This is a genomic window from Weissella hellenica (assembly GCF_005405545.1).
Lineage (GTDB): Bacteria > Bacillota > Bacilli > Lactobacillales > Lactobacillaceae > Weissella > Weissella hellenica.
Genome location: NZ_BJEG01000005.1, coordinates 1 through 57,671, shown reverse-complemented (window position 1 = coordinate 57,671; position 57,671 = coordinate 1). Strand labels below are relative to the sequence as shown.

Sequence of the window (57,671 nt, the reverse complement as noted above, 5' to 3'; positions counted from 1 at the left end):
TGCACGTTTAGAGTTTCTTTTGAGTAATTAATTGAAAAAAATAGAATGGTAACACGATTAGTCGTTTCTAGGTTAAATCCTAGAAGCGGCTTTTTTTATTTTAAGAAAGATGGTGTTTTAATGAATAGATTTTTGATAAGTACGATTGGCGTAATGGGTGCTACTGTAATTGGGACAACGATTAGTACACAAATTATATCTGCAGATAGTAAACCTAAAACTGTAACGGTTGGTTTAGTCGGTGACTCTGATCGTCAATTATGGGAATACGTTAAAAAAGATGCAGCAAAAAAGTATAATATTAATATTAAGTTAAAATTATTTACTGATTATGTTAAGCCAAATCAAGCATTAGTCGATAACTCAATTGACTTAAATGCGATGCAAACAACTGATTATTTTAATGAGCAAAATAAACATTTAGGGAATAAATTAGTATCGATTGGTAAAACGTATGTGACACCTATACGTATGTATTCTGAGAAACATAAAAGTTTGAAGGACTTACCTAAGGGGGCAACTATTATTGTGCCGAATGATGGTTCAAATGAAAAAAGAGCATTGGATGTTTTACAAGATGCTAAATTAATTAAATATGATCATTCCAAAAAGGTTCCTGGTGTTGCCGACATAACACAAAACAAGAAAAATTTTAAAATTAAAGAAGTTAATTCTGAACAAACGGCGTCAGCTCTAAAGGGGGTTGATGCGGGGGTTGTTAACACTAATTATGCCCTAGACGCTAAATTAGATATCGATAAAGCGCTCTATACGGAACCTGTTAACAAGGCGAATAAAGGATACATTAATATTATTGTCGCCCGTAAGGATAAGCAAAATAAAAAACTTTACAAACAAGTTGTTAAAACATATCAGACTGAACAAACAAAGAAACATATGCATGACTTATATGGTTCAGCAGAAAAAGCAGCTTGGGATATTAAATTAAAGTAGGAGATAGATTATTATGACAGAAAAAACAGCAATATTTGCAGGCGGCTGCTTTTGGTGCATGGTAGAACCATTTGAAACATTACCGGGTATTATAAAAGTACGTTCAGGTTATACAGGTGGTTTTAAGGATAATCCGACATATGCTGAAGTTAAGGCACACAAAACGGGTCATACGGAAGCCGTTAAAGTATGGTTTGATGACAGCGTGGTCGACTATAAGGCTTTAGTTAATTTATATTGGCAAACTGCTGATCCAACAGACGCTATGGGGCAATTTCAAGATCGCGGTGATAATTACAGACCAGTTATTTTTGTTGACTCTGATGAACAATTAGCAATTGCTGAAGCATCAAAACAACAATTAATTGCATCAGGTATCTTTGGTGACGATCCCATTGTGACTAAAATTGAAAAAGCAGTAACCTTTTGGGATGCTGAAGAGGAGCACCAGCAATTTTATCGTAAGCATGCGGATGTTTACGCCGATGAAAAACAAGATAGAGATGCTTACAAAAAGAAATATTGGGATAAAACTAATAGTTAACGCTTATTCATAAATAAGGGATATATTTTTAGTGAATTTAGTTACTGGTAGTGGCTGAGTTAACAGGGGAATATAGCAAAAATATTTAATTGAATGATCACTTAATTATGCGATTTATTATTCAAAATAAATCGACGATATGCAGGATATTTTAAAGGATTATAAAAAGCCACTTAGCTTGATTACATATTACGTGTAATCAAATTAAGCGGCTTTTTTATTTTTAACTTGTAAACTTATACGTTAAATCATAATAAACATTGGCAAAATCAACGGACGTCGCTTTGTTTGTTCAAACAAGAAACGTTGTAGTTGAGAAACAACGGCATTACGAATGGTGTGATCATTTGCTGATGTTTCATGCATTGATGATAAGATGGCATGGAATATCACTTTACGACCTTCATTGATTAATTCTTCAGATTCACGCATGTAAATGAAACCACGTGAAAGAATGTCTGGTCCAGCAGTAATTTCTTTGTTCTTGAGATCAATTGTTGCAACAACAACGACTAAACCGTCTTCTGACAACATTTGACGATCACGTAAAACAGCGGTACCAACATCGCCAATACCATTACCATCAACATAAGTATCTTGTGCAGGTATTTGACCAACGACATGTGCTTCATCAGAGGAAACTGCTAAAACGTCACCATTATCTAGGACGAACGTATTTTCCTCTGGTACACCAATATCATGACCTAAGCCTTCATGTACTTTAAGCATACGGTATTCACCGTGAATAGGCATAAAGAACTTTGGTTGCATTAATGATAGCATTAGCTTTTGTTCTTCTTGACCACCGTGACCAGAAGCGTGGATGTTATTGATTTTACCGTGAATAACATTAGCACCTGCTTCTTCAAGTTCGTTGATAACTCGGTTAACAGATTGTGTATTACCTGGAATAGGTGAACTTGAAAAAATGACAGTGTCATTAGGTTGAATAGAGATTTGTCGATGAGTTCCGTTTGCGATACGTGCTAAGGCAGCCATAGGCTCACCTTGAGAACCTGTTGACATAATCAAAACTTTTTCTGGTGGTAGGCGATTCACTTCGTGTGCATCTACTAACATATCATCAGGAATATTTAAGTAACCTAAAGCACGCCCGTTGTTGACAGCACCTTCCATTGAACGACCAAATACAGCGATTTTACGACCATGTGCGATAGCTGCCTCAGTAGCCATTTGAATACGAGACATATTCGAAGCAAAAGTTGCAAATATAATTCGACCGTCAATTTCATTAAAGAGTTTGTCAATGGTTTTACCAACCCAACGTTCAGACTTTGAAAATTCTGGGCGTTCAGCATTAGTTGAATCAGACATTAATAACAATACACCGTCTGAACCAATCCGTGCCATTTTTTGAAGGTTAGGTGGCTGCTTAGTCGTAGGCGTCAGATCAAATTTAAAATCACCTGTTTCTACGATAGTACCTGAAGGAGTATGAACTGCAACACCGTAAGTGTCAGGAATAGAGTGAGTTGTACGGAAAAACTCAACACTCATCTTATCGAATTGTAGAATGGTATCTTCATTGATTTCATGAAGTTCCGTACTATTTAGAAGTCCATGCTCATCCAATTTGTTTTTGATTAGAGCAATTGCAAGTGGACCAGCATAGACCGGCACGTTGACAGCATTTAGAAAGAAATGAATTGCACCAATGTGGTCTTCGTGTCCGTGTGTAATAACAAGGGCCTTGATTTTATCTTTGTTTGCTTTTAGGTAAGAGTAATCAGGAATGACATAGTCAATTCCTAAAAGTTCATCTTCTGGAAATTTGACACCAGCATCAACGACAATGATTTCATCACCATATTCAATACCATACGTGTTTTTCCCGATTTCTCCCAAACCACCCAAAGCATAAACTGCTGTTTCATCAGGCCGAATAGTAAAATCAGTCGTCATAAATTAAAACTCCGTTAGCTTAAAATTTGGGCTTTGTTGCTCGTAAGCAAGGGCCTTTTCTGATAGTTGTTCAATGTGTTCAACATTAAATTCAGTATTTTTTTCAACAGCCAAACGTGCTGAAGGTAAATCAATTGCATCTAAATAGATAGATTGTGTGTTTTCACGCTCTGGGCTTTGAAATGAATTAGGTTGATAGTAAACTTTAAAAATCATAGTAATAAAGTAGCTCCTTATGTTTTATTCCGAATCTTCTTATAGAGTAAGTTTAGCAGAAAATCATATTATCTGCTACTTAACTGTTAAGTTGATGGTCTATTACTTGAATGTAGGGTCGTAAATTTGTTGTTAGTTTGATAAGACAAATGAGTGATTAGTATAATGGTTGGCTCTAAAAATTAGTTTATTGGCATTATTTTCTTAAAATAATTACCGAATATTGGTCTGTATAATCGTTTTTTCGCCTAAATTCAGGTACACTAGATATAGTGAATTTTTACAATTTTAAATAGTGGAGGATGTTATGTGGTTTCTGTGGTTAGTATTGATTATTATATGTATTACAATTGCTGTAACGATTTATCGCCGCTATGGCCGCCGCTTGACAGAGCGCCAGATCATTACTTCACAACAAGTCGTTAACCATGCACTCACTTATGCACTGAAAGATCTTAATGACGCCCTATATTTGGTGCCAGATAAACAAATATCTTCAACTTTAGTTGCAAATATTTGGGGACATGAAGTGATGGCATTTGAATTTTTATTACCAGTTTCTGATTTGCAAGAAGTGATTGTGGTGCGACAAGCAGTTAATAATGCACTAAGAGAGTATGCTGAAAAAAACAATTTAAAAAGTGCAGCAGCTGACGAAATGGCCTTGTTAGTCACTGATGTTTGGTATGATGCCCGTGTACCAGAATTACATATTGACATTGCTCATATAACAAATCAAGAAACAGCAGCCTATATTAGAGACTTAAGGAAATTAAATCAACCGGTATAGAGTTTGGTATACTAAATATAAATATAAAACAGGAGATTTTAAAGATGTATTTGATGAATGAAATTGTGCGTGATGGTAACAAAGTATTGCGTGAACGAGCAACTAAAGTTGAGTTTCCTTTATCTGATGAAGTAAAAGAAGTATCAAAAAATATGATGGAATATTTAGTTGTCAGCCAAAATGAAGAAGAGAATGAAAAATACGGCTTACGCCCTGGTGTTGGTTTGGCTGCACCACAAGTTGGTGTATCACAACAATTTGCATCTATCTTAATTCCTTCAGATGATGTGGAAGAATTACAAGAAAAACCTGAAAATGATGATGAATATTATTTTAAGGGGACCATTTATAACCCAGTTATTACACGTCAATCGGTAAAACAAGGGGCTTTATCTATGGGAGAAGGTTGCTTATCTGTAGATGATGATTTACCTGGTTATGTTAATCGTGCTTATAAAATCACGGTCAAATTTCAAAATGAGCAAGGTGAACAACAAGAATTACGTTTATCAGGGTATCCGGCAATTGTTTTTCAACATGAAATTGACCATCTACATGGTGGTTTGTATTATGATCACATTAATAAAAAAGATCCATGGAACCAAACGGATAATACACGTTATTTGGGGTAATTCATTATGATACAATCAGATAAAAATTTTGCCTATCCAATATTACCAGGGTGGAATAAGGCAGATATTATTGTGACTAGTAAATTTTATTCGGCAATTGCAAATGCATACGAAATTGGTATCGACCGACAGGATTTATTAGATGCGTATGTGGCGTTCAAAACTGTTGTACCAAGTAAAAGTGAAGAAAAACAAATAGGCCGAGAATTTGAGAAGGATTCTGGCTACAGTCTTTACAAGACAATTAAATTTGCTCATCAAACAACTAGTCAGCGTATCAAAATGGAGAACTAGCATATGGATCAAATACAATTACAGAAGTTAGATACGACAGTATTGAAATGGTTGGATCAGGTCCATCATTTAGTTGAACAACGTGTACGGCAACGCATGCAGGTAGACACCAAATCTAGCCATCGAGACTTGGTAACGAATGTAGATCGTGAAGTTGAACAGTATTATGTTCAACATATTCGTAATTTTGATCCAGAAGCACAAATTTTAGGTGAAGAAGGTCTTGGGGATGCAGTCAAGTCAATGAAAGGTCGAATTTGGTTTGTTGATCCGATTGATGGCACCATGAATTTTGTTAAGCAACAATCTGAATTTGCAACTATGGTCGCTGTTTACGAGGATGGTGAACCCGTGATGGCTTGGATCATGGATGTGCAACAACATGATATTATCCATGGTGGCCCTGAGTATGGTGTTTTCCATAATGGTGAAAAATTAGAATTATCTGCTGATATTGGTTTGGATGAAGGTTTAGTGATTTTATCAGGAGCCCGATTGTTGTACGAAGAACCAGGATTTCCCCAATTAGCCAAAGCTGCAATGGGTTATCGGGTTTATGGATCAGCTGGTATCTCATATTTACATGTTTTAACAGGAAAAGCAGTTGCTTACTTAAGTCGAATGCGACCATGGGATTTTGCAGCAGGTATTACTTTAGCAAAATCTTTGGGATTACGTGTTGGAACAATTGACGAACAACCTATGAATATGTTAGTATCAGGTTCAGTACTTGTAGCGACAGATAAAGCATACGCAGACATTATGGCACTTTTGCAAAAAAAAGGTTAGTGTTGTTGTTATAATTTATGTTTGTTACACTGTTTAAGAAAAAAGTGACGTATTCGTCAAGGAGAAGAAAATTTTGGCAAAACGCGAAAATATCCGAAATATTGCAATTATTGCCCACGTCGATCACGGAAAGACAACGTTGGTTAATGAATTGTTGAAGCAATCTGATACGCTAGATTTACGTACAGAATTAGGTGACCGAGCAATGGATACTAACGATCTTGAAAAAGAGCGTGGTATTACTATTCTATCAAAGAACACAGCCGTTAAGGTTGGTGACAAACAAATCAATATCATGGACACTCCTGGTCACGCGGACTTCGGTGGTGAAGTTGAGCGTATCATGGGTATGGTTGATGGTGTTTTGCTTGTTGTTGATGCCTTTGAGGGTACAATGCCCCAAACACGTTTCGTGTTGAAGAAGGCTTTTGAGCAAAACCTAACACCAATCGTAGTTGTTAACAAAGTTGACCGTCCTGGTGCTCGTCCATCAGAAGTGGTTGATGAAGTTTTGGACTTGTTTATTGAATTGGGTGCTGATGAAGAACAATTGGACTTCCCTGTTGTATACGCTTCAGCTATGAATGGAACATCATCATATGATCCTGATGTTGCTACACAAGATCACACGATGACACCAATTTTTGAAACTGTCTTTAAGACTATTCCTGCACCAGAAGATACATCAGCAGAACCATTGCAATTCCAAGTGTCACTTTTGGACTACAATGATTTCGTTGGTCGTATTGGAATTGGTCGTGTCTTCAATGGTACGATTAAAGTTGGTGACTCAGTTGCGGTTATGAAGGCAGATGGTTCAACACCTAACTTCCGTGTTACAAAATTGTTTGGTTACATTGGTTTGGATCGAATCGAAATTGATGAAGCACAAGCTGGTGATTTGATTGCTATTTCAGGAATGGATGACATTTCAGTTGGTGAAACAGTTGTAGATCCAGCACATCCTGAAGCATTGCCATTACTACACATTGACGAACCTACATTGCAAATGACTTTCCGTACAAATGATTCACCATTTGCTGGACGCGAAGGTAAATTTGTTACAGCTCGTCAAATTGAAGACCGTTTGACTCGTGAGTTGCATACTGACGTTTCATTACGTGTTGCAGAAACTGGTGAAGCTGGTGCATGGTTAGTTTCTGGTCGTGGTGAGTTGCACTTGTCAATTTTGATTGAAAACTTACGTCGTGAAGGTTTTGAATTACAAGTTTCACGTCCACAAGTTATTATCAAGGATATTGATGGCGTACAATCAGAACCATTTGAAGCTGTGCAAGTTGATACACCTGATGAGTACTCAGGTTCTGTTATCGAGTCATTGAACCTACGTAAGGGTGAAATGCTTAACATGGAACCAACTGGGACTGGAACAACTCGTATGGACTTCTTAGTACCATCACGTGGTTTGATTGGTTATTCAACTGAATTTATGTCATTGACTCGTGGATATGGTATTTATAACCACACATTCGAGTCATATGGACCAGTTGTTAAGAACTGGAACCCTGGTCGTCGTAATGGAACGCTTGTTTCAATCAACCAAGGTCAATCAACAACGTATGCTATCATGGGTGTTGAAGATCGTGGAACGATGTTCATCCATCCTGGTGACGATATTTATGAAGGTATGGTTGTTGGTATGAATAGTCGTGACAATGACATTTCTGTCAATGTTACAAAGGCTAAAAACCAAACTAACGTGCGTTCATCAAATAAGGACCAAACTGCTTCTATCAAGACGCCACGTGATATGACGCTTGAAGAATCATTAGAATTCTTGGATGATGATGAATACGCTGAGGTAACACCAGAAAACGTTCGTATCCGTAAGCAAATTTTGGTTACAAGTGAACGTGAAAAGGCTGCTAAGCGTCGTAAGATGTCACAACAAGGCTAATTCAAATTAAAAATTAAGAAGTTGTTGCCCATGTTAATCGTGGACAGCAACTTTTTTCTTTATTATAATGCCAAAATATTAATATCCGTTAATGCATTAGGTTGGGTATGGGAGTAGATGTGATAAAATAGAAAAAGCTATTTATAAAAGAGGAGCTTATTGATATGGAAGCAAAAAAAGAACAGGCGCCTAAAAATGGGGCAAATAAAATTAGCCTGATTAATCGAATAAAAAATAGGTTTCGCTATTTAGATTTATGGTTGCTTATCCCTATTGTTGCAGTCATGATTTTTGGTGATGCTATGGTATACACAGCAAGTACTAATATGGCTACTGGATCTGCTAGTAGCTTTTTAAAAAAGCAAGCTCTGTTTGGCGTTTTAAGTTTAACTGCAATATTGATTATTTTTATTTTTAAAATTAAATGGGAATCAAAATTTATTAATCGCGCAGTTCTTGCTGTAAATATTGTTATTCTGATAACAATGGGTATTACATTACTAGTAGGACCAGTTACTTCTGGTGCGAAAGGATGGATTTATATTGGATCTTTTGGAATTCAGCCTGTTGAATACTTTAAAATTAGTATGATTTTGTATATTGCTCATCGTTTTGCTAGAAAAATACCTAAAAATAAGGCCTGGTTTCCGAATATAAAATTACGAGACGTTATGATTCCGGTTATCGGAATAATCCTAACAACATTAATGCCTGATATGGGGGGCGCAATTATTTTAATTCTGATATTGGCGATTGTCATGACAATGGCAGGTGTTAGAAAAAAAGCATTGTTAACCTTTTTGTCAGTAGTGGTTTGTTTATATATAGCAATTCCATTTCTATTACCAGTTTTGGGGAAATTACCATTTTTCCAGTATCAATTGGCTCGATTTGATGCATATGTTAATCCCTGGTTAGCTGGTGATGCAGGCCATCAATTAATTAATTCTTATTATGCCATTAGTAATGGCGGTTTATTTGGGCGTGGTTTAGGAAATAGTATTCAAAAGACAGGTTATTTGCCAGAACCCAATACAGACTTCATTATGGCCATTGTGGGTGAAGAATTAGGTGCAATTACCATCTGGCTTGTTTTGATTGTATTTGCCATGATTATTTGGCGTTTAATTGTGATGGGAATTCGTGCGCGTCATATGAACCAAAGACTTGTGTTGTATGGTATTGCAACATACATTGTCGTTCAAATTTTAATTAATTTAGGCGGTGTCGTGGGTGCCTTGCCAATTACTGGTGTGACTTTCCCTATGATTTCATACGGAGGTTCGTCGCTACTATCATGGGGTATAACTTTTGGTGTGGCACTAAATATAGTCGGTCAAATTAAATCAGAGACAATGAATTATACAATTAGAAAGGAATAACTAATGACATTTGTGATGCAGGCAAGACGAAGTGTGATTGTTTATTTAAAAAATGTACGGCAAGCGCGTCAATTACGGCGTTTTGGGGTAGTTAATTATATTTCAGAAAAAATGAAATATGCAGTAATTTATATGGACGAAGAAGATATTGAAACGAAAACAAAACTAATTGAAAGGTTAGGATTTGTTGATTCAGTTAGTATTTCTCACTGGCCAGAAGTTGATACAACAGTAGGTAGTGAGGAAGATTCATTTGAACTAACCGTTGATCCGAATGAATTAACAGACGAGCCAATAGACGAAGAGGAATTATAATGCGAATTGTAAGTGGTGATTTTGGTGGTCGTCCGTTGAAGGCCGTGCCGGGTAATGCTACCCGACCAACAACGGATAAAGTAAAAGAAGCCTTGTTTAATATAATAGGCCCTTATTTTGATGGTGGTCGTTCCCTAGATTTATATGCAGGATCTGGTGGACTAAGTATCGAAGGCGCCTCACGGGGAATTTCAGAAGCAGTACTTGTTGATCGTCAGTATGCAGCCATCAAAACAATTAAAGAAAATATTGCAGTTACCAAACATGCAGAACAATTTAAAGTCATTAAAAGTACAGCTGAGACTGCAATTCAACGCTTAAAAGGTGGCTTACCATTTGATATTTTATACTTCGATCCGCCGTATGCTAAACAAACCATTTTAAAGGATTTGGAAGGGTTACAAGCAGCAAATTTAATCAATGAAGATGCTTTAGTAATTGCAGAAACGGACCAGTTTGCTGATTTACCAGAAGTTTTACCAGGATTTGAATTAATTAGGCAAAAAGACTATGGTATTACGGTTATTACTGTTTATCGTTATACAAAGGAGTAAAGCGATGGTTAAAGCATTATTTCCAGGAAGTTTTGATCCATTAACAAAGGGTCATTTGGATATTGTAGAGCGGGCTTCAAAATTGTTTGATGAAGTCATTATTGGTGTTGGCACAAATTTGAGTAAAAATTATTTATTTGATGCTGATGAAAAAATTAACCTAATTAAAGACGCCACGCATGATCTACCCAATGCTAGTGTTGTGAAAATGCATGGTTTAACAGTATCTTTTATGCATAATGTTGATGCTGATGTTTTAGTACGTGGGTTACGTAATGAAAAAGACTACTTGTATGAGCGTGATATCATGCAAATGAATATGGATTTGGCATCAGTTGAAACGATCTTTTTATTAGCAAAGCCAGAACATCAGTTTATCTCGAGTTCACTGTTAAAAGAGATTGCTAGTACTGGAACTGATATTTCCGCATATGTTCCACAGAACGTGAAAAGGACGTTCGATAAAAAGTTAGGTAAATAATTATGACAAAAACAAAGAAACGTTTAAAGATAATTGGTGTCGTTAGTCTAGTCGTCATTCTAGTTGCCTTATTTGTGCCGTTGCCTTTGTATTCGGAGACACCTGGTGAGGCGGATGATTTGAAATCGTACATTAAAGTCGATGGTAAGAAGCCAAAAGTTGATGGCCAATATATGATTACGGCAGTTTATTTATCGCAAGTTAATGGTATAGGCGCAATAATTGCAGCATTAAATCCAACGACGTCGTTGATGACAAGCCGTGAAGCTAATGGTGGTTCTAGTGCTACAGAGAGTAAAGAAATTAATCGTATTTATATGGATTCGGCTGTTAATGAGGCTAAAGTAAATGCCTACAAAGCAGCTCAAGTACCTTATAAACGGACGTTTAACGGTATTTATGTTATGTCAGTACAAGATACTTCAAATTTCAAGAAATATTTGAAGGTCGGCGATACGGTTACTGCTGTTGATCAAAAAAAATTCGACTCTGCACAAGGATTTCAAAAGTATATTCGTGCCCGTAAAGTCGGCACTAAATTAACGATTACATATAAACATAAAAAGCAAGTTAAACAAGCTACAGGTAAATCAGCTGCGCTTGAAGGTACTAAAAAATTACCCGGTATGGGAATTGGTTTGACAGATTCCGTTGCAGTCTCATCACCACGTAAAATCAGTGCAGACATGGGCGAAATTGGGGGCCCTTCAGGTGGCTTGATGTTTGCATTAGAAATGTATGATAGCTTGGCAAATGAAAATTTAGCAAACGGTCGTAAAATAGCAGGTACCGGAACAATTGATAAAGCGGGGCATGTTGGTGAAATTGGGGGTATTGATAAGAAAGTTATTGTTGCACATGAAGCCGGTGCTAAAATTTTCTTTGCCCCATATATTAAACCGACAAAACAAAATTTAAAATATGAGCTTGACGGACAGACTAATTATCAACAAGCTGTTAAGACAGCAAAGAAGTATGCCCCAAATATGAAAATTGTGCCAGTTAAAACATTTAATGATGCATTGACATACCTACGTGATAATTAAAAAATAGTTTCATATGCGCAACATAAAAAAATAAATAAAAGAAGCGATACAAAAAATAAGAAAATATGTTTTTGTATCGCTTTTTTTATTTTAAAATATTTAATTTATAGAATTAAATAATGATAACGTATCACGCAATATATAATAATTAATGTCTCACTGATTTTTTCCTTGTTTAAATATAAGTGTTATAATAATCGTAAAGAAAACGTGTAAGCGCTTTCTTTTGAGAAAAGGGGGAACAATCGTGAGATACATTAACTATTTAGGCACTGATGCCTACCAGAATATTGCGATGGATAGTTGGTTACTCTATAACCTAAAGCCAAATGAACCAGTTTTTACGTTATGGCAGAATAAAAAGGCTGTCATTGTCGGACAAAATCAAAATACGTTCGGTGAAGTGAACCAGGAATATGTGGATAAAGAGGACATACAGGTTGTCCGCCGTATGTCTGGTGGTGGTGCTGTATATCATGATTTAGGAAACATTTGTTTCACTTTTTTCGTACCAGTTGAAAGTAGTAGTCAGGTAAACTTCAAGCAATTTGTAGAGCCTATGTATAATGCACTACAATCAATTGGTATTGATGCTAAAATTACAGGTCGAAATGACCTGGAAGTGGATGGTAAAAAGGTGTCAGGAAATGCCCAACGGTATGCTGGTGGGTACTTAATGCACCATGGTACGTTGATGTGGGACACTGACGTTGATGCAATGGTTCGTTCATTGAATGTTGCTGATGAAAAGTTTATTTCTAAAGCAGCCAAGTCGGTGCGCGCACGTGTTGGTAATATTAAAAATTATGCACCAGAAAACCAAACTTTAGAAGGATTTATGGATGCACTTCGTTATTACTTATCTAATCAAGGTAAGGATGGGGAAATGATTCTAACTGATGATCAGATCGCTGATATTAAACGTTGGCGTAACGAAAGGTTTGCAACGTGGGAGTGGAATTACGGTAATAGTCCTGATTTTGATTTTGTAAATCATGCAAAATATGCTGGGGGTAGCGTCGACGTTAAAGCAAACGTTAAGGAAGGTAAAATTCAAGATATTGATTTTACGGGGGATTTCTTGGGCGTACGTGATTGGCGTGAAATGAAGGACGAATTTATTGGACAAACTTTCTCACAAGATACAATCTTGAAAGTTTTAGATGCTAATAAAGATGGTCAATATTTTGGTGGTATTACTAACAATGAGTTAGCGGTATTGTTTACTGGAGACGGTGATAAGTAGAAAGGGGCTACACGCATGGCAAGTATCGCAGATGCAAATAAGAAGGTTTTAGATTTTGATGGACAGTTACAAGCACAAGATGATTTTTTCCCAACATTAAAGTTATTAGATAATGATGGTAAATTATTGGATAAGGCAGCTTATAAGCGTTCAGAATTAACAGATGAAGATTTAGTTGAAATTATGAAGCGGATGTTGTTTAGTCGTCAGCTAGATATTCGCTCAACAAAATTAGCAAAGCAAGGACGTTTTGGTTTCTTTGCACCAACTGCAGGTCAAGAAGCTTCACAAATGGCATCAGCTTACGCCTTTGGTAAGGAAGATTGGTTGTTCCCAGGATACCGTGATATTCCTGAAATTGTTGACAAAGGTTGGCCAGTTTGGAAGGCCATTCTTTGGTCACGTGGCCATGCTAAGGGTAATGAGTTTACGACTGAAGAGGGTGAACCAGTTAATTCATGGATGCCACAAATTATTATTGGTGCGCAATATGTTGAAGCAGCAGGGGTTGCTCTAGGACTAAAGAAGCGTAAGCAAGATGCTGTCGCTTATGCTTATACGGGAGACGGTGGAACATCACAAGGAGATTTCTACGAGGGTGTTAACTTTGCTTCAGCCTATAAGGCAAATGCTGTTTTCTTTGTTCAAAATAATGGTTATGCCATTTCGACGCCACGTGAATTACAAACAGCTGCACCACATTTGGCTGCTAAGGGTTGGGGTTCCGGAATCCCAAGTCTAGTTGTTGATGGTAATGATCCTTTGGCAATGTACTTAGCTTCTAAAGAAGCACGTGCATGGGCTATTGCAGGTAATGGACCGGTCTTAATTGAGACGTTAACTAATCGTTTGGAACCACATTCAACAGCTGGTGATGATCCATTACGTTACCGTACTAAGGAAGACATTGCTGAATGGTGGAAGAAGGAACCACTGATTCGGATGCGTAAGTTCATGACAGACAAGAATGTTTGGGACGAGAAGCAAGAAGAAGATTACATTGCTGAAGTAGATAGTTATATTGATGAGCAAATTAAGATTGCCGATAATATTGAAAAGCAAAAGATTTCTGACTTCTTAAAGAACACATTGGAAGTTCCAGGACAAGCTATGCAAGAACAAATTGAGCACTTCGAGAGCGAGGGTAAGTAATTATGGCTAATAAAACATATATTGCAGCAATTCAGGATGCCTTAGATTTAGCTTTAGAAAAAGATGAAGACACCCTAATTTTTGGTGAAGATGTTGGTGAAAATGGTGGTGTGTTCCGTGCAACCGATGGATTGCAAGCAAAGTATAGTGAAGATCGTGTCTTCAATACACCATTAGCAGAATCAGGAATTGGTGGATTAGCAATTGGATTAGCAACAACAGGATACCGTCCAATTATGGAAATTCAATTCTTTGGGTTCTTATTTGAGGTGATGGATTCAATTGCTGGCCAGATGTCACGTGCTCGTTATCGTTTTAATGGGACACGTAATATGCCGATAGTCGTTCGTTCACCTTATGGTGGTGGAACCAAGACACCAGAAATGCATGCCGACAATTTGGAAGGGCTTGTTGCACAAGTTCCTGGCCTACGTGTTGTTATGCCTGCCAACCCTGCTGATGCAAAGGGATTGCTATTAAGCTCAATTGAATCAAACGATCCCGTTGTTTTCTTGGAAAACTTGCATCTTTACCGTTCTATGAAGGGTGAAGTTGCTGATGGCTATTACACAACACCATTAGATAAAGCAGCTATTGTTCGAGAAGGATCGGACGTAACCATTATTTCTTATGGTGGTGCGGTACCTTTGTCATTAAAGGCTGCTGATGAATTGGCTAAAGACGGTATTGAGACTGAAGTAATCGACTTACGTACGGTTTCACCAATTGATATTGAAACAATTGGTGAATCAGTTAAAAAGACTGGTCGTGTTGTGGTTGTGCAAGAAGCACAACGTATGGCTGGTGTTGCGTCAACAGTTATGTCTGAAATTTCAGAACGTTTTATTCTAAGTTTGAAGGCACCGATTGGTCGTGTCGCAGCACCGGATACAGTTTATCCGTTTGCGCAAGCTGAAAATGATTGGATGGTTAAGGCCGATGATGTTGTTGCTAAGGCCAAGGAGGTTGTAAACTATGACTGAGATTTTTAAGATGCCGGATATTGGTGAAGGAATGGCCGAAGGTGATATTACTAATTGGTTAGTCAAAGTTGGTGATACAGTAGCTGTTGATGATTCCGTTGCTGAGGTACAAAATGATAAGTTAGTACAAGAGATTTTGTCACCCTATGCTGGGAAAGTAACTAAGTTGTTTGTTGAACCAGATACAACTGTTGAGGTTGGCGATCCTTTGATTGAGTTTGATGGGGATGGTTCTGGTAGTACAGCTGGTGGCGAGTCAGCACCTGCTGCTAAGGAAGAAGAAAAGCCAGCTGAACCAGCGCCGGCGCCAGAGGCTCCGGTAGAACCAGCATCTGCAGGTAATGTTGTGGCAACTAACGGACAAATTTTGGCAATGCCATCGGTACGTCATTACGCATTTGAAAATCAAATTGATTTGAACCAAGTACCTGCTACTGGTCGCCATGGTCATATTACAATGAACGATGTTGTTGGCTTTACTGGTTCACAATTGGGTGTTGAAGAACCAGCACCAGTTGCACCAAAGCCTGAAGCACCAGTCGCACCAGCTGCTCCAGCGCCAAAGGTAGAACCAGCTGAGATGAAGTCTGGTCGTCAACCAATGAGTGGTGTCCGTAAGGCAATCGCTAAGGCGATGTCAGTCCAAAACGTCACGATTCCAACAGTTACAAACTTTGATAGTATTGAAGTTTCAAAGTTGGTTGCACACCGTTCACAATTCAAGGAATCTGCTAAGGAACAGGGTGTTAAGTTAACATACTTAGCATATGCAGTTAAGGCATTGGCAGCAATGGGTAAGAAGTTCCCAGAGCTTAATGCATCAATTGATATGGATAGCAATGAAGTTATTTATCATGATACTGTAAATGTTGGTGTTGCCGTTAACGCACCATCAGGTTTGTATGTACCAGTTATTGCACATGCCGAGAGCAAGTCAATTATGGCGATTGCAACTGAAATTGCAGACTTAGCAACTGCCGTTCGTGAAGGTACAATCAAGCCAGCACAAATGCAAGGTGCAACAATTACTATCTCTAACTTAGGTTCAGCTCGTGGAACATGGTTCACGCCAATTATTAATGGTAAGGAATCAGCTATCCTAGGTCTTGGATCAATTCTTAAGGAACCAATCGTTGATGAAAATGGCGAATTGGCTGTTGGACAGAATATGAAGTTATCACTAAGCTATGATCACCGTTTGATTGACGGTATGTTGGGTCAACAATCAATGAACTACTTTAAGAAATTGTTGGCTGATCCTAGCTTCATGTTGATGGAGGTATAAAAATGGTTGTTGGTGCAGAAGCAACAGATGTTGGTACAGTAATTATTGGTTCAGGCCCTGGTGGTTATGTTGCCGCAATTCGAGCAGCTGAATTAGGCCAAGATGTTACCATTATTGAGCGTGATAATATTGGTGGTGTATGTTTGAACATTGGATGTATCCCATCAAAGGCATTGATTAATGTCGGTCATCATTATCGTGAATCACAAGAAGAAAATCCGTTTGGTCTATCGCTAACTGGTAAATTAGATTGGGCAAAGGCACAAGATTGGAAGCAACACAAGGTTGTTGAGCAACTTACGGGCGGTGTTGCGATGCTTTTGAAGAAGCACCATGTGCAAGTAATTAAAGGTGAAGCAACATTTACTGATAATGAGACTTTAAACGTTGTGCAAGAAGATGGTCACCAATTGTTGCGTTTTGAAAACGCAATTGTGGCCGCTGGTTCGCGACCTGTTGAGATTCCAAGCTTGAAGTTTGGTGGTCGTATTGTTGATTCGACTGGTGTCTTGAGCTTGCCAGAAGTACCTGAGCGTCTAATTGTTGTCGGTGGTGGTGTTATTGGTTCTGAATTAGGTGGTGCATATGCCAACTTAGGATCAAAGGTCACAATTGTTGAAGGTCTTGATCACACATTGAATGGTTTTGATAAAGAAATGACAAAACCAGTGTTGAATGACTTCAAGCAACACGGTGGTGAAATCATCACGTCAGCAATGGCTAAAGGTGCGACTCAAACAGATAAAGAAGTCACATTGACTTATGAGGTTGATGGTAAGGAACAGACGGTTACTGGTGATTATCTTTTGGTATCAGTTGGACGTAAAGCTAATTCTGATACACTTGGATTAAATAACACTGATATTAAAGTTGGTGATCATGGTTTGATTGAAGTAAATGATCAAATGAAGACGAGTGTATCGCACATTTACGCAATTGGTGACATTGTTGCCGGTCCAGCCTTGGCTCACAAAGCAAGTTTTGAAGGTAAGGTGGCAGCAGCAGCTATTAGTGGCGCTGCGAATGCACGTGATTTGCACTACTCGTTACCAGCTGTTGCGTATACACAGTATGAACTTGCTACTACAGGGGAAACGCCAGATTCTGTTAAAGAAAAGGGCTTGAATGCTAAGATTAGCAAGTTCCCATTTGCAGCTAATGGACGTGCCTTGGCGATGGATGCAGGTGTTGGTTTTATTCGCTTGATTACGGATAAAGAGAGTAGTGCTATGTTAGGTGCTCAAATTGTAGGTCCATCAGCTTCAGATTTGATTTCTGAGCTTTCATTGGCAATTGAGAATGGCTTAACTTCAGAAGATATTTCTTTGACTATCCATCCACATCCAACTTTGGGTGAAGCAATTATGGATGCGGCCGAAGTAGCGGATGGTTTGGGTATTCATGTATAATAGATAGAAATAACTAAATTGAGGTGGGTAAGCAATGTCTTTCTTTAAAACAAATGACGGTGTGCGATTACATTACCAATTTGATGGTAATTACGATCAACCGGTAGTTGTACTGTTAGGTGGGTATACAAGTATGATTACGACCTGGACGGCACAAGTTGATGATTTTAAACAAGCTGGTTTTCGTATTTTACGTTTTGAATATCGTAATCATGGTCAAAGTGAGCAAACGGACAAAGGTTTACGCATTTCACGGTTAGCGATGGATTTACACAATCTGTTGGTATATCTACATGTTGAAGATTTTAGCTTAGTTGGTCACTCAATGGGAGCAATGGTTGCTAGTCAGTATATTTCTTTATTTGGTGATCAGCATGTTAAAGCTTTGGTAACTGAAGATCAGACGCCTAAAATGTTAAATGAAGATGGTTGGCAGTATGGCGTTGCAGATTCTTCGTTTAAAGAGATTAGTCAGATTGCTGATGATTTTCCCAAAACGAAGTTAGTTCGCCAAACCATCGATAAAGAATTGAAACAACAAGTTTCAGCGGGTTACGTGCCGTTTAATTTTAAAAAAAATCGGCCATTAATGGTTGATGGGATTGTTCAGGACTGGCGAGATGTTGTTGCAAATGAACGTATACCACATTTGTTTTTAGCTGGTTCAGAGTCACCTTTATATCCAGTAGGTCATGCGCAAGCTGGTCGTGATTTACAACAAGTTAAAAATTCAGCTGTTCACATTTTTGAGGGTTCGGGTCACATCCCACACTTAGAATTTTACAATGAATTTAATCGTATTGTTATTGAGTTTATTGCAAAAAATCAGTAATAAATACTGTTATAACATTTGTTTTATAACTTAATACCATAAAATAGGTCAAAGTACACGCTTTGGCCTTTTTGTTTTATGAAATTAAAATTAAAAAACGATTAGACTAAATGAGCGATATATGGTAATATAATGAAACAATTAACGGATAGGATGTAGAAGGTGACAATTATGAGAAATATTGGAAAAATTACGGTATTAGCGGCATCAGTTACAATGATTGGTAGTGTTGCGTTACCTGCAATTTCTGCCTCAGCAGCAACTAGTAAGACAATTAATTGGTCGGAGGTGGCAGCATTACCAACCATGGATCCAGCAAAATCAACGGATACTGTATCAGCTGATGCGATTGGTGCAACAGGGCTACCATTGGTTCAATTTGGTAAAGGCAATAAATTAGAAAATGAAGCAGCTAAAAGTTATGAAAAATCGTCAGATGGGTTAACTTATACTTTCCATTTACGTTCAGGTTTGAAGTGGGAAAATGGGGATGCATTAACAGCTAAAGATTTTGTGTATGGGTGGCAACGTTCAATTGATCCTAAAACTGCGTCAGAATACGCTTACTTGATGGATAGTGTAAAAAATGCACCAGCGATTCAAGATGGTGATAAACAACCAACAGATTTGGGAATTGAAGCAGTTGATGATCATACATTAAATGTAACGTTAGAGTCACCTTCTTCATATTTCTTACAAGAAATTACAATGCCAGTTTTCTTCCCACAGAATGAAAAATTTGTGAAAGAACAGGGCAATAAATATGGAACCTCTGCCAAAACTTATTTATCAGCAGGTCCTTATAAGTTAAAAGGATGGTCCGGATCAAACAATAAGTACTCATACGTGAAGAACGATAAGTACTTTGATGCAAAAAAAGTTAAAACAAAGAAGATTGCTGTTCAAACTATTAAGGATCAAAACACTGGTTATAATTTGTATCAAGGTAAGAAATTAGATTTCACGCCACTTTCTCCTGATCAAGTGAAAGCCTCAAAAAATAAATCAGGATACAAAGAAATTAAAACTGGTGCAACACAAGCTTTGCAAATGAATCAAGAAAAAGTACCGGAATTTAAAAATACAAAGATTCGTCAAGCGATTTCTTATGCAATTAATCGGAAAACATTATCTGATAAAATTGTTACGGGTTCAGCTATTCCGGCAACAACTTATACACCCAAGGGCTTAGTAAAGAATCCAAATAATAACAAGGATTTTGCAGCCGATGCTGAAGTAAAGGGTGCAATCAAGTTTGATAAGAAAAAGGCTGCAAACTTATTCAAAGAAGGATTGAAAGAAGAGGGTAAGTCTGATTTATCTGTACAGTTATTAACTGATGATGATGATACATCAAAGCGCGTGGCGCAATTCTTACAAGAACAATTAGAACAAAACTTAAAGGGCATGGATGTTTCAATTAAAACAGTGCCAAAGAAGCAACGTTTGAAGTTGAGTACAGATGGTGATTTCCAAATGTTGAACTTTGGTTGGTTAGCTGATTATCCAGATGCTTCGTCATTCTTAGATTTGTATAAGTCGGATGCATCATATAATTATGGTAAGTGGCAAAATGCAGACTATGATGCGACGTTAGAAAATGCTGAAGGTAAAAATGCTAATAACAAGAAGGCCCAATATGACGACTTTAAGAAGGCTGAACAAATATTAGAAAAGGAAGCCGGTGTGGCACCGCTATACTATCGTTCAACGGCATCATTGTTGAACCCTAAGGTTAATGGTGTGATTGCTAATCCAACAGGGGCACCATTCAATTTCAAGTATGCAGTTAAGCATTAATTATTAAAAATTAAATAAGCGTAAAAAGTAGACTCATATAAAGTTATCATGTATTTTGATTAAAATTAAAATATATGGCATTTTTATTTGTACACATGATATGTGTGAGAAAAGGTATTTTTAATCAAATAAATTATATGAAAGAAGCAATACAGTAAATTTTTACTGTATAACCTCTTTAACTGTCGTTATTGTAATAATTTTTAAAATATGAGACGAAAAATCTTAATATAGTAAATGACGTAAAATACATTTAAATTATTACTCTGGTTAGCTAAAAAGTGTTAGTATTAATGAATAATTGGTATCACAATTTACGATATTGAACGGCAAAAATTACAAATGCAAATGATGAATCGATCAAAGTAACTTTATCAATTGGTGTTACCCAACATGATGTGGATGATACTGAGGAATTAGCCTTGTATAAGCGTGCAGATATGTATTTATATCAAGCTAAAAAAAGTGGTAAAAATTTGATAAACTATGAAGGCACTAATATTAGCTCAAAAAATGTTGATTGGAAGTAAAAATTATGAAGATAACAGTGATGGGTGGTACCGGTTACCTTGGACAGGGTATTTTAGCAACAATTATAAAAAACAGTTCTAGTTATGATTTAATCAGTATGTCCCGTTCTGGGGATAAAAACAAAGAGCATTTGGTTAGACCTGTTACCTATATGGCAGTTGATTTTAATAAGTCTGGTGAGTGGCAACAAGTAATCTCATCATCAGATGTTGTAATAGATTGCGTGGGCATTTTCTTGCCTAGTAAGCGGAAAAATACAAATTACTATAAAAATAGCGTGCAACCGGCCAAACAAGTGATTGATGAAGTTGCGACAGTTGAAAAATCCGTTAAATTTATCTTTATTGGTGCAAATGCAGCACCATGGTTTTTACGTAATTATCTAGCAGCCAAAAAAGAAGTGATTGATTATGGTACTAAAAAGTTAGATAATCAATTTGTTGTGGTTTATCCGGGAATGGTTTATGATCGGCAGCGATTGTTTAATTATGTTCCGGGAATTTTACTCAGCTTTGCAATTAATATATTGCACATGCATTTTCTAAAAAAGTACCGACCTATTAAACGGCGGGTATTTAATTTGGAATTATTAAAAATAATACAAAATAAGCCGAGTGAGTTAACACAAAAAATCAAGTAGGCTGATAAAGGAGAGTAAATGATTACTTTAAAATCTAAGCGAGAAATTTCAGGTATGGCAAAATCAGGTGCTATTCTGGCTGGTGCACACTTAGCATTGCGCGATAAGATTCATGTTGGTATGGATACTTGGGAGATTGAAGAAATTGTCAACCAGTATATTTTGGATCATGATGCAACACCTTCAGAAAAAGGATTTGAGGGTTATAAATATGCAACATGCATTAGTATCAATAATGAAGTTGCTCATGCAACCCCACGTAAGGGTTTGAAGCTAAAAAATCATGACATTGTAACAGTTGACTTTTGTGTTAACTGGCATGGTTATGAGAGTGATTCAGCTTGGACATATGTTGTTGGTGAAAGTACACCAGAGATTGACCATTTAATGGATGTTACACTTAAGGCATTGTATTTAGGAATAGATCAAGCCCAAGTTGGTAATCGTTTAGGTGATATTGGTTTTGCTATTCAAGATTATGTTGAAAATGAAAATCATATGGGTGATGTTCGTGATTTGATCGGTCATGGCATTGGACCGACAATGCACGAAGAGCCTAATGTCTTTCATTATGGAGTGCCACACAAGGGACTACGTCTAAAGGCTGGTATGGTTATTACGATTGAACCAATGGTAAATGCTGGCGGTGATTGGGAGATTAAAACGGAAATTGTTCCTGAAACTGGCTGGGAATACTATGTTTCTGGTGATGGTAGTTTATCGGTACAGTACGAGCATACGTTAGCAATAACGAACGACGGGCCAAAAATTTTGACTTCACAAGATCCAGTGATGGATGCTAAATATTTGTGGCAAGATTAATATTTTTAATAGACTGGCAGACATCTGCCAGTCTTTTTTTGTTCAAAAAATTTTCGATAAAAAGGTTTGTTATTATTTGAGTAAGCGTTTACAATATAGTGAGGGATACTTATATACAAAGGAGAATTTATTATGGAAGCTCTTGTTTTGACAGATATTAAAAAATTAGAGGTTAAAGATATTGACCGACCAAACGTTTTACCTGATGAGGTCTTGATTCATACCGCATTTGCCGGTATTTGTGGTACAGATCACGCCCTATATGCTGGACTACCGGGTTCAACAGATGCAGTACCACCAATTATATTGGGACATGAAAATTCAGGTGTTGTGGCTGAAGTGGGGGATGCTGTAACAAATGTAAAAGTCGGTGATCGTGTCACTGTTGACCCTAATATTTATTGTGGTCAATGCAAGTTTTGCCGCACTGGACGTCCAGAATTATGTGAGAATTTGTCAGCCGTTGGCGTAACGCGTGATGGAGGCTTCGCTGATTATTTCACTGCACCAGCATCAGTTGTTTATCAAATTCCAGATAATGTATCGTTGAAATCGGCTTCAGTTGTTGAACCAATTTCATGTGCTGTCCATGGTATTAAGTTATTGAAGGTATCTCCTTATCAAAAGGCTTTGGTAATTGGCGACGGTTTTATGGGTGAATTATTTGTACAATTATTGCAAGCTTACGGTATTCATCAAGTTGATCTAGCCGGTATCGTTGACGAGAAATTGACTATGAATAAAGAACAATTTGGTGCTAAGAATGTCTTTAATACTAGTAAGGGTGATATTGTACCAGCAGAAGAATATGATGTTGTCGTTGAAGCAGTTGGTATGCCACAAACGCAAGAAGAGGCTATTGCAGCCGCTGAACGTGGCGCGCAAGTATTAATGTTTGGTGTTGGTGGACCAGACGCTAAGTTTGAGATGAATACTTATGATATTTTCCAAAAGCAATTAACTATTCAAGGATCATTTATTAATCCAAATAGTTTTGAAGACTCACTAGCATTGCTTTCATCAGGTAAATTAAATGTTGAACCATTAATGTCACATGAACTTGACTATAAAACAGTCGATGATTTTGTGAATGGTAAGTTGGGCGTTGTTTCAAAAGCCGTTGTCAAAGTGAACGGTGAAGAAGCCTAAACTTTTTAAATTAATGTAGTTAAAAAAAGATCAATGATTAACAAATCATTGATCTTTTTGTTATATCCAAATTTTTTAAGGTGTCACAATAACGAACTGATCACCATGTTGAATGTCACCGTTACCTAGACGTGCAACGTTGTTGAAGTTGGCTGTATTTGTTACGGCTGTAATAACCGTTGTGTCATAGGCAGCTGCTGCAACCCTGTTGATATCAAAACTACCTAATTGATCGCCAACGTTGACATGTTGACCTTGTGTTACGTTCGTTTCAAAAAATTCGCCCTTTAAATTAACGGTATCGATTCCTAAGTGGATTAGAACTTCAATCCCATCGTCCCCCTTAATACCATAAGCATGTTTTGTTTCATAAACGACAGTTAATGTACCTGCAATTGGTGCATAAATATTGTTGTCAGTGGGTACAATTGCACCACCTTCGCCCATTAATTTAGAAGAAAAGACATCATCATTAACTTCATTAAGATCAGTAGCGACACCTGAAACAGGGGCCATCACAATTTCGTCAGTGTCAGTAATAACTGGAGCTGATGTGACATCATCGTTTGCAACAGGGGCACCACCGCCATCGATAGCAGCCATTTTAGCACTATTCTTCTTGCCATATAAGTAAGTCAATGAGAATGCGACTGCAAAAGAAACAACCTCACATAGCAAATAAGCTGGAATTGATGTTGCATTAATTGATAGGAAACCTAAGAAACCAGCTGATCCTAGTGAAACAGCAATGACGTGCATAAAACCAGCTAGTGCGGCAGCGACACCTGAACCAATTAAGGCACAGAAGAATGGGAACTTATACTTTAAATTAACACCGAATAGTGCGGGCTCTGTAATCCCTAGTAGGGCAGATACTGTTGCAGAAGAAGACAAACCCTTCATCTTTTTATTCTTTGTTAGTGCGAAAATACCAAATGTTGCAGCACCTTGAGCAACGTTAGCCATTGAGGCAACAACGAAGATAAAATCACCGTAACCAGTATGGTTTTGAGTAAAGGCACTAATTAATTGTGTTTCAATAGCAGGGAAACTTTGATGTAACCCAGTTAAGACAATTGGTGAATATAGTAAACCAAAGATACCGGTACCGACAAAACCAAGTGCGCCATAGATGAATACAATCCCATCAGTAATACCGTCTGAAAGTAGACGCATGACAGGACCGACAACTACGAAAGTTAAAAAGCCTGTTACCATTAATGAAATCAGTGGTGTAAAAGTAAAATCAACAGCTGATGGTAACTTTTTATGTAAGAATTTTTCAATAACTGACAAAATATAAACAGCAGCTAATACTGGAATAACTTGATAATAATAATTATTTTGTGAGACTGCTAAACCAAAAATATCCCAATTATGATTTGCAATTAAATCAGGGGATACCATGATCATTGCTAGAGCAGCACCTAAGTATTGGTTAGCACCAAAACGTTTAGCTGCAGAAATTCCAACCAATATTGGCATGAAAATGAATGGGGCAGCGGACATCAACTGAATCATAGCTGATAGGCCTTTAATAGCAGGTAGTGTCTCAACTAAGGCTTTTGGTCCAAACAATCCCTCAGAAGTTAAGAAATTATTCAAAGCCATTAATAGACCACCAGCAACAAGAGCTGGAATGATTGGTACAAAGATATCAGATAATAGCTTAATAAAGGCCATAATAGGATTAAACTTTTTGTTATCTTGAGCCAAATCTTTTAATTCTTCAGTTGAAACGGGAGATACGTTAGCAATCTTGATTAGTTCATCGTAAACATTGTTAACGTCACCAGGACCTATAATGATTTGATATTGACCATTTGTTTTAAATGTTCCTTTAACATCATCATTATTATCTAATGCGTCTTGTTTAATTTTTCCCTCGTCTTTAATAACTAAACGTAAACGTGTTGCACAGTGTGCAGCGGCAGCAAAATTGTCTTTACCAACGGCATCAACAATTTCATTAGCAACTTTTTTATGATCCATTTTTCTACTCCTTTTGGATGTTTGAAAGCGTTTTCTCTCATTGCTACATACTAAGGATACCGCATTTTTTATGTATGTCAAACGATTGACATTAAATTTAATAAAATTTATTTAACCCTATATTTTAATGGATACTAATTGTGTCAAACGATTGACATTTTATTTTATTTAACTTATTTTATAAGTGAAAGATTTTACTATAAATAACTCACTGTCACGAAAAGGAGAGCCTTATTATGGCATGGACGAGAGAGCAACGTTATCGGCATTATTCAAGCTATTCAACGACTTTAATTGATAGTTTGGAAAAACAAGCCGCTACGTCACAATACAAACCAAAATTTCATATTAGTCCTAAATCTGGTTTATTAAATGATCCAAATGGATTTTCATTTTTTGATGGTCAATGGCATGTGTTTTATCAGGCGTTTCCCTTTGGACCAGTTCATGGGTTAAAGTCATGGGTGCATTGTGTATCTAATGATTTGGTGCATTGGCAGAATTTAAGCATAGCATTACCAGCTGGCGGTCGTTACGATTCACATGGTGCCTACTCGGGTTCAGCCCAGGTAATCGATAATCAATTATTCTTAATGTATACCGGAAATGTTCGTACACAAGATTGGCAACGAGAAAGTTTTCAAAACGGTGCATGGATGGACAAAGATAATCACATAACAAAATTAACGGAACCATTAATTAAGCAACCAACTTATGTTACTGATCATTTTCGCGACCCACAATTATTAAAAATTAATCACGAGTATTATGCGTTAATTGGCGCACAGGATAAGAAAACACTAAAGGGTGAAATAGCACTTTTTCAGTCAAATGATTTAAAAAATTGGCATGATTTAGGATATGTTAAACACAATTTACATGACTTGGGCTTCATGGTTGAATGTCCCAATTTAGTTGATGTTGATGGCAAAAAAGTATTAATTTTTTGTCCGCAAGGGTTACCACAAGATGAATTAAAAACGACTAACATTTATCCGAACGTTTACGCAATTGCTGATCATTTTGATTTTGAACAGAATTATTTTGAAGCAGAAAATGGTGAGATGGTGCAGTTGGATGAAGGATTTGATGTCTATGCCAGTCAAGCATTTAATGCGCCGGATGGGAATGCGTACCTAATTAGTTGGATTGGGTTGCCAGAAATTGCATATCCAACGGATAAAGAAAACTGGGCTCATTGTTTAAGTATGGTCAAACAGTTAAAAATTATTGACGGTCAACTTTATCAACAACCCGTTGCTGCAATGTCAAAATTACGGGATTATGAACAAAAATTACCTCAAAAGCAGCGCATATTGATTGAAAAAGCTGGTCAACAATATGAGCTACAGCTAACGTTAGGGGCAAATCAAACTGGTGATTTACTTTTGGCAAGTGATGGCACCACAGAACATGCATTACAATTAAAATTTAATACAATAGATGGCAAATTAACTGTTGATCGGTCAAACGTCGGTGAAAAATTTGGTGTTGAATTTGGTGAGCAGCGTCAAATTAGATTAGACCCTAATGCGCCTTTAATGCTGGATATTTTTGTTGATCATTCTGTGTGTGAAATTTTTGTTAATGATGGTCAAAAGGTTTTGACTTTACGCTATTTTGCGGATGAGTCGCATACAAAAATTGCATTTTCAGATGAAAAACTAATGAATTATACAGGCCAATATTTTGCTCTTAACGATATGTAATGGTTATTTTTTGGTACAATGAATAAATAAAAGTTATTTGTTCAAAAAGGATGTGCTATTGTGAAACCAAAATTATCAGATGTTGCTAAAGAAGCGGGTGTATCACCAACCACTGTCTCACGAGTGATTAATAATCATGGTTATTTAAGTGCACAAACGAAACAGAATGTCTTTGACGCGATGGAAAAGTTACACTATCAACCAAATTCATTGGCACGATCATTAAAAGGGAAGAAGACACGTATTATTGGTTTGATTTTCCCTGGTATCACAAATCCGTTTTTTTCAGAGTTAATTGAAAAGCTTGAAAAAAGTTTATTTCTTCAAGGTTATAAAGTTATTCTTTGTAATTCAGCGGATGATGTTAAAAAGGAACGCGATTATTTGAGAATGCTATTAGCTAATCAAGTTGATGGTATTATTACAGGTGCCCATAATCTAGGTATTGATGAATATCAAAATACTAATTTACCAATTATTTCTTTTGATAGGCGTTATGCTGACAAAATACCAACAATTAGTAGTGATAATCTACAAGGTGGTGTTTTAGCGACACAAACCTTGTACGATGCTGGTGCGCGTCATATTTACTTTATGGGAAACCCTAACCAAAAGGGAAATCCAACTGATAAACGTTTACAAGGATATCGCCAACAAATAGAGGCGTTAGGACTAGGTAGTCATGTACATCCAATCTATTTTGATGAAACACCAATGATTAAACAAGCTTCTATTCGGCGTTTATTAGAAAAAGGACAAGCCGACGGTATTGTATGTGCAGACGATTTAACAGCTATTTTAGTATTACAGGTCGCAGCAATGCTTAAAATAAAGGTGCCCGAGTCGCTAAAAGTTATTGGTTACGATGGGACAGATTTCATAAGAACGTATTTCCCAGATTTAACGACAATTGTGCAACCGTTAGATGATATTGTCATGATGTTAGTCAAGATGTTAATGCATAGAATCGATAATGATGAGCAACTGATTGATGAGGAAGATTTTGTTTTACCAATCTCGTTGTATCGTGGGACAACAATTTAAAAATTTTAAATAGTTAAGTTAATTAAGGGTGTCGAAACAAAGACGAAAAGCTTTGTTTCGACACTTTTTGTTTATGCTTTAGCATAATTTTATTGCATTTCTAAAAAGCTAGTCAGATGTAATTAGCAAATTATGTTAATTTATTGTGGAAGCGAATACAATCGATGAAAAAACCTGACTAGCCCGGAAAATCAACGTAAATCAAGGCTTTGCGCAACCTGACTAGTCCAGTTTTAAAATCGTTGATATGTCAACGTTGAAAACGATTTCATAGTTAGATAGAATGAATATGTTGAAAGGGGGAAGCAAATGGAGAAATATCAAAGAATCTATCAAGATTTATTGAAGGATTTGCATAATCAAGTTTATTTGCCAGGTGATTTGCTGCCAAGCGACGGTAAGCTGGTGCTTCGTTATCAAGTATCACGTGAAACTGTTAGGAAAGCAGTGAAAGCTCTAGCAAGTGATGGTTATGTACAAAGGTTACCCGGTAAGGGATCTGTTGTTTTGGATCGTAAACATTTTGTGTTTCCCGTTTCGACGCTTGAAAGTTATCGTGAAATGGTATCACAAGCTAATTTAAATGCCAGCAATGATGTCATTAGTATTGAGCCAAATGTTGCGGTTCCTGAAAAATTAACTTTGTCTGATTCTTCAATGTTGGCAAGTTTAGTAGAAAGACGTCGACGAGTAGACGGTGAAGCAACTGTTTTAGATTATGATTACGTCAATCAAGAAACGGTCGCAACGGTACCACATGAAGCAGCGCAGAAGTCATTGTTTGATTATTTTGAAAATCAACTAGGATTACAAATCGACTATGCGATTAAGCGAATGACTGTTGAGAAAAGTAATGCACGTGATCGTCAGCTTTTACACGTTGATGAAAAAATGGCCATGGTTGTTATTCGTAGTGAAACGCGATTAGCTGATAATCGTATTTTGTCATATACGGAATCACGCCATCGTGCTGACCGCTTTACAAGTGTTGAGTTTGCAAGACGACGTAAGATTTAACGAGATGGAGATTATTCATGTTTGGATTTGGAAAGAAAAAAGTTGCTGAAAATGACACGAATTTATACGCACCGGTAACAGGTGAACTAATTAATTTAGAAAATGTTTCTGATCCTGTTTTCGCCGGTAAGATGATGGGCGATGGATTTGCAGTCGAACCAAACGGAGGTGACGTTCTATCGCCAGTAGCTGGTGAGGTGACATTACAGCAAGGACACGCAGTTGGTATTAAGCGTGTTGATGGACTAGAAATTTTAGTTCATATCGGTATTGATACGGTGTCATTAAATGGTGCACCATTTGCACCACAAGTAAAAGTGGGGGACATTGTTTCAGGTGGTGATACCTTGTCAGTAGTTGATTGGCAGAGTATTGAAACGGCCCAGTTACCTAAGACGACAATGGTATTAATTACTAACTCAGCAGATAAGCTAGATAACTTGACGACAAATGTTGGTTCAGTTACGGCGGGTGAACAAGTTGGTCAAGCAATTGCCATCAATTAATTGAGGAGGAAATACTCATGGCAAAACAAGATTATGATGCATTAGCAAAGGATATTATCACAAACGTTGGTGGTAAAGAGAATGTTGATAAAGTGATTCACTGTATCACACGTTTACGTTTTTATTTAAAAGATGAGAAGAAAGCGGATTCAGCAGCAATTTCAGATTTAGATGGGGTTGCAGGTGCAGTTTACAACTCACAATTGGGTCAATACCAAGTTGTTATTGGCCAGGCTGTTGAAGATGTGTACGACAAAGTTATCGACCAATTGGGTGATGATGTTGTTGATGCAGAAGCAACTGAAGCAGCGGTTGAAGCAACCGGTGGTGCCACAGGCGGTTCTAATAAACCTAAAGGATTTTTTGGCACAATTAAGTATGGCTTCCAGTTACTAATTGGTACCATTACTGGTTCAATGATGCCGGTCATTGGTTTATTGGCCGCTTCTGGTATCTTAAAAGGATTTTTGACGTTATTTACCTTTAATTTGGGTTGGATTGATGAATCATCAACCACATACCAAATTATTAATACAATGGGTGATTCAACCTTCTACTTCTTGCCGATTTTAGTTGGTTATACTGCTGCTAAGCAGTTGAAGTCGGATCCAATTATTGTGGCAGCAATTGCAGGTGTGTTAGTGCATCCAACGATGGTTGATTTAGGAGCTCAGACTTCAAAGAATTTCACTGAATTTTTGGGTGTAACGATGAATGCAACTTTCTTGGGGCTACCAATTCACATTCCATCTTACACATATTCAATTTTCCCAATTATCTTTGCTGCTTGGTTGGCTAGACCAGTCGGAAACTGGTTTAAAAAGGTTTTGCCACTAAGTCTTCGTTCAATTTTCCAACCATTATTTACATTATTCATTGTTTCAATGGTTGTCTTGGTCGTTGTGGGACCAGTTATTACTTTGATTTCATCAGGATTGGCAGTATTTATTAATTGGATTGTAACATTAAACCAAGCCATTGCTGGTTTGTTGATTGGTGGTCTTTATCAAGTGCTAGTTATCTTCGGTCTACATTGGATGGTTGTGCCGCTTATTTCTAATGATATTGCACAAACAGGTCACTCAGTATTGAATGGTTTGATTAACTTCACAATGATTGCACAAGGTGCGGGGGCTTTGGCAGTTTGGGCTAAGTCAAAGATTACAAATATTAAGAGTTTGGCATTAGCTGGTGCACTATCTGGATTTGCTGGTGTTACTGAACCAGCTATGTATGGTATTAATTTGAAGTACGGTCGTGTGTTCTGGATGGCAAATATTGGTGGTGCTGTCGGTGGTTTGATTGCTGGATTGTTTAAGGTTGATATGTTTGGATTTACAGGTTCATGGATTGGCTTCCCGTCATTCTTTTCAAAGACAGACCCTAACAATATTTGGTATTTCGTTATTGCAGGTGTTGTAACAACGGTTGTCTCATTCGTTGCTGTTTACTTCTGGGGATTCAAGGATTCTGATGTACAAGCAGCGAAGGAAGCTGAACAAAAGAATGTGTTCAAGGACGCAGTTCAATAATTAATTCAAATAAAGGAGTTATAGATGAGTCAAAATAATTGGCAATTAGTTTATGATAATTTAACAGATGGTGTTAGGTCATACGGCGAAGAATCATTATTAACTTTAGGAAATGGTTATCTTGGTTGGCGTGGTGCGCCAGTAATGACATCTTATAGTGACGATCATTATCCAGGTTTATATGTCGCTGGAATATTTAATCAAACAACAACGCCGGTAGCAGGGCGTGATGTGGTTAATGAGGATCTTGTTAATTTGCCTAATCCGCAATTGATTAATTTATTTGTCGATGATGAATTGGTCTCATTTGAACCAACAGCACGTGAATCAATCTTACACTTTGACACTGGTCTGTTGTCAGAAAAATTCACGTTACCAACTGCTAAAGGTGATTTGATTTTAGAAACTCAAAAAGTTGTTAATCCATATAAGATGCATCAATTAGCACTTAATATTTCAATTTCAGGAGATTTTAATGCTGATGTGACAGTGCAAGCCGTTATTGACGGTACTATTGAAAATAAAAATGTTAAGCGTTACCGTGATTTTGAATCGCGTGAGTTCGATGTTATTGATATGACGGACGGTGTGTTAACTGCACAGACAAAACAATCAAAAATTATTTTAGCAGTCGGTGCAAAAACAACTAGTGATGATGCGGATTTTGTATCAACACAGGCAGATAATCAAATTGTGACACAAGCGCAATTTAAATTAACACCAACTAGTGTCATAAATATTGATCGTATTATTGGTGTTGCAACTAGTTATGAAGAAGAGAATCCGGTCGAAGTTGTGTCACAACAATTGACGGATAAATTTGCTGATATTAAAGCAGATGTAAAAAAGTATTGGCAAAATGTATGGCAAGATAACGACATCGTGTTAGATAGCGATGATGCAGATTTGCAACGTATGATTCGTATGAACATTTTCCATATGCATCAATCGGCACAACACAATGCTAATCAATATTTGGATGCTTCTGTTGGTTCGCGAGGATTAACAGGTGAGGGCTATCGAGGTCATATTTTCTGGGATGAAATTTCCGTTGTCCCTTATTTAGCTGCTAATGAGCCAGCGGCAGCTAAGGATATCTTGAAGTATCGACTAACACGCTTGCATGGGGCGCAGTTAAATGCACAATCAGAGGGTGAAGTTGGTGCGATGTATCCTTGGCAATCTGGTATGACTGGGGATGAGCAAGCACAGATTATTCACTTAAATACGGTGAATAATGAATGGGATGCTGATAATTCTCGATTGCAACGCCACGTATCATTAGCCGTCGTTTATAATCTTTGGGTTTACGTGCAAATGACTGGTGATGACAGCATCTTACGTGAAGGTGGTTTAGATGTTGTTGTTGAAACTTCAAAATTCTGGTTGAATAAAGCACAGTTAGAAGAAGATAATCGCTATCATATCGCAGGGGTGATGGGACCTGATGAATTCCATGAGGCCTATCCTAATGCAGAGACTGGTGGCATTAAAGATAACGCTTATACTAACTTAATGTTAACTTGGGCTTTGAACTGGTTACAAGAATTAGGTGCTAATCAACAACTACCAGATATTGATCAATCATTATTAGCGAAAGCGAAAGACGTTGCAAATAAGCTAGCTTTGGAGATTAATGATGATGGTGTTATTGCACAATATGCAGGTTACTTTGATTTGAAGCCAGTTGATTTTGATGCTTATCGCTCTAAGTATACCGATATTCATCGAATTGATCGTTTGATGAAAGCGGAAGGATTGTCACCCGATGATTATCAGGTTGCTAAGCAGACAGATTTGTTAATGACGATTTATAATCTAGGTCATCAACATATGTTGCAGTTAATTGAACAATTAGGCTATTCGGTACCAGAAAATTGGTTGCAAGTGAATAAGGATTACTATCTTGCTAGAACTGTTCACGGTTCAACAACCTCACGACCTGTTTTTGCAGGGATTGATATAACGCTTGATAATAAGCAAGAAGCATTAGAATTCTTAACGACAGCAATTGGGTCAGATTACTATGATATTCAGGGTGGTACAACAGCAGAAGGTATTCACATCGGTGTAATGGGTGAAACATTAGCGGTTATTCAAAATGAATTTGGTGGTGTTAACCTACGTGACGGTGCCGTTGTTATTAATCCTAGTTTACCAGCTAGTTGGCGTCATTTATCATTTAAGCAGCGTTTCCAAGGAACTTTAATAGCAATTGATATTGTGCCAGGTAAGGTAACCGTGTCAGCGGATCATGATATTGACGTAACGGTATATAACCAAGGTGTTCCCTTGGTTGCAAACGAAGCTAAGGTAATTGAGGAGGTTTAGCAATAAATGACTAATTTTACAACAATTAAAGGTTTTGCATTTGATATGGATGGTGTTTTGGCTGATACCGCAAAATTCCACACGGTTGCTTGGCATCAAATTGCTGATGAGGTGGGCACAACCTGGACACCTGAACTTGAAGAAAGTTTAAAAGGTATTGATCGAATGGGTAGTTTAGCCTTAATCATGGATGCTGGTGGTGTTGCAGATAAGTATGATCAAACAGCCCGTGAAAACTTGGCAACTAAAAAACACACACACTATCGAGAGTTAATTTCAACCTTAACGCCAGATGATATTTTACCTGGTATGCAAAAGTTTTTGACTGAACTAAAAGCGGCCGGCTATCAAATGAGTGTTGCATCAGCATCAAAGAATGCGCCATTTATTATTGAACGTCTTGGGTTAACGGATTATTTCAAAGCAGTTGTTGATCCCGCATCAGTAACTGCTGGTAAACCTGACCCAGCAATTTTTGCAGCCGCAGCTGATGTTCTAGGGCTACAACCATCAGAAGTAATTGGTATTGAAGATTCAGCAGCTGGTATTCAGAGTATTAATGGTGCTGGTGAAACAAGTGTTGGTATTGGCGATAAAGATGTTTTAAAGGCAGCTAACATTAATTTTGGTAGTACAGCCGACGTTACCTTAGCAGCAATTGAGGCAGCTTGGTAATCAATAGATTAGGACAAGCGAGTTCATTTTGAACTCGTTTTTTGTTTATCAAACAATTAAAACCCATATAAATTGCGGAAATTGCAATTTTTTAAAAACATTCCTTGCATAATAATTTAATACGTCTATCATAATAAGCGAGTATTATTTTATCTGTAGGAGGAAATAAACGGGAAAATGAACAGCGAAACCGATAAATCTAGTGATAGACGGCGCTTTATTGATTCAAATAAGAGGGATAAGGTAGTTAGGATTATAAGTGAATTAGCAACGATTATGTGTGTGTTAATGTACGTCTCCTATATTGCTGAAATCAAAAGTAATCTAGCCGGTAATCCAGTTCCACTTAGTCAGCCATTAACAATGATGTTAGATGCTATATTATGGACTGGATACGGTTGGTTAAAACAATATCGTGATTGGCCGTTGGTTATATCAAATGTGCCCGGCATATTTTTTGGTATTGTCACTATTTTAACAATATACGTTCATTAAATTTAAATATAGGCAATAAGACACTTAATCATTATTAGTTTAATGATTAAGTTTTTTTGTATTTAAAAATTGTCATTATTAAAGTAACCGTTTACAATGGTACTTATTGAATTTAAATAAATAGATTTTTTGGGGGAAAACAGAATGGCATTAACTGACTACTTTTCAGGGTTACAACATGTTGGTATTCCAGCTTCATCATTAGCCGAAGCGGAGGCATTTTGGACGCAATTGGGCTTTGAAAAAATTGGTGATTTTCCAGTGGGAAATGTTATCTTTATGAAGCGTCAAAATTTGGTGATTGAAGCTTGGACGGGGGATGAAATCGTAGGTAAACCAGGTGCAATCAATCATATTTCATTGGATGTGACAGATGCAGATGCTGCAATAATTGAAGCCAAAAAAGAAGGTTTTAATTTAATAGATAACGAAGTACAACATTTACCATTTTGGAACAATGGCATTAATTTTTTTAATGTTCAAGGACCGGATGGTGTAATTGTTGAATTCTGTGAAATTGTAGCGTAAACCAATATAGTTATCGATTAGCCTTCTGGATTGTGCATTAAAGCCAATACAGGAGGCTATGTTTTAGCAATTAAATGATTATGAGAAAGAATAGGAGAATTTACTTAATGAAGAAAGTTGCAGTTTATTGTGGTGCGTCGACAGGAAATGATGGTAGTTACCAACAAGCAACAAAAGAATTAGCCCATGCTCTAGTTAAACGTGACTTAGAACTAGTTTATGGTGGTGGCGGCGTTGGACTAATGGGAACGTTAGCGAATGAAGTCTTAATTAGCGGTGGTAAGGTTCACGGTGTTATGACAAAACAGCTGGTTGAACGCGAAGCAGCCTTTGATAAGTTGACTGATTTGCAGGTTGTTGACAACATGTCAACCAGAAAAGAAAAAATGTTGTCTTTGTCAGATGCTTGTATTGCTTTACCTGGAGGCCCAGGAACCTTAGAAGAAATTATTGAGGCCTTTTCGTGGGCACGTTTAGGTAATAATGCTAATCCATGTATTTTTTATAATGTGAATAACTATTATGAATCCTTAGAAAAAATGTTTGATACAATGACTGAGAAGGAATTCCTAACGGTGGCAGATCGAGAAAAGTTGCTTTTTTCTGATTCTTTAGATGAAATATTTAACTTTATGGCAACATATATACCACCTATGATTCGAACTTATAATTAAAAAAATCATCATCTTTTAGGGAGGCGTGGTGAAACATAAATATACAATCATTAGTGTCAGTATGGTATTAATTATTGGTATTTTGGGCATTGGTTTGGCTATTTATCATGATAAACAGCAACACATGTATGACAAAATAACTGATGCGTTTTTTAAAACCATTAAACGGGAAAATAATCGGCCAGACGAAATAAAAAAATATATTAAGGTGCCTACTAAAGAAAATTCAAGCTTTAGTATTTACGCTAAGCAGAATAATAAGCAACAATATTATATTAAATTGCGTGAGGTTGGTATTGATGAGAAATCATCACTTATCATTAAAGCAAAAGGACAATTACAAGGTAAAACATTGATTGTGCCTGAATATGATGCAACAAAAATTAAGTATCGAGGCTACACAAGTTATTATCAGGTTGATCAAGCAACTAATTTTAGCAACGTCAAATTAGTTAATAAAGCAGAGTTTACGCATCATAAGAAGCAACGTTTGTTTTCGTTAAATAATTTTAATGTGAAAAAAGCAAAGCAACATGTGGAGATTGTCAAAAAATTAGATATGACAACATTGCAGTCAAACAAAAAATTGTTATACGCAACAATTATTTATTATGGTATTAGTAACTTGCCGATTGAACGATGGCAAGAGTTGGCGGATAAATCTAGTGGTTGGCAAGTAAACGCATTGCCAGATGGTCGTAAACTTGTTTGGTCAGGTAAAAATATAACGGATGATGAAAAACAATTACCACCTAATTACTTTAAACTTGATGAAAATGGTGTTGATTATCGAAGCTTTATTATTCATTCAAACAATCAAGAGATGTCGCAGTACGTTAAAAATGATAAATTATTGTATTATGTTAATCAAAAACCAGCCAGAATAAAGCAAATTAATAAGATGGCAACGCAAATCAACATAGAATAAACCTAATGAAATCACCCATTTCGAGGAGGTTTTACGTTGAAAAATCGTAAAATTGGTAGTTTGTCAGTTTCACCTGTTGGAATGGAGGCATTGAGCTTTTCTCATGGGTAAGGCAATTGCACCATTTAGAAACCAAGTTATTTTAGCAACAAAATTATTTTGGTAATAATTGGGTTAATAAATAAAAGTTATACATAAAACAGCCTCTGCGGGTTAGCAAAATACTAATCTACAGAGGCTGTTTTATGTATAATTATTTGTCAGCGCTAATATAATTTAAAATTTGGAACATCGCTTCTTGATTTTCTTTTGGTACTGGCGTTTTTAAAATATCTGTTGCAGTCTGCTTAAAGATAGTGCCTGCAATATAAGATGCATCATTGGTGACAATTTCACGGACATCATTATCTTGTGGTTCGAAATGGAATTGTAATCCAACTACGCGATGATTCATTACAAATCCTTGATTTTTCACAGCATCACTAGAAAATAATAGTTCAGCTTCCTGTGGTATTTCAAACATCTCTTCATGCCAATGTAGTGCCAAAAGTTTGTCAGGTATATCAGGAATGGTTGTCGTCTGTCGATAAACTGGCGCCCAACCAACTTCTTTTGCTGGTGACTTTGTGATTACATATCCCATAGTTTTAGCAATTTGTTGGGCACCAAAGCAGGCACCAAAAATTGATAGGGATGATAGACATAAATTTGATGTCCAAATTTTTCAGCCCAAGTTCTAATACTTCCCGGTCCTTCGTTAGGGGTATGTTGTAAAATATTGATTCGCATGAATATTTTCTCACTTTCTTTTACGGGTTATAATAATAGAATTAACGAGAATTTTAATTAATTTATTATATTACAAAAAAGGAGTGTATATGCAAATTAAATTTAGATATGCTGTCAGACAAAATTTGATTAAAATAGTCGAAATATATAATCAATCTATTAAACTGAAAAATGTTACCGCAGATATTAGGCAAATATCTGTGTCTGAACGTGAAGCTTGGTTTGAAAATGCTTCAATTGATAAATACCCTATATGGATATAACTAGTGACGACACAATAATTGGTTGGTTTAGTTTTGAACTGTTTTATGCGTGAGAAGCGTATCAGCATACACTTGAAGTAAGTTATTTAGATTTAACAATTCTTGGTAAGCAATTTATTTAAAGTGCTTCTGCAAAAAATATGGAATATTTTAGTTTTAATTAAGAAAACGTTATCTATTTTTAAAATAAGCGTATAATAAATGTCATATACGTACATGTATTTGTAATAATCAAAAATAGAAATAGGAAATTGTGGGCATTATGAGGTTTATAACATTAGATAGTCAACTGGATCAGTGGGAAAAGTTTGTGGAAACTAATGAAGTAGGGAACTTTGGTCAAAGTAGTTATCAATTTGAATTGTTGTTAAGTAGGGGTCGTAAAGCAAAAGTATTTGGTGTCGTGAACGATACAAATGAAATTCTTGTTGGTGGGGTCGTTAACTGGGACCCCACCAAATTAGGTTATAAGTACTCATTAGATTACGGACCAATTGTAAAGGATTGGGCTGATAGGGATGCCTTGCAATACTTTTTTAATGGTCTAGTGCAGTATGCTAAACATAATAAAGGATTGTATTTAAGTGTGTCACCGAATGCGATTTATCAAGAATTCGATAATGATGGGGAACCAATTTGTGAACCTAAAAAGCAAATTCTTGATACGATGTGTAGTTTAGGGTTCACACATGAACCATTTAAGTATGGGATGCAAGATACTGGGGTGACGATTTGGCAATATGTTAAAAAGATTGATGGTCAGACGTACCCTGAAATATCAAAAAGCTATCATAAGATGGCCAAGCAGTATTTAAAGAAGAATAAGCTTTATCAAGTTAATGTGCGTGAATTGTCTAGAGAAGAATTACCGATGTTTAAACAAATTATTGATGACACGGCTGAACGTCGGCATTTCTTAAGCAAAGATTTAGCTTATTTTGAAACAGCGTATGATAAATTTCAGAATCGCATTAAGTTTGTGGTAGCAGAAGTATGCTTCTCGAAGTATATTCAAGTTGCGACTGATAAACTGGAAAAGACAAGCCATGATATTAATAAGTTACAACAGAAGCTTGAGACAGCTGCTAATAAAACGCGTATTGAAAAGCAACTTAGTGAATTATTTAAACAAAAGGAAAATCATAAAGTACGTATTGAACATGGTAAGCAAATGCGTATTCATGCAGGAAAAGATGTGATTCCAGTTGCTGCGGCTATGTCCATCATTATGCCGCAAGAGACGGATTATTTATTTTCGGGATCATATGAAGAATATAGTGAGTTTTATGCACCTTACCAAATTCAAGATTATATGTTACAAATTTCGCAAAAATTAGGGGTTAAAACATATAATTTCTTAGGCATTGACGGTAAATTTGACGGCACCGATGGTGTTTTAAAGTTTAAGACACAATTTGAAGGTGTCGCACAGCAATTGATTGGTACTTTTGATATACCGGTGAATAAATTTAAATTTAGTGTGTACCAAAATTTGAAAAAATTAATTGTTAAATAATTCTATATTTTGAAACATATAAGTGCTACCCTTATAAAAGATTGGTTTCGTAATACTAAAACGAGGCGCGTCAAATAGCACTAAACGTTGATTTTAGGAGAGTCGGAAATGTCTAGTAAGTATATTAAATTTAGTATGTTCTTGGTCGCGGTACTGCTTATACTATCGTTTCCTAAAAATTTGGTATATGCTAATGGATTGGTCACAAAAGCACCTTAATTTGCCTGGTATACTTTCGCCAGTTACCAGGCAAATTAAGGTGCTTGCTGCAAGCAAAGATGAAACTAGAATACTGTCGAATGAAATCTATTATGGTAATAAACGGATTTTAATAATTGGTGATTCATTATCTGTTGGCTGGGATGGTACACAAGTGCTAAAAGATAATTATCCGACCGTATTAAAGCGATTATTGAATCCGAAAACACTAAATAATTCTTTTTCGTCAGCTGGTTCACAAATAGCTGGCAATGATAATGGTACGCCGATATTTGACCTATCTAATAATGTTTCACGCATATTAAAGGGTAATACTATAAAAAACACAGATATTATTGTTTTGGAAATTGGCATAAACGATTTAGATTACAGTCGTAATAATTTAGGGTATGTACAGCAGAAGCTACAAGCTAATATTCAACGGCTGCGCAATGCAAATCCAACAATTAAAATTTTCGGCATTTTGCCCGTGACGTCATATATGCCAATTAAGCAAAGTAATTATGCAATTGATCAATTAAAACGTGCATTAACGGATGTTTATTTTAGTTTTGGTATCCCAGTGATTAATGTTACTGATTTTGGTGTCGCCAATTATCCATCTGACTTAGGGGATAAATTAGTCCATCCAAATCAGACAACATATCGGCAAATGGCTAAAGTTATTAGTCATTGGATGACTAGTAATTACATAATGCTTTCCGGTGAACATGATAGTAAACAATTGTTTAGTTCAAATGGTTGGCAAAAGAATGAGTCTAATCAGTGGCAATATGCGGTTAACAATGTTCTACAATCTGATTATCATGAAATAAATGGGCGCAGTTATTATTTTGATCCCAAAACAAAAGCATTGGTTACAAATCGAAATATTAAATATTTGGGTAACCAGTGGTATGCTGATAAAACAGGCGTGTTATTAAAGAGATAGCAATGGAGGGCAAATATGGAACATAATAATGTACATCGTGCATTTGGTGTCTATGGCATTATTATTACTAATAATAAGTTAGTGGTAATTAAGAAAAATGGTGTACCATATATTAATCGCTTTGATTTGCCTGGCGGCAGTTTAGAAGACGGTGAGTTTTTAAAAGATGCTATCAATCGTGAAATTAAAGAAGAAACCGGTTTGAAAGTTTCTAAGATGAAACAATTAGGTGTTACTAGTTTTAAATATCCTTGGCATTACTTGGATTATAAGATGAATCAACATATTACCGTTTTCTATGAAATTCAAGAATTTGCTGGACAAGTAATGAATTCTGTTAAGCAGTTTGAAGGGCAAGATTCGTTAGGTTCCTTGTTAGTTGATTTTGATGAATTAACTACTAATAATGCGTCCCCACTTGTTCTGAAAGCAAAAGACTATATTCAGTCTGGTGTATTTGACACTCACGATACTAGTTTAGAAAATTGGCACGTTTTGCCAGAAAATGAGCGTGCTTTTACAAATTAGAAATTTTATCAAGAATAATTTAAAAAAGGTCATCAAATTGAATTAAATTTCAAGGTTCAATTTGATGACCTTTTGCTTTAATATTTACGGAAGAAATAGCTAAGTTAAAATATTTGGCATGTACGTTATCAATTTATGTATAAATTGGATTATGAGAGGCTGTTCATTAGAACTACCGCGGTAATATTCTTTAAATGTGAACAAAATAATGCAATAATTTCGATAAATATGTGAACTTTTTTAAAATTATTCTTGAATTTCGGAAGCTAATCCCGTATTATATATCTCGTAGGAAAAATGTAAGCGGTTACATTTTGATATTTTAAATTTTAAAGGGGATATATTTATGAGTGAGTACATTGCTAGTGAACGCGAAGGAAGAGTAGACTTTGTTAATACTAACGATTTAGAAGAGGCAGCTAAAGAGACCATTCCACGTGGGGGGTATGGTTACATTCAAAGTGGTGCGGGTGATTTAATCACCTATAAGCGGAATATTACGTCTTTTGATAAAAAGGTCATTGTACCTGGTGTTTTGCGTGATGTTGAACATCCTGATACGGCGGTTGATTTTCAAGATATACATCTAACAGCGCCAATTATTATGGCACCGGTTGCTGCACATGGATTAGCACACGTTGAGGGAGAAAAATATTCGGCAAAAGGAGTTTCAAATTTCGGCTCTATCTTTACAGCATCTTCGTTTGCATCGACAACGTTAGAAGATATTCGTGAAGCTGGCGGACAAGATGCTAATCAATGGTTCCAATTTTACATGAGTAAAGATAACGGCATTAATGATCAAATTATTGCAACAGCTGAACGTAATGGTTCAAAGGCAATTGTCTTAACAGCCGATGCTACTTTGGATGGTAATCGTGAAGCTGATAAGCGTAATCACTTCACATTTCCGTTGCCAATGCCCATCGTCGCAGCATATCAATCTGGAGTGGGCCAGAGTATGGATGCTGTGTATAAGTCGGCTAAGCAAAAATTGTCACCACGTGATGTTGAATATATTGCAAGTCATACAGATATTCCAGTTTACGTTAAGGGAGTCCAAAGTGCTGAAGATGTTTATCGTTCATTAGACGCTGGTGCGCGTGGTATTTGGGTCACTAATCATGGTGGTCGTCAATTAGACGGTGGTCCTGCAGCCTTTGAGATATTAGAAACAGTTGTTGATGCCGTTAGTGGACGAGCACCTGTTGTCTTTGATAGTGGTGTCCGTCGTGGCCAACATGTTTTTAAGGCATTAGCAACGGGGGCTGATTTAGTGGCAATTGGGCGCCCAGCTATCTATGGCTTATCACTTGGTGGGGCAACGGGTGTTGAGCAAGTATTTAACTTCTTTAAGGATGAGTTAGCATTAGTTATGCAACTTGCTGGTACCCAAACCATTGATGATGTTCGCAATTTTACATTGCGCGATGCCTGGTAAATAATCACATAGATAAAAGGAGCATGTACTGATGGATGCACATGTGTCAACTTCAAAACCGGTCCAGTTACCAGATTTTGATATAGCAAAGCCGATAGATTCAGTAGATGAAACCGTAGCTGAAAAATCACCACTATTTAGAAAAATAGATGCTGCTTTGATGAATAAAGTTACTTTGTTCCAAAGTAGTTATGCACGTTATGCTGCTCGCGCAATGCTGGCAACCTTATTCTTAACTTTAGGAACGGCGGCCGCATTCGGGACAGCACTACAAGCTGAAAAATTATTGCCAGGCTCTGGTAAATTCACTTTTGCTTTCATGTTTAGTTGGTCATTGGTGATGATCATTTTTATGGGAGCTGAATTAGGAACGTCCAATATGCTGTTTGTGACAGTGGGGGTTTACCGTAAAAAGATTCATTTCTCAACGGCGGCTAAGGTTCTAGGAACGACACTATTGTTCAATTTAATTGGGGGAATTTTCTTTGCTTACCTCATTTCACTGACGGGGGCATTCCAAGATCTACCGGCAAGTAATTATTTATTTGACGGTATCGCTGGTAAACTAAGTAAATCGTCAATTCAAATTTTTGTCGAAGCCATTTTTGCTAACATTGTTGTTAATACGGCCTTCTTCATTAACCTGCGCATGAAGGATGATGCGGGTAAGGTGATGGCCATTATCTTCGTTATCTTTATCTTCGCTTTCTTAGGTTACGAACACGTTATTGCTAATTTCCCAGCCTTTTCACTAGCCTTCTTTGCTTCAAACGGTACGATTGCTGGTATGACATTGGGTAGTGTGCTACACAACTTATTTTTTGCCTTAATTGGTAATTATGTTGGTGGTTCTTTAATCATCGGAATGACCTATGCTTGGATGAATAAGACCAAGACGGATTACGTTGATTAAAATATTGATTTGTTATTAAAAAAATAGTCGTCAATCTATCATTTAAATGATTAGATTGACGACTATTTTTGATTGGCTTTATTTACCCATTCATCACGTAAAACCCCATATTTAACTGAGTCCCAGTATTTGTTCTGCCAAAAGCGAACTTGACGAACTTCGGCTTCTTTTTTCAATTGTAAACTTTCAGCGAGAGCAATCATACGAAGATTTCCTGACCAGGTAGTTAAACCAACGTGTGGTAAATTAGTTGTTTCAAAGAGTTCTGTGATCCATTGATCTAATGCTGCTTTGCCGATACCATGGCGCCAGTTAGTTTGTTTATAAACGGTGATACCGACATCCAACCATTGGTTTAGTGGTACATCTTCATAGTAGGCGGAGACGAGACCGACCATTTCATTATTAAGCCAAATTATTTTACGCATTGGATTTTCTAAATAAGGGTTGAATTGTTTTAAATCAATAAAATCTTTTTTGGTAGGAAGTGTGTCATGAAAGTAAGGACCATTCCATTTGGTCCATTCAGCATCAGGATTACTAAAAGCTAATTCCCAGAATGGTAATAAATCCTGTACACTTAATTGTTTTAATTCGATTTGCATCGTTACTCCTAGTATTTTGAACGTTAGTCGATATTTTAGTCTAATTATATACTAGATTTCATTTTAATTTCAATAGATTTTCTCATAATAAAACGCTATAATATCAATATTGTAAAATGATAAATTAAAAAATGTGAATATTTTTATTTTTGATAGAGTGTAGCAAGTAAGGTGTCAGAGAATCGCAGAAAGGGTATACAAAATGAAAAAAATTTATCCGCAAAAATTACAATCTGGTGATGAAATTCGTGTTATTTCGCCAAGCTCAAGTTTAGAAAAAGTTGGTGGCATGCAAGCTAATTTGATTGCCAAAGAGCGATTAGAACGGTTAGGCTTTAAAGTGACTTTTGGTGACCATATTTATGAAAATGATCAACTATTTTCAGCCTCAATTGCAGCAAGAGTAGCTGATTTACATGATGCTTTTCGTGATAAGCAAGTTAAAGCAGTTATGACGACTATCGGTGGGTTCAATGCCAATGAATTGCTCCCATACATTGACTGGTCCTTAATCAAAAATAATCCCAAATTTTTCTTTGGTTATTCTGATACAACTAGTCTACATACAGCTATTTTTGCTAAAACAGGGTTGGTGACGTATTATTCACCAGCGTATTCTTCGTTTAAAATGGATGCCCTACAGGACTTTCAAACTAGTCAATGGTTGAAATCAGTGTCGGACCGACAAGAAGGTGCGCGTTATGATTTAGAGGAAAATGATGTCTATACAAGCGATCCATGTATGACACATCAATTCCAAGGAATTTTTTACCTAATAAATGGCAAGTATATAATGAGGGTCACGCCACAGGAACTATAATTGGTGGCAATATTCAAACGTATCATTTATTATTTGGTACGCCTTATTTTAGGAAAATTGTACAACCGATTGGTTTTTTAGAAGAAGCTGAAGAGGGTGATGCTTATGAATTTGATCGATTATTAGCGCAGTTTTTACAAGTTAATCCAGATGTAAAAGGGTTGGTAATTGGTAGATTTCCTAAAGAGTGTGGTATGACACATAATTTACTATTATACATATTAGATAAATATCCAATCCTTAAACAGATACCAGTCATTTACGATGTGGATTTTGGGCATACGCAGCCGATTTTTACATTTCCGTTAGGTGGCGAAGTTGCAATTGATAGCAAGACGTTACAGATAACAGTTTATGAAAAATAGTTTTTACTTGCAGGAGGTTGCAGGATGTTTCAATATAAAATTGATGAAGAGGTAAGTTTAGCACTACCAAGACCAAAAATTGATGCTAAAGCAATTTATGATTTAATTGATGCCAGCCGTAAAGAGTTATCACAATGGTTGATGTGGTCAGTAGATATGAAAAATGTAGCGGATGAAGAACGTGCATTAGTAAGGAATTTAGAGAATTTTGGTAAAGGCGATTCAGTTACGACAATTATCCTTTTTAACGAGCAACCTGCTGGTGCCATTAGCTTTAATAGGTTTCTCAAATTAGATAATAGTACGGAAATTGGTTATTGGTTGGCTACTAAATTTGTTGGTAAAGGGATTATGTAACGAGCAGTGATAGGCATGTGTGAATTAGGATTTACTGAGTATGAAGTTAATAAAATCGAAATTCATGCAGCAGTTGAAAATACACGCAGTAATAAGGTTGCAGAAAGAGCAGGATTCCATTTAGATGGTTTAATTCGTGCAAATGAACGATTAGAGGATGGCTACCATGATGGGTATATTTGGACATTACTAAAAAGTGACTGGGAAAATAACTGATAATAAAAATTGTTCCCAATTAAATTTAAAAGTGTGATACACTAACTGAAACTAGGGGCGTCGATTGACTGAGAAGCACCCTTTGAACCTGATTTAGTTTGTACTAACGTAGGGAAGTATTATAGTGATTGTTTACTAATGCTTCTCTGCAAAGTCAGAGGGCATTTTTTGTTTTTACCTATTTTTACTCTCGCTTAATTGGCAGCATATTTAATGTATGGAGGCATCAGTAATATGGGATAATATTAAAATTAATTAAATAGGCACTAGGGGCGTCGATTGACTGAGAAGTACCCTCTGAACCTGATCTAGTTTAAACTAGCGTAGGAAAGTGACGGTTTAGTAATTAAATTTTACTTTACAGCATTCTTTTTACGTCGATAAAGAGAATGCTTTTTTATTTGGATAAGGAATAGGAATAAGATGAATCTTAAAAATAAGCGCGTTATTGATCATGGCCTAGCTGGATTACAACACGTATTTGTATCAAATGTTTGGCTAGACCCAATTTATGTTGCCACGGCTGCTGGGCTTTCACTTAGTTTATCAACCAATTTAGTTAACACAATTTTTATTGTTTCAGGTCTAGTTACTCTAACGCAAGTAACACGTTTAGTAAAATTACCAATTATTCAGGGACCGTCTGCATCATTTGATGCGTTAATGATTAGTGCAGGAAAGACAGGGCAATTAACCGCTGCCAGTGGGTCAATTTTGTTAAGCGCCCTGATTGTATTTGGACTATCAATCACAGGGTTAATTAATAAATTAATTAAAATTTTAACACCAGCAATTACGGGTACTTTAATTTTTCTAGTCGGTATTTCTTTATCAAGTTTTACTTTATCTGAATTTTTAGGTGGTTATCCGGGAGATAAAGGATTTTCTTCACCTAATACATTGCTATTAGCGATTACAACAACAACAATTGTGGTTATTTTGTCACTATTTGGTAAGGGGGTTTGGAAACGATTTTCATTTTTAATTGCCCTGATTGTTGGTGATGTATTAGCTTTTTCACTGCACGTTGTTGATTACAGTGCATTGTCGACGAAAGCATGGTTTGGATTACCTAGTTTGCTACCATATGGAGAACTTAAATTTAATGGCGTCATATTTCTAACATTTTTAGTTGCATATATCGTTGCTGTGGTTGAATCTTTAGGGGTTTACCAGGCAGTTGGGGAAGTAATAAATGAAGATATTACACCTAAGCGTATTCAAAATGGTTTAATTGGTGAATCTGCTGGATCAATTCTATCTTCTTTATTTGGTGGTTTTCCAACATCAGGGTTTGCGCAAAACGTCGGAATTATGAAACTAACTGGTAATAAATCTAAAGTACCAATTATTATTGCTGCTTGCTTATTTATCATACTGGGATTTATGCCTAAGTTTGGTGCGTTTTTAGCAATGACACCAAGCCCTGTAATTGGTGGTATATTCCTACCTGCAGCAACGTCATTGATTATGACTGGATTTAATATTATGAAAAAAGCAGCAGCGACTGAAGCAAATCAAATGATAATTGGGATATCTATTGCACTTGGGGTAGCGTTACCTAATTATTCAAGTGGTTGGCATGGCCTTGTGGGTGAGTTATTGTCTAATATGATTTTAATCGGGGCAATTTCAGCGTTAGTGTTACAAATTTTATTAATCAACATACCGAATTTAATTAATAATGTCAGGAGAAATCATGGCTGATATAAAAGAAGCATTACAACAAAAAATTTTGGCATTCATTACACAAACGGAAATGACGGAGAACGAAAAAAATCAGAAATTTAATGAATTAGCGATGACGATATTTAATTATCAATTTAAATATAATCAACCATACCGAGAATATGCAAAATTAAAAAGGAAAACGCCATTAACGATTAATCAATGGCAATATTTTCCATTAATTCCTATTCAGGCATACAAATATTTGCAGCTAACGACAACAAATCCAAGTGAAGCAGCGGATGTCTTTTTATCTAGTGGTACAACAAATCCAACACAAAAAAGTCATCATTATTTGTCTAATCTACTGGTATGGGAACAGTCTATGATTAGCGGATTCAAAAAATATGTTCTACCAAACCAGGATAAAATAACAATATTTGCACTCTTTCCAGATCAACTAGAAAATCCAAATTCATCTTTATCACGATACGTTTCAACAGCTATCAAAAATTTTGGCACTCAAAATAGTCACGTTTTTTTTAGAAATAATCAAATGGATTATGATCATTTAATTACAGCATTAGAACAAGCTAATTCAAATAATGAACCAATTTTATTACTGGGTGCATCGTTTTCTTACGTACATTTATTAAACCACCTAAAACAATTGCATAAAACATTTAGCCTATCAAATGATAGCATTATTTTTGATACAGGTGGCTTTAAAGGTAAGTCTGAAGCCGTAAGCATGATAGATTTATATACTAATTTAATGACTCTTTTCGGCGTCAAACGCCAACAAATTATTAATATGTATGGTATGACAGAAATTAGTTCACAATGTTATGATCGGAATATTTTGGATGCGTATCAAGAACAACAAATTTATTACACTAAAAAAACACCGCATTGGGTTAACATTCAAATATTAAATCCGGAAACCTTAATGCCAGTTAAAATAGGGGAAAGAGGTCTTATAGCTTATTATGACTTAGCGAATTGGGATTCTTGCCTGGCTATTTTAACTGAAGACATGGCTGTACAAGATACGACAGGGTTCACCTTATTAGGACGCATTAAAGGTTCGGAAGCAAAAGGGTGTTCAATTGCAATGGATGAGTTATTAAATAGAAGAGAGATAAAATGACAGCAACCAGTGAAATTACAATTAATATATTTCACCTGCCATCACAAGTGAATATTGCAGAATTAGAAGAAAAAGTTATCTGCAAGGGAAATCAGCGTATTCACATGTCTTATCCTGATGTCACGACAAAATTATTAGATGAAACGGCAGAAAATTTAAGAATTAATCAAAAATCGTATTTAAGCCAATTAACAGTTGAGGAAATAATAAGCATTATTGATAAAGCTGCACAGAAATGGACTAACTCAGAATACGAGTTACGTATCTTGGCTGAAAAAACATTACCAATAATCACTGGTTATGATGCCTTACAGATTTCGTTAGAATTAAGACAATTTATTCGATTATTTAGAAAAAAAGACTTACGGCGGTTTATACAGTCTGAAGTAGGGATGTTTGGTAATATTTTAGATGATTTTCAACCTAATCATAGTGGTGGTTTTTCTAAATTTTATGGTCCTGATTTAATATTTCAAATTTTTTCTGGTAATGTACCCGGCATTCAAATATGGAATTTACTGATGGCAGCATTTGTTAAATCGGCTACGCTTGGAAAGTTATCTTTTGCAGAAGCTATTATGCCATCATTGTTTGTCAAATCCTTAGCAGAAGTGGATGCTAAATTCGCAGATGCGATTGCAATTCTACCATGGCAAAGTGGTACTGAGTTAGAAAATAAGGCTATTGAATTAGCGGATACGGTAATTGTTTGTGGTGGTCAAAGTGCTGTTAAAAGTATTAAGGAAAAATCAGGACCTACTAAAAAGGTATTGAGTTATGGCTATAAAATTGGATTAGCATTAATTGGTCAGGAAGCCATATCAACTGATCGATATACAACTTTAATTAAGGCAGTTGCTGAAGATATCTCAATATATGATCAACAAAATTGTTTGGCGCCGCAATCTATTTTTATAGAAAAAGGTGGCGCAGTGACCCCTAAAGAGTTTGCAAATTTATTAGCAAGTGAGTTACAAAATTATCAAATCAGATATCCAAGGGCACAACTAATTGAAGCTGAGCAGACCAGTATTAATAAAATGAGACAGCAAGCCGATATAGAAAGTATTAGTGATTCAACGACGATAGCTATGGTCAGTCAAAAAAATACAGATTGGACAATTATATATCGAGATAAAGTTGATTTTATGGTTTCACCTTTAAATAGAGCAATCAATATTTTTGCTGTTAATAATTTAAATGATATCGGACAAACATTGGAACCATATCGTCCTTATTTACAATCTGCCGGTATTGCCGTAGCACCAAATCGTTTATTTGAAATGTCTGATGTTTTAGGATCTTTGGGCGTTAATCGCATTAGTGCGTTAGGGGAAATGAATCACGTTGTGCCAGGTTGGCATCATGATGGTGGTTTTAACCTACTAGATTTGGTGCATGTTACGGATATTGAAGCATCTGCTGAACGATATAGTGAACAATTTGATCCTGACATTGAATAAATAAGGAGTAAATGATGTTATTAGAAAATAAAGTAGCCTTAGTTACGGGTAGTGGACGGGGAATTGGTGCAGCAATTGCAAAAACTTATGCTGAAAATGGTGCATTCGTTATTGTTAACTATTTAAATCGGCGCAATAGTGCAGATGAACTTGTATCCTTAATTAAAGCAAATGGGGGTCAAGCAATTGCCATGGCTTGCGATGTTCGTGATGATGTAGCCGTTAAGGATATGATTGCCACAATTATTGAAAATTTTGGAACAATTGACAATGTTGTTAATAATGCATTTAGTCACTATGAATTTGATCCCAAAAATAGGAAACTTTTGCAAGATGTGACGTGGAGAGACTATCTTGACCAAATAGATGGTAGTGTCAAAGGCATTGTCAATGTGATGCAAGCAGTTTTACCATATTTAAAAGCCAACAACAGTAGTCATGTTATTAATTTAACCAGTGATTTAGTTCATATACCAACAATTCCTTATCATGATTATATTGTTGGTAAGTCAGCCGTAATTGGGTTAAATCGTACCATGGCAAGTGAATTAGGCGCATATGGTATCTACGTTAATGCGATAGCACCGGGGCTAACTTACCCAACCAGTTCTAGTGAGTTTACAAAGCGAGATGTTAGAGATTCATTAATTGCTAAAACCCCAACCAGGCGCTTAACCACACCAAAAGATGTGAGCGGTACAGCACTATTTTTAGCATCAGAATTATCTAGTAACATAACGGGCCAATGCATTGTTGTGGATGGCGGTCTCTATATGGGATGATTTTGGTGGCTCTTATGATATATTATCGATCTATATTACTTTATATTTTAATGAAATATATCAATTAGTTGCTTCAACAACAAGCTTTGTCATATTTTTGTTATAATTTAGTTAGGATATCTCTCATCATAAATGATGTTTATTCATTGATGATGCTTTCCAAATATAATATTACTAAGTTGGCTTAAACATATAGATATGGGGAATTATGTTTAAATGCAGATTAATAAAACGGGGTATTTATTATGAAAATGCATAACAAATTGGGCATTGCTATTGCAGGTTTTATGACAGTGAGTACGCTAGCGGGCTTTGGTGGCAGTGTAAATACTGTCGCTGCTAAAGCTTCAGCACCTTCAAATGGGGTCGCAGTTAAAGTTAAGAGTGGTGAATATATTGTTCCTGACAATAAAAAGGCGTTAGCTAGTAATAAAGCTTATTTAGCTTTAGATTTACACATCAAAAACAATGGTCCCAAGATTAGCTTAATGACCAGCGATATTAAATTAAAAGATAAAAGTGGTAGTCGCATTAAATCAGTGCAAATTTATGGTAGTGGGGATGATTTTTCAACTATGGGATATGAAAAACTAGCGAAACGTGATTCGACTAGTGGTTACGTTGTTTTCCCAGTTACTAAAGATAAAAAATATACCTTAGAAGTGGCACCGATGGCATCTGGTACAAACAAGATGGTAACAACTAAGGTGAAGATTAACACTAAAAAGTACCAAGATCATACGCAAGATTCTCAAAAGGCTGTGACAAGTTATGTTGACAATGTTTTCTTAAACAAGCAAGATAATAGTTCGTATGACAAAGTATTGACTAATAAATTAGAAGATGAGCAAGTTTCATATCGTAATGTTGCACGAGATTTCCTTGAAACAAGGGCGTTTAATAATACAATCGCAGATGAAGCAGCAGCAAATATGGTTAAGCAGATTCAAGATATGAACAATAAAAAAGGATCTGTTAAATATGTAATTAAATCAGCAACACCAACAACTGCTGAAATTACAGTAACACCAACTTTGGTAAAGCTATCTGAATTATCATCGGTTATATCGGAAACGCAACGTCATGTAGATGAGACACAAAATGCTAATGGTGAAATGTCATATAGTGAAGTAAATCGAGCTGTTAAAGAGTCACTTGTGCAAAAGTTTCCAGAAGTATTAGAGAAGATGCCTATGCGTGAAGCTGATGGACAAGATATTAAATTAATTAAAGATGGTAAAAAGTGGACGGTTGACACATCTGAGTCAGCCTACTCATTTGAATCTTTGCAGAAGGCTTTTAGCGGTAGCTTTAATTAAAAATGATCCTGAATAATTAATTGTTTGAATTTAATATTCTGGTGGCCATTCAAATAAGAAGCAAATTTGAACACATTGATAAGAGTAGTATTGTCAAAAAAACATCATAATCTACTGATAGTTAAGAGTTCTTACAGTAGGTTATGATGTTTTTTGTGTATACTTTTTGAGATAGTTCTATTTAAGAATTATGCGTAAGGCATCATTAATCTGTGCTTTATTGGTTGCGTTTAATAATTCATGATCAGTTCCTGAAAACATACACTTTTGATGATTTAGCACAACGATGTTTATTGGAAAGCTTTCAAATAATTCAATATCATGTGAGGTTAAGATGACTTGCTTATGTTTTTCAGTAACTAACGCAGCAATCATTTTAATAATTAAGTTAGCGTTGTTTATGTCGACACCGCTTAACGGTTCATCAAATAGGTAGAGCTCTCTATCTAATAAACAGTTACAGTAAGTTAAGACAACTTGTTTTTCACCACCAGATAATTTACCAATTTTTTTATCTATAATACCCTTGATAACCTGATTATAAATCGTATTCATCGTGCTAGTTTTATTAAAATTTTTAGGATGATTTTCAATTTCTGCATATAACTGAATGGTTTGTTTAACTGTTAGAGAAGGGAAAAAATGAAGTTGCTGTGCCTTATAGGCTAATTGTTTTTGCGTTGGAAAGCCAGACAAAGCTTGTTCATCATGTTTGTTTAATCCGGCTATTGTGTCTAATAGGGTAGTTTTCCCGGTTCCATTGGGTCCTAAAATAACGTTTAGTTTGTCAGTTTCAAACTTACAGTCTAAATTAGATAAAACCTGATTTTTACCATAAGTAATAGAAAGTTTCTTTACTTGCATTTGTTAACACCTCCCTAATTTAAGCGCGATTTTCTATGGGTGAAATAGTAAACTTTGATAATCCCCAGACACCAATTAAAATATAAAACGTCGTAATCGTTATAAATTGTATAACATATGTTCCGGAAGGTATGTTTCCTAGCATTAGTAAACTAATATTATTTGAATTTTGAGCTAAGTATTCAACAGGATTTAGCAAATTAACAATTTTAATTAAAGTATTTTCATTCTTGATACCTAATAGTGTAAACATACCAAATAAAGTTATTGTTTCAATAATGGGGGCAGTTTGCGCTTTTACTTTCAGTATTAAAAATATGCAACTGCTACATGTTACGGGGATGGTTAACAATAGAGTGGCCAACAGACCACCTAAAAGAATCCCAAAGTTGATTGTTCTAAAAATAACTAAAAAAACTATATTGAACAAGGTTATTTCTAACACTAAAATAGTGACTTGTGCTAATAAATCTGCTAATAAAATATGCCACTTTGATCCAACGATGAAAAATAATTCTTTAAAGTAGCCAGATTCACGCTCTGAAAGCATTTCAAAAGTAACCATGTTTAGTAGCGTGACGATGATTATATACGCCCAAAAGTAACTTGCTGTATTGATTAATTCTTGGTTAGTGGTCTGAACCGGTTGGAAAAAATATTTTAAGTTTGTCGCTAACAGATAGACAATTGGGAGTAATAAATTGTACATAAAAACAACTTTATTATTGAGGCTGCTTACTATATAGACTTTATATAAAGCTTTGACCTTATTCATATCATTACCTGGCTTCCTTTAATATAGTTAATATGTTAAATTTTAACTTTTAGAAGGCTATAAATCAATGTTTTTGTTGATTTTATTAGATTTTAATTAGTTTGTTTTAATTTATACAAAAAATAAATATAAAATGGCGACAATCAAAGTTTGGATTTATTTAAGTACTGAAAATCGTAATAAAAATATTGAGGTCAATCTTTGAAGGATGTATCATTACAATTGGCCCAATTTTTACTTTGTGAGTGGCAACTTTTTTACTTTAAGTTTTAATGTTATAAAAAAGAAAGTGTATGTATAAATGAGTTCATTCATAATACCGTCTAATAAAAATAAATATGATGCTACAAATGCATTTAACGACCTGGATACGGTTCACTGGGTGCAGCATAACAATAAAAGTGTGAAAATAGGCGATACTATATATATATACGAGTCAAAACCCACACAAAAAATAATCCTAAAAACAACGGTTATAGAGCGCGACGTTTATAACTATCATATTAATGACGCTAAATATAGCGTTACTGGTTTCGATTTTTCAAGCCAAGGGCCGTGGTTTACTTTAAAATTAGTGAAGAATGCCAATGTTAATGTTTCACTCGAGGACCTACATAATCTTGGGTTAAAGGGAAATATACAATCCTTGAGATACTTGGACGATGCTATAGCGAAAGCAATAGATGTAATATCTAATGATACTAGTGAATTGACTAGTGTTAAATTAATTGAGGGTAAAAAAATTCAGTTTTATACGGCCAGATATGAACGCAATTCTAAAAATAGGCAAGCATGTTTAAACTATTATGGATATAATTGCATGGCATGTGGGTTTAATTTTGAACGGATGTATGGTGAATTAGGTCATAAATTTATTGAAATTCATCATAGAAAGCCTCTTTTTTTACAAAATAAAGAAGTTGCTATTGATCCAACAAATGATTTAGTACCACTTTGTTCTAATTGTCATAGAATGATTCATCGAGAAAAAACTAATATTATTACTTTAGACGAACTACGAAGAAAAGTATTAATACCTTATACAAATTTTGATTAATTTAAAATGGTACGCAAAATTGAACAGATTTTGCGTATTTTTTGTTTTTAAAATGATTATTTTAAACTATTAGGTTAATAGTTAAGAAAATATGATATTATTTGTGAAACATATCATTAAATCCTAAAAAGGTGGTAAAAAGATGGCAAGATTTGTTTTTCCTGTATCGAATATCGATGAATTAAAAGAAAACTATGATTTGATTGTGATTGGTTCTGGTGCTGCAGGTATGACAGCGGCAATTCAGGCACAAGAATTAGGACTTAAAGTAGCTATCTTTGAAAAACTAGCTACATTGGGAGGTAATTCAAATCGTGCCTCGACAGGTATGAACGCTACAGAAACGATGACGCAGTTATCTCATCAAGTGATTGATAATCAAGCATCATTTTATGAAGATATTTGGCAAGGTGGTGGCAAAACAAATAATAAAGAGTTGTTAAAGTATTTTGTCACACATTCTGAATCTGCTATTAATTGGCTAGAAAAACATAATATTTTGCTAACCGATTTAACGTCTACTGGTGGCATGTCACAAAAACGTGCACACCGACCAAATAATAAATCGGCAGTGGGTAGCTATATGGTTAAAGAATTACAAAAGCAATTACTGGATAAACATATTCCACTATTTTCAGAAACAAAGGCAATGCAAATTGTAAAAAAGGATGGCATAGTAACTGGTCTCAAAATTTATAATAATAAGATTGGTGAAAAAACGATTAAAACAAAAACTATTTTAATTGCATCCGGGGGCTTTTCACAAAATAAAAGCATGCTAAAAAATTATGCACCCGAGTTATTGCCATTAAAAACAACTAATCATCAGGGTGCTACGGGCGATGGTTTAAATTTAGCTGTTGCAGCAGGTGGGGGATTGGTTGATATGGACAAAATCCAAGTTCATCCGACTACGCAACAGGATACCGACCACGTTTATTTAATTGGTGAAGGAGTCCGTGGAGAAGGCGCTATTTTAGTCAATCAAGCAGGACAACGTTTTGTTAATGAAATGACTACTCGTGATAAAGTAACAATGGCAATTGATAATTTACATGAAAATGGGGCAACGCTCATCCTTGACCAAGGTGTTCGACAAGCCTTTCCGGCCATCGATTTTTATCAGTCAATTGGTCTTGTGATGGCAGCTAACAGTTTATCAGAATTAGCTAAAAAGGCACATTTGGATAGTGAAAATTTAACGGCCACAGTTGTTAAATGGAACGCTAATCAAATTTCTGGCAAAGATTCAGAGTTTGGCCGAAAGACGGGGATGGATCGCGGAATGAATTTGTCACCTTATTATGCAATTCACATTAAGCCGGCTATTCACTATACGATGGGTGGGATTAAAATAAATAACTTAACAGAGGTGTTATCTGATACAGGAGAAAAGATTAGTGGTTTATATGCAGCTGGTGAGGTGACTGGTGGTTTGCACGGCGATAATCGAATGGGTGGAAATTCCATCGCAGAAACGATTATTTTTGGGCGTCAAGCAGGTGTCCAGGCAGCTAAATATATTTTTAATTATTAATAAACGGCTATTTGTTAAATCGTACTGATACCAGCATTATTTAATTGAACATCAAGTAACTGAATTCCTCATGGATTTGGTTGCTTTTTTTGTAGAAAAGGTAAAATAAAAAGCGTGAAATGTGTAATTTCACGCTAGTAAGTAAAGAGACGAAATCTGTTCATTTAATTTGTATGATGAATAATTTTAACAAATGACCATGTCTTACCGTCATCTGATGAATGGTAAAGAGCTTCTGCTAAACCACCCTCATAATCACCTTGAACCCCTTGACCAACTTTCATCAGTAAGTCATTTTTTGTTTTAGTGGGCATATCGGGTGCAACAAATGGTTCATAATCATCTTGATTATCTAATGCTATTTTTTGAGGGGTATAGGACACTTCGGAAAAAGTTTGGCCACCATTTTCTGTACGATATAATTTAGAACTGGTACCGGAGTTTTGCATTAGCGCAACAAAGCCAAGGGACTTGGTTAAAAATTTTACATTTAACGCAGTACCGCCTTCTCCATGAAATGGATCATTATTTAAGAGTGTCCAAGTTCTGCCACCATCGTTGGTTTGTGCTAATTTGTAATAGTATGTTCCTAGCGCAGCATTGTCAATTTTCAGACGATACCCAATTTTTTTCGTTCTGAATGATTGGACTTCATTTGTATTTAAATCAGCTGTTGGGTCTGGTTCCGGTAAGGTAGCGCTTGCTTTAATATGACTATCAAAAAATCTAAATAATGCTTGTGCAGTTTCATCATGTGTATAAATTGGCACATTATACTGAAATGTTTGTTCAAAATCGCTCGTGTTACTGTTTTGTCTGATATCAACAATGCCTTGTTGTGTGGCTTTTAGCTGTGTGGTTCCAGCATAATATAAATCAAAAGCTGGCTCAGCTTGATTGCTCCTATCCTAGTATTTGGTACATAAATTTCTGAACAGTTGTGCCATAATTAATAAAACAAGATAGGAGCATTCC

The 57,671-nt window shown here is 36.0% G+C and carries 56 protein-coding genes, 2 pseudogenes, 2 riboswitches and 1 other annotated feature (1 of these 61 running past the window's edge); of the genes and pseudogenes, 50 read left to right on the top strand and 8 right to left on the bottom strand.

Going from position 1 to position 57,671, the window contains the following annotated elements:
- Positions 1-72 (top strand) — a binding site (T-box leader) (it extends 193 nt beyond the left edge of the window).
- A 48-nt stretch (positions 73-120) separates the two neighbouring features.
- Entirely contained in the window at positions 121-954 is an 834-nt protein-coding gene (locus FFM61_RS04080; protein WP_074427363.1) for a MetQ/NlpA family ABC transporter substrate-binding protein, read from the top strand.
- A gap of 13 nt (positions 955-967) precedes the next feature.
- A complete protein-coding gene (gene msrA, locus FFM61_RS04075) occupies positions 968-1,498 on the top strand; it encodes a peptide-methionine (S)-S-oxide reductase MsrA (RefSeq protein ID WP_074427364.1) in 531 nt (176 codons plus the stop codon).
- A gap of 243 nt (positions 1,499-1,741) precedes the next feature.
- Here msrA and rnjA read toward each other — a convergent pair whose 3' ends face one another.
- Positions 1,742-3,421 (bottom strand): ribonuclease J1, encoded by a 1,680-nt coding sequence (gene rnjA / locus FFM61_RS04070; protein ID WP_074427365.1) that lies wholly within the window; start codon positions 3,419-3,421, stop codon positions 1,742-1,744.
- 3 nt (positions 3,422-3,424) lie between these two features.
- On the bottom strand, positions 3,425-3,637 hold the full coding sequence (locus FFM61_RS04065) for a DNA-directed RNA polymerase subunit epsilon (RefSeq protein WP_074427366.1): 213 nt from the start codon (positions 3,635-3,637) through the stop codon (positions 3,425-3,427).
- Positions 3,638-3,944: 307 nt separating this feature from the next.
- Here FFM61_RS04065 and FFM61_RS04060 point away from each other — a divergent pair, with 307 nt between their 5' ends.
- From FFM61_RS04060 to FFM61_RS03960, 21 genes are all read left to right on the top strand, one after another.
- Entirely contained in the window at positions 3,945-4,427 is a 483-nt protein-coding gene (locus FFM61_RS04060) for a hypothetical protein (RefSeq protein WP_074427367.1), read from the top strand.
- A gap of 44 nt (positions 4,428-4,471) precedes the next feature.
- On the top strand, positions 4,472-5,059 hold the full coding sequence (def, locus tag FFM61_RS04055) for a peptide deformylase (protein WP_074427368.1): 588 nt from the start codon (positions 4,472-4,474) through the stop codon (positions 5,057-5,059).
- Positions 5,060-5,065: 6 nt separating this feature from the next.
- Complete coding sequence (locus tag FFM61_RS04050; RefSeq protein ID WP_074427369.1) at positions 5,066-5,353, top strand: UPF0223 family protein; 288 nt, start codon at positions 5,066-5,068, stop codon at positions 5,351-5,353.
- Positions 5,354-5,356: 3 nt separating this feature from the next.
- Complete coding sequence (locus FFM61_RS04045; protein ID WP_074427370.1) at positions 5,357-6,142, top strand: inositol monophosphatase family protein; 786 nt, start codon at positions 5,357-5,359, stop codon at positions 6,140-6,142.
- A gap of 73 nt (positions 6,143-6,215) precedes the next feature.
- Entirely contained in the window at positions 6,216-8,060 is a 1,845-nt protein-coding gene (gene typA / locus FFM61_RS04040; RefSeq protein WP_074427371.1) for a translational GTPase TypA, read from the top strand.
- A 164-nt stretch (positions 8,061-8,224) separates the two neighbouring features.
- Positions 8,225-9,442, top strand: a complete 1,218-nt coding sequence (locus FFM61_RS04035) for an FtsW/RodA/SpoVE family cell cycle protein (protein WP_074427372.1) — start codon at positions 8,225-8,227, stop codon at positions 9,440-9,442.
- Between the two features lie 3 nt (positions 9,443-9,445).
- Positions 9,446-9,757 carry a YlbG family protein gene (locus FFM61_RS04030; protein ID WP_074427373.1) on the top strand — a complete coding sequence of 104 codons (312 nt, stop codon included), beginning with the start codon at positions 9,446-9,448 and terminating at the stop codon, positions 9,755-9,757.
- A complete protein-coding gene (gene rsmD, locus FFM61_RS04025; protein WP_074427374.1) occupies positions 9,757-10,311 on the top strand; it encodes a 16S rRNA (guanine(966)-N(2))-methyltransferase RsmD in 555 nt (184 codons plus the stop codon). Before FFM61_RS04030 ends, rsmD begins: the two co-directional genes overlap by 1 nt.
- Before the next feature lie 4 nt (positions 10,312-10,315).
- Positions 10,316-10,792 (top strand): pantetheine-phosphate adenylyltransferase, encoded by a 477-nt coding sequence (coaD, locus tag FFM61_RS04020; protein ID WP_074427375.1) that lies wholly within the window; start codon positions 10,316-10,318, stop codon positions 10,790-10,792.
- Between the two features lie 2 nt (positions 10,793-10,794).
- Positions 10,795-11,838 carry a SepM family pheromone-processing serine protease gene (locus FFM61_RS04015; protein WP_074427376.1) on the top strand — a complete coding sequence of 348 codons (1,044 nt, stop codon included), beginning with the start codon at positions 10,795-10,797 and terminating at the stop codon, positions 11,836-11,838.
- A 247-nt stretch (positions 11,839-12,085) separates the two neighbouring features.
- On the top strand, positions 12,086-13,084 hold the full coding sequence (lplA, locus tag FFM61_RS04010) for a lipoate--protein ligase (protein WP_074427377.1): 999 nt from the start codon (positions 12,086-12,088) through the stop codon (positions 13,082-13,084).
- Positions 13,085-13,099: 15 nt separating this feature from the next.
- The gene (locus FFM61_RS04005) at positions 13,100-14,236 is read left to right on the top strand and encodes a thiamine pyrophosphate-dependent dehydrogenase E1 component subunit alpha (RefSeq protein WP_074427378.1); all 1,137 of its coding nucleotides are present in this window, start codon (positions 13,100-13,102) and stop codon (positions 14,234-14,236) included.
- Positions 14,237-14,238: 2 nt separating this feature from the next.
- Complete coding sequence (locus FFM61_RS04000; RefSeq protein ID WP_074427379.1) at positions 14,239-15,219, top strand: alpha-ketoacid dehydrogenase subunit beta; 981 nt, start codon at positions 14,239-14,241, stop codon at positions 15,217-15,219.
- Positions 15,212-16,504 (top strand): 2-oxo acid dehydrogenase subunit E2, encoded by a 1,293-nt coding sequence (locus FFM61_RS03995; protein WP_074427380.1) that lies wholly within the window; start codon positions 15,212-15,214, stop codon positions 16,502-16,504. The genes FFM61_RS04000 and FFM61_RS03995 overlap by 8 nt, the downstream gene beginning before the upstream one ends.
- A 2-nt stretch (positions 16,505-16,506) precedes the next feature.
- Entirely contained in the window at positions 16,507-17,913 is a 1,407-nt protein-coding gene (lpdA, locus tag FFM61_RS03990) for a dihydrolipoyl dehydrogenase (protein WP_074427381.1), read from the top strand.
- A gap of 34 nt (positions 17,914-17,947) precedes the next feature.
- On the top strand, positions 17,948-18,745 hold the full coding sequence (locus FFM61_RS03985) for an alpha/beta fold hydrolase (RefSeq protein ID WP_074427382.1): 798 nt from the start codon (positions 17,948-17,950) through the stop codon (positions 18,743-18,745).
- A 171-nt stretch (positions 18,746-18,916) separates the two neighbouring features.
- Entirely contained in the window at positions 18,917-20,545 is a 1,629-nt protein-coding gene (locus FFM61_RS03980) for a peptide ABC transporter substrate-binding protein (protein ID WP_074427383.1), read from the top strand.
- Between the two features lie 335 nt (positions 20,546-20,880).
- Complete coding sequence (locus tag FFM61_RS09245) at positions 20,881-21,075, top strand: diguanylate cyclase domain-containing protein (protein WP_083194471.1); 195 nt, start codon at positions 20,881-20,883, stop codon at positions 21,073-21,075.
- Positions 21,076-21,080: 5 nt separating this feature from the next.
- Complete coding sequence (locus FFM61_RS03970; RefSeq protein ID WP_074427384.1) at positions 21,081-21,716, top strand: NAD-dependent epimerase/dehydratase family protein; 636 nt, start codon at positions 21,081-21,083, stop codon at positions 21,714-21,716.
- Positions 21,717-21,734: 18 nt separating this feature from the next.
- On the top strand, positions 21,735-22,538 hold the full coding sequence (gene map, locus FFM61_RS03965) for a type I methionyl aminopeptidase (RefSeq protein WP_074427385.1): 804 nt from the start codon (positions 21,735-21,737) through the stop codon (positions 22,536-22,538).
- Between the two features lie 132 nt (positions 22,539-22,670).
- Positions 22,671-23,687: a zinc-dependent alcohol dehydrogenase family protein gene (locus FFM61_RS03960; protein ID WP_074427386.1), complete on the top strand. Its 1,017-nt coding sequence runs from the start codon at positions 22,671-22,673 to the stop codon at positions 23,685-23,687.
- Positions 23,688-23,762: 75 nt separating this feature from the next.
- Here the strand turns inward: FFM61_RS03960 and FFM61_RS03955 are convergent, their stop codons facing one another.
- A complete protein-coding gene (locus FFM61_RS03955) occupies positions 23,763-25,679 on the bottom strand; it encodes a sucrose-specific PTS transporter subunit IIBC (RefSeq protein ID WP_074427387.1) in 1,917 nt (638 codons plus the stop codon).
- A gap of 236 nt (positions 25,680-25,915) precedes the next feature.
- Between FFM61_RS03955 and FFM61_RS03950 the strand changes: the two genes are divergently transcribed.
- From FFM61_RS03950 to FFM61_RS03900, 11 genes are all read left to right on the top strand, one after another.
- Positions 25,916-27,388, top strand: a complete 1,473-nt coding sequence (locus FFM61_RS03950; protein ID WP_074427388.1) for a sucrose-6-phosphate hydrolase — start codon at positions 25,916-25,918, stop codon at positions 27,386-27,388.
- Between the two features lie 60 nt (positions 27,389-27,448).
- Positions 27,449-28,432 (top strand): LacI family DNA-binding transcriptional regulator, encoded by a 984-nt coding sequence (locus FFM61_RS03945; protein ID WP_074427389.1) that lies wholly within the window; start codon positions 27,449-27,451, stop codon positions 28,430-28,432.
- Positions 28,433-28,741: 309 nt separating this feature from the next.
- Positions 28,742-29,449, top strand: a complete 708-nt coding sequence (gene treR, locus FFM61_RS03940; protein ID WP_074427390.1) for a trehalose operon repressor — start codon at positions 28,742-28,744, stop codon at positions 29,447-29,449.
- Positions 29,450-29,466: 17 nt separating this feature from the next.
- Positions 29,467-29,955, top strand: coding sequence for a PTS sugar transporter subunit IIA (locus FFM61_RS03935; protein WP_074427391.1), 489 nt, complete (start codon positions 29,467-29,469; stop codon positions 29,953-29,955).
- A gap of 17 nt (positions 29,956-29,972) precedes the next feature.
- On the top strand, positions 29,973-31,487 hold the full coding sequence (locus tag FFM61_RS03930; protein ID WP_074427392.1) for a PTS transporter subunit EIIC: 1,515 nt from the start codon (positions 29,973-29,975) through the stop codon (positions 31,485-31,487).
- Positions 31,488-31,511: 24 nt separating this feature from the next.
- Entirely contained in the window at positions 31,512-33,818 is a 2,307-nt protein-coding gene (locus tag FFM61_RS03925) for a glycosyl hydrolase family 65 domain-containing protein (RefSeq protein ID WP_074427393.1), read from the top strand.
- Between the two features lie 6 nt (positions 33,819-33,824).
- Entirely contained in the window at positions 33,825-34,493 is a 669-nt protein-coding gene (gene pgmB / locus FFM61_RS03920; protein WP_074427394.1) for a beta-phosphoglucomutase, read from the top strand.
- 177 nt (positions 34,494-34,670) lie between these two features.
- A complete protein-coding gene (locus FFM61_RS03915; RefSeq protein ID WP_074427395.1) occupies positions 34,671-34,988 on the top strand; it encodes a SemiSWEET family transporter in 318 nt (105 codons plus the stop codon).
- Positions 34,989-35,132: 144 nt separating this feature from the next.
- On the top strand, positions 35,133-35,516 hold the full coding sequence (locus FFM61_RS03910) for a VOC family protein (RefSeq protein ID WP_074427396.1): 384 nt from the start codon (positions 35,133-35,135) through the stop codon (positions 35,514-35,516).
- Between the two features lie 107 nt (positions 35,517-35,623).
- Positions 35,624-36,190 carry an LOG family protein gene (locus FFM61_RS03905; protein WP_074427397.1) on the top strand — a complete coding sequence of 189 codons (567 nt, stop codon included), beginning with the start codon at positions 35,624-35,626 and terminating at the stop codon, positions 36,188-36,190.
- A gap of 28 nt (positions 36,191-36,218) precedes the next feature.
- Entirely contained in the window at positions 36,219-37,118 is a 900-nt protein-coding gene (locus tag FFM61_RS03900; RefSeq protein WP_074427398.1) for a hypothetical protein, read from the top strand.
- 253 nt (positions 37,119-37,371) lie between these two features.
- On the opposite strand, the pseudogene FFM61_RS03895 reads toward FFM61_RS03900, so the two are convergent.
- Positions 37,372-37,907, bottom strand: a pseudogene (locus FFM61_RS03895) (type 1 glutamine amidotransferase).
- A gap of 89 nt (positions 37,908-37,996) precedes the next feature.
- Between FFM61_RS03895 and FFM61_RS08935 the strand changes: the two are divergent.
- The 6 genes from FFM61_RS08935 (at position 37,997) to FFM61_RS03870 (ending at position 43,718) form a co-directional block, all read left to right on the top strand.
- Complete coding sequence (locus FFM61_RS08935; RefSeq protein WP_168388699.1) at positions 37,997-38,170, top strand: GNAT family N-acetyltransferase; 174 nt, start codon at positions 37,997-37,999, stop codon at positions 38,168-38,170.
- 262 nt (positions 38,171-38,432) lie between these two features.
- Complete coding sequence (locus tag FFM61_RS03890) at positions 38,433-39,686, top strand: peptidoglycan bridge formation glycyltransferase FemA/FemB family protein (RefSeq protein ID WP_074427399.1); 1,254 nt, start codon at positions 38,433-38,435, stop codon at positions 39,684-39,686.
- A gap of 193 nt (positions 39,687-39,879) precedes the next feature.
- Positions 39,880-40,836, top strand: a complete 957-nt coding sequence (locus tag FFM61_RS03885) for an SGNH/GDSL hydrolase family protein (protein ID WP_074427400.1) — start codon at positions 39,880-39,882, stop codon at positions 40,834-40,836.
- Positions 40,837-40,851: 15 nt separating this feature from the next.
- A complete protein-coding gene (locus FFM61_RS03880) occupies positions 40,852-41,364 on the top strand; it encodes an NUDIX hydrolase (protein ID WP_074427401.1) in 513 nt (170 codons plus the stop codon).
- 346 nt (positions 41,365-41,710) lie between these two features.
- Positions 41,711-42,805 carry an alpha-hydroxy-acid oxidizing protein gene (locus FFM61_RS03875; protein ID WP_074427402.1) on the top strand — a complete coding sequence of 365 codons (1,095 nt, stop codon included), beginning with the start codon at positions 41,711-41,713 and terminating at the stop codon, positions 42,803-42,805.
- A 31-nt stretch (positions 42,806-42,836) separates the two neighbouring features.
- Positions 42,837-43,718, top strand: coding sequence for a formate/nitrite transporter family protein (locus tag FFM61_RS03870; protein ID WP_083194474.1), 882 nt, complete (start codon positions 42,837-42,839; stop codon positions 43,716-43,718).
- Positions 43,719-43,780: 62 nt separating this feature from the next.
- On the opposite strand, the gene FFM61_RS03865 is transcribed toward FFM61_RS03870, so the two are convergent.
- Positions 43,781-44,323, bottom strand: coding sequence for a GNAT family N-acetyltransferase (locus FFM61_RS03865; protein ID WP_074427403.1), 543 nt, complete (start codon positions 44,321-44,323; stop codon positions 43,781-43,783).
- A 202-nt stretch (positions 44,324-44,525) separates the two neighbouring features.
- On the opposite strand from FFM61_RS03865, the pseudogene FFM61_RS03860 reads away from it, so the two are divergent.
- The 8 genes and pseudogenes from FFM61_RS03860 to FFM61_RS03830 all read left to right on the top strand — a co-directional run bounded on the left by FFM61_RS03860 (position 44,526) and on the right by FFM61_RS03830 (position 52,463).
- Positions 44,526-45,508: pseudogene (locus FFM61_RS03860) on the top strand (S66 family peptidase).
- Positions 45,509-45,532: 24 nt separating this feature from the next.
- The gene (locus FFM61_RS09065; protein ID WP_240005968.1) at positions 45,533-45,865 is read left to right on the top strand and encodes a GNAT family N-acetyltransferase; all 333 of its coding nucleotides are present in this window, start codon (positions 45,533-45,535) and stop codon (positions 45,863-45,865) included.
- 15 nt (positions 45,866-45,880) lie between these two features.
- Positions 45,881-46,081, top strand: a complete 201-nt coding sequence (locus tag FFM61_RS09060; RefSeq protein WP_240005967.1) for a GNAT family N-acetyltransferase — start codon at positions 45,881-45,883, stop codon at positions 46,079-46,081.
- Between the two features lie 43 nt (positions 46,082-46,124).
- Positions 46,125-46,213, top strand: a riboswitch (TPP riboswitch).
- A 126-nt stretch (positions 46,214-46,339) separates the two neighbouring features.
- Positions 46,340-46,428, top strand: a riboswitch (TPP riboswitch).
- 76 nt (positions 46,429-46,504) lie between these two features.
- Positions 46,505-47,788 carry a solute carrier family 23 protein gene (locus FFM61_RS03850; protein ID WP_074427404.1) on the top strand — a complete coding sequence of 428 codons (1,284 nt, stop codon included), beginning with the start codon at positions 46,505-46,507 and terminating at the stop codon, positions 47,786-47,788.
- Entirely contained in the window at positions 47,781-48,899 is a 1,119-nt protein-coding gene (locus FFM61_RS03845) for a LuxE/PaaK family acyltransferase (RefSeq protein WP_074427405.1), read from the top strand. The genes FFM61_RS03850 and FFM61_RS03845 overlap by 8 nt, the downstream gene beginning before the upstream one ends.
- Positions 48,896-50,362, top strand: coding sequence for an acyl-CoA reductase (locus tag FFM61_RS03840; RefSeq protein ID WP_074427406.1), 1,467 nt, complete (start codon positions 48,896-48,898; stop codon positions 50,360-50,362). Before FFM61_RS03845 ends, FFM61_RS03840 begins: the two co-directional genes overlap by 4 nt.
- Before the next feature lie 14 nt (positions 50,363-50,376).
- On the top strand, positions 50,377-51,144 hold the full coding sequence (locus FFM61_RS03835) for an SDR family oxidoreductase (RefSeq protein WP_074427407.1): 768 nt from the start codon (positions 50,377-50,379) through the stop codon (positions 51,142-51,144).
- Positions 51,145-51,389: 245 nt separating this feature from the next.
- On the top strand, positions 51,390-52,463 hold the full coding sequence (locus tag FFM61_RS03830; RefSeq protein ID WP_074427408.1) for a DUF5105 domain-containing protein: 1,074 nt from the start codon (positions 51,390-51,392) through the stop codon (positions 52,461-52,463).
- 177 nt (positions 52,464-52,640) lie between these two features.
- On the opposite strand, the gene FFM61_RS03825 is transcribed toward FFM61_RS03830, so the two are convergent.
- Together FFM61_RS03825 and FFM61_RS03820 are read right to left on the bottom strand one after the other, a co-directional pair.
- Entirely contained in the window at positions 52,641-53,327 is a 687-nt protein-coding gene (locus FFM61_RS03825; protein ID WP_074427409.1) for an ATP-binding cassette domain-containing protein, read from the bottom strand.
- Positions 53,328-53,346: 19 nt separating this feature from the next.
- Entirely contained in the window at positions 53,347-54,102 is a 756-nt protein-coding gene (locus FFM61_RS03820) for a hypothetical protein (protein ID WP_074427410.1), read from the bottom strand.
- A gap of 301 nt (positions 54,103-54,403) precedes the next feature.
- Between FFM61_RS03820 and FFM61_RS03815 the strand changes: the two genes are divergently transcribed.
- Together FFM61_RS03815 and FFM61_RS03810 are read left to right on the top strand one after the other, a co-directional pair.
- Positions 54,404-55,159, top strand: coding sequence for an HNH endonuclease (locus FFM61_RS03815; RefSeq protein WP_074427411.1), 756 nt, complete (start codon positions 54,404-54,406; stop codon positions 55,157-55,159).
- Between the two features lie 142 nt (positions 55,160-55,301).
- On the top strand, positions 55,302-56,696 hold the full coding sequence (locus tag FFM61_RS03810; protein ID WP_074427412.1) for a flavocytochrome c: 1,395 nt from the start codon (positions 55,302-55,304) through the stop codon (positions 56,694-56,696).
- Positions 56,697-56,860: 164 nt separating this feature from the next.
- Here FFM61_RS03810 and FFM61_RS03805 read toward each other — a convergent pair whose 3' ends face one another.
- Positions 56,861-57,466 carry a beta propeller repeat protein gene (locus FFM61_RS03805; RefSeq protein ID WP_074427413.1) on the bottom strand — a complete coding sequence of 202 codons (606 nt, stop codon included), beginning with the start codon at positions 57,464-57,466 and terminating at the stop codon, positions 56,861-56,863.
- Positions 57,467-57,671: the final 205 nt, after the last annotated feature.

Excerpts from the sequence above, each read along its gene's own strand:
- pgmB (WP_074427394.1), top strand. The coding sequence starts at position 33,825 with ATGACTAATTTTACAACAATTAAAGGTTTTGCATTTGATATGGATGGT.
- FFM61_RS04060 (WP_074427367.1), top strand. The coding sequence starts at position 3,945 with ATGTGGTTTCTGTGGTTAGTATTGATTATTATATGTATTACAATTGCT.
- FFM61_RS08935 (WP_168388699.1), top strand. The coding sequence starts at position 37,997 with ATGCAAATTAAATTTAGATATGCTGTCAGACAAAATTTGATTAAAATA.
- def (WP_074427368.1), top strand. The coding sequence starts at position 4,472 with ATGTATTTGATGAATGAAATTGTGCGTGATGGTAACAAAGTATTGCGT.
- FFM61_RS03980 (WP_074427383.1), top strand. The coding sequence starts at position 18,917 with ATGAGAAATATTGGAAAAATTACGGTATTAGCGGCATCAGTTACAATG.
- FFM61_RS04015 (WP_074427376.1), top strand. The coding sequence starts at position 10,795 with ATGACAAAAACAAAGAAACGTTTAAAGATAATTGGTGTCGTTAGTCTA.
- FFM61_RS03915 (WP_074427395.1), top strand. The coding sequence starts at position 34,671 with ATGAACAGCGAAACCGATAAATCTAGTGATAGACGGCGCTTTATTGAT.
- FFM61_RS03815 (WP_074427411.1), top strand. The coding sequence starts at position 54,404 with ATGAGTTCATTCATAATACCGTCTAATAAAAATAAATATGATGCTACA.
- FFM61_RS03825 (WP_074427409.1), bottom strand. The coding sequence starts at position 53,327 with ATGCAAGTAAAGAAACTTTCTATTACTTATGGTAAAAATCAGGTTTTA.
- FFM61_RS04000 (WP_074427379.1), top strand. The coding sequence starts at position 14,239 with ATGGCTAATAAAACATATATTGCAGCAATTCAGGATGCCTTAGATTTA.
- FFM61_RS03890 (WP_074427399.1), top strand. The coding sequence starts at position 38,433 with ATGAGGTTTATAACATTAGATAGTCAACTGGATCAGTGGGAAAAGTTT.
- FFM61_RS03960 (WP_074427386.1), top strand. The coding sequence starts at position 22,671 with ATGGAAGCTCTTGTTTTGACAGATATTAAAAAATTAGAGGTTAAAGAT.
- FFM61_RS03875 (WP_074427402.1), top strand. The coding sequence starts at position 41,711 with ATGAGTGAGTACATTGCTAGTGAACGCGAAGGAAGAGTAGACTTTGTT.
- FFM61_RS04050 (WP_074427369.1), top strand. The coding sequence starts at position 5,066 with ATGATACAATCAGATAAAAATTTTGCCTATCCAATATTACCAGGGTGG.
- FFM61_RS04005 (WP_074427378.1), top strand. The coding sequence starts at position 13,100 with ATGGCAAGTATCGCAGATGCAAATAAGAAGGTTTTAGATTTTGATGGA.
- FFM61_RS04035 (WP_074427372.1), top strand. The coding sequence starts at position 8,225 with ATGGAAGCAAAAAAAGAACAGGCGCCTAAAAATGGGGCAAATAAAATT.
- FFM61_RS03910 (WP_074427396.1), top strand. The coding sequence starts at position 35,133 with ATGGCATTAACTGACTACTTTTCAGGGTTACAACATGTTGGTATTCCA.
- FFM61_RS03870 (WP_083194474.1), top strand. The coding sequence starts at position 42,837 with ATGGATGCACATGTGTCAACTTCAAAACCGGTCCAGTTACCAGATTTT.
- FFM61_RS03845 (WP_074427405.1), top strand. The coding sequence starts at position 47,781 with ATGGCTGATATAAAAGAAGCATTACAACAAAAAATTTTGGCATTCATT.
- FFM61_RS03880 (WP_074427401.1), top strand. The coding sequence starts at position 40,852 with ATGGAACATAATAATGTACATCGTGCATTTGGTGTCTATGGCATTATT.
- coaD (WP_074427375.1), top strand. The coding sequence starts at position 10,316 with ATGGTTAAAGCATTATTTCCAGGAAGTTTTGATCCATTAACAAAGGGT.
- map (WP_074427385.1), top strand. The coding sequence starts at position 21,735 with ATGATTACTTTAAAATCTAAGCGAGAAATTTCAGGTATGGCAAAATCA.
- FFM61_RS03935 (WP_074427391.1), top strand. The coding sequence starts at position 29,467 with ATGTTTGGATTTGGAAAGAAAAAAGTTGCTGAAAATGACACGAATTTA.
- msrA (WP_074427364.1), top strand. The coding sequence starts at position 968 with ATGACAGAAAAAACAGCAATATTTGCAGGCGGCTGCTTTTGGTGCATG.
- FFM61_RS03995 (WP_074427380.1), top strand. The coding sequence starts at position 15,212 with ATGACTGAGATTTTTAAGATGCCGGATATTGGTGAAGGAATGGCCGAA.
- FFM61_RS03930 (WP_074427392.1), top strand. The coding sequence starts at position 29,973 with ATGGCAAAACAAGATTATGATGCATTAGCAAAGGATATTATCACAAAC.
- FFM61_RS03885 (WP_074427400.1), top strand. The coding sequence starts at position 39,880 with ATGGATTGGTCACAAAAGCACCTTAATTTGCCTGGTATACTTTCGCCA.
- FFM61_RS04030 (WP_074427373.1), top strand. The coding sequence starts at position 9,446 with ATGACATTTGTGATGCAGGCAAGACGAAGTGTGATTGTTTATTTAAAA.
- lpdA (WP_074427381.1), top strand. The coding sequence starts at position 16,507 with ATGGTTGTTGGTGCAGAAGCAACAGATGTTGGTACAGTAATTATTGGT.
- FFM61_RS03835 (WP_074427407.1), top strand. The coding sequence starts at position 50,377 with ATGTTATTAGAAAATAAAGTAGCCTTAGTTACGGGTAGTGGACGGGGA.
- FFM61_RS09065 (WP_240005968.1), top strand. The coding sequence starts at position 45,533 with ATGTTTCAATATAAAATTGATGAAGAGGTAAGTTTAGCACTACCAAGA.
- FFM61_RS03840 (WP_074427406.1), top strand. The coding sequence starts at position 48,896 with ATGACAGCAACCAGTGAAATTACAATTAATATATTTCACCTGCCATCA.
- FFM61_RS03950 (WP_074427388.1), top strand. The coding sequence starts at position 25,916 with ATGGCATGGACGAGAGAGCAACGTTATCGGCATTATTCAAGCTATTCA.
- FFM61_RS03925 (WP_074427393.1), top strand. The coding sequence starts at position 31,512 with ATGAGTCAAAATAATTGGCAATTAGTTTATGATAATTTAACAGATGGT.
- FFM61_RS03905 (WP_074427397.1), top strand. The coding sequence starts at position 35,624 with ATGAAGAAAGTTGCAGTTTATTGTGGTGCGTCGACAGGAAATGATGGT.
- FFM61_RS03985 (WP_074427382.1), top strand. The coding sequence starts at position 17,948 with ATGTCTTTCTTTAAAACAAATGACGGTGTGCGATTACATTACCAATTT.
- treR (WP_074427390.1), top strand. The coding sequence starts at position 28,742 with ATGGAGAAATATCAAAGAATCTATCAAGATTTATTGAAGGATTTGCAT.
- FFM61_RS03970 (WP_074427384.1), top strand. The coding sequence starts at position 21,081 with ATGAAGATAACAGTGATGGGTGGTACCGGTTACCTTGGACAGGGTATT.
- FFM61_RS04045 (WP_074427370.1), top strand. The coding sequence starts at position 5,357 with ATGGATCAAATACAATTACAGAAGTTAGATACGACAGTATTGAAATGG.
- FFM61_RS03850 (WP_074427404.1), top strand. The coding sequence starts at position 46,505 with ATGAATCTTAAAAATAAGCGCGTTATTGATCATGGCCTAGCTGGATTA.
- FFM61_RS09060 (WP_240005967.1), top strand. The coding sequence starts at position 45,881 with ATGTGTGAATTAGGATTTACTGAGTATGAAGTTAATAAAATCGAAATT.
- FFM61_RS03830 (WP_074427408.1), top strand. The coding sequence starts at position 51,390 with ATGAAAATGCATAACAAATTGGGCATTGCTATTGCAGGTTTTATGACA.
- FFM61_RS03820 (WP_074427410.1), bottom strand. The coding sequence starts at position 54,102 with ATGAATAAGGTCAAAGCTTTATATAAAGTCTATATAGTAAGCAGCCTC.
- FFM61_RS04080 (WP_074427363.1), top strand. The coding sequence starts at position 121 with ATGAATAGATTTTTGATAAGTACGATTGGCGTAATGGGTGCTACTGTA.
- FFM61_RS03955 (WP_074427387.1), bottom strand. The coding sequence starts at position 25,679 with ATGGATCATAAAAAAGTTGCTAATGAAATTGTTGATGCCGTTGGTAAA.
- FFM61_RS03865 (WP_074427403.1), bottom strand. The coding sequence starts at position 44,323 with ATGCAAATCGAATTAAAACAATTAAGTGTACAGGATTTATTACCATTC.
- FFM61_RS03810 (WP_074427412.1), top strand. The coding sequence starts at position 55,302 with ATGGCAAGATTTGTTTTTCCTGTATCGAATATCGATGAATTAAAAGAA.
- rnjA (WP_074427365.1), bottom strand. The coding sequence starts at position 3,421 with ATGACGACTGATTTTACTATTCGGCCTGATGAAACAGCAGTTTATGCT.
- rsmD (WP_074427374.1), top strand. The coding sequence starts at position 9,757 with ATGCGAATTGTAAGTGGTGATTTTGGTGGTCGTCCGTTGAAGGCCGTG.
- FFM61_RS04065 (WP_074427366.1), bottom strand. The coding sequence starts at position 3,637 with ATGATTTTTAAAGTTTACTATCAACCTAATTCATTTCAAAGCCCAGAG.